Origin of the sequence: Proteus sp. G2626, from assembly GCF_009915985.1 — a bacterium.
Taxonomy (GTDB): Bacteria; Pseudomonadota; Gammaproteobacteria; order Enterobacterales; family Enterobacteriaceae; genus Proteus; species Proteus vulgaris.
On record NZ_JAABNH010000007.1, the window covers coordinates 115,343 to 173,013 of the forward strand.

The 57,671-nt window shown below is 38.3% G+C and carries 51 protein-coding genes, 1 tRNA gene and 1 riboswitch (2 of these 53 running past the window's edge); of the genes, 32 read left to right on the top strand and 20 right to left on the bottom strand.

All coding sequences use genetic code 11. The features are described from left to right. Together ygiD and ribB are read right to left on the bottom strand one after the other, a co-directional pair. On the bottom strand, positions 1 to 206 hold the 5' portion of the coding sequence (gene ygiD / locus GWJ05_RS03000) for a 4,5-DOPA dioxygenase extradiol (protein WP_161681047.1). Its footprint begins 580 nt before the window's first position; the window shows 206 of its 786 coding nt (coding positions 1-206); the start codon lies at positions 204 to 206; its stop codon lies beyond the left edge, outside the window. 175 nt (positions 207 to 381) lie between these two features. Next, complete coding sequence (ribB, locus tag GWJ05_RS03005) at positions 382 to 1,035, bottom strand: 3,4-dihydroxy-2-butanone-4-phosphate synthase (protein ID WP_036934155.1); 654 nt, start codon at positions 1,033 to 1,035, stop codon at positions 382 to 384. 125 nt (positions 1,036 to 1,160) lie between these two features. Continuing rightward, positions 1,161 to 1,320: riboswitch (FMN riboswitch) on the bottom strand. A gap of 202 nt (positions 1,321 to 1,522) precedes the next feature. Between ribB and ubiK the strand changes: the two genes are divergently transcribed. Beyond that, on the top strand, positions 1,523 to 1,843 hold the full coding sequence (gene ubiK, locus GWJ05_RS03010) for a ubiquinone biosynthesis accessory factor UbiK (protein ID WP_036934157.1): 321 nt from the start codon (positions 1,523 to 1,525) through the stop codon (positions 1,841 to 1,843). 98 nt (positions 1,844 to 1,941) lie between these two features. On the opposite strand, the gene GWJ05_RS03015 is transcribed toward ubiK, so the two are convergent. Together GWJ05_RS03015 and GWJ05_RS03020 are read right to left on the bottom strand one after the other, a co-directional pair. Continuing rightward, positions 1,942 to 3,264, bottom strand: a complete 1,323-nt coding sequence (locus GWJ05_RS03015) for a 6-phospho-alpha-glucosidase (RefSeq protein ID WP_036934159.1) — start codon at positions 3,262 to 3,264, stop codon at positions 1,942 to 1,944. Beyond that, a complete protein-coding gene (locus GWJ05_RS03020; RefSeq protein WP_036934161.1) occupies positions 3,264 to 4,892 on the bottom strand; it encodes an alpha-glucoside-specific PTS transporter subunit IIBC in 1,629 nt (542 codons plus the stop codon). Before GWJ05_RS03020 ends, GWJ05_RS03015 begins: the two co-directional genes overlap by 1 nt. 301 nt (positions 4,893 to 5,193) lie before the next feature. On the opposite strand from GWJ05_RS03020, the gene GWJ05_RS03025 reads away from it, so the two are divergent. Next, positions 5,194 to 5,898 (top strand): GntR family transcriptional regulator, encoded by a 705-nt coding sequence (locus GWJ05_RS03025; RefSeq protein WP_087803486.1) that lies wholly within the window; start codon positions 5,194 to 5,196, stop codon positions 5,896 to 5,898. A 96-nt stretch (positions 5,899 to 5,994) separates the two neighbouring features. Here the strand turns inward: GWJ05_RS03025 and hldE are convergent, their stop codons facing one another. From hldE to GWJ05_RS03040, 3 genes are all read right to left on the bottom strand, one after another. Further along, a complete protein-coding gene (gene hldE / locus GWJ05_RS03030; RefSeq protein ID WP_036934165.1) occupies positions 5,995 to 7,419 on the bottom strand; it encodes a bifunctional D-glycero-beta-D-manno-heptose-7-phosphate kinase/D-glycero-beta-D-manno-heptose 1-phosphate adenylyltransferase HldE in 1,425 nt (474 codons plus the stop codon). A 95-nt stretch (positions 7,420 to 7,514) separates the two neighbouring features. Next, complete coding sequence (gene glnE / locus GWJ05_RS03035; protein WP_087803482.1) at positions 7,515 to 10,355, bottom strand: bifunctional [glutamate--ammonia ligase]-adenylyl-L-tyrosine phosphorylase/[glutamate--ammonia-ligase] adenylyltransferase; 2,841 nt, start codon at positions 10,353 to 10,355, stop codon at positions 7,515 to 7,517. Positions 10,356 to 10,381: 26 nt separating this feature from the next. Beyond that, complete coding sequence (locus GWJ05_RS03040) at positions 10,382 to 11,305, bottom strand: CYTH domain-containing protein (protein WP_103005093.1); 924 nt, start codon at positions 11,303 to 11,305, stop codon at positions 10,382 to 10,384. A 219-nt stretch (positions 11,306 to 11,524) separates the two neighbouring features. On the opposite strand from GWJ05_RS03040, the gene GWJ05_RS03045 reads away from it, so the two are divergent. Together GWJ05_RS03045 and GWJ05_RS03050 are read left to right on the top strand one after the other, a co-directional pair. After that, positions 11,525 to 12,145 (top strand): TIGR04211 family SH3 domain-containing protein, encoded by a 621-nt coding sequence (locus GWJ05_RS03045; RefSeq protein WP_036934173.1) that lies wholly within the window; start codon positions 11,525 to 11,527, stop codon positions 12,143 to 12,145. 27 nt (positions 12,146 to 12,172) lie between these two features. Further along, a complete protein-coding gene (locus GWJ05_RS03050) occupies positions 12,173 to 13,411 on the top strand; it encodes a multifunctional CCA addition/repair protein (protein WP_161681049.1) in 1,239 nt (412 codons plus the stop codon). On the opposite strand, the gene folB is transcribed toward GWJ05_RS03050, so the two are convergent. Continuing rightward, positions 13,412 to 13,762: a bifunctional dihydroneopterin aldolase/7,8-dihydroneopterin epimerase gene (folB, locus tag GWJ05_RS03055; protein ID WP_103005095.1), complete on the bottom strand. Its 351-nt coding sequence runs from the start codon at positions 13,760 to 13,762 to the stop codon at positions 13,412 to 13,414. A gap of 104 nt (positions 13,763 to 13,866) precedes the next feature. Here folB and plsY point away from each other — a divergent pair, with 104 nt between their 5' ends. Beyond that, the gene (plsY, locus tag GWJ05_RS03060; protein ID WP_023582777.1) at positions 13,867 to 14,523 is read left to right on the top strand and encodes a glycerol-3-phosphate 1-O-acyltransferase PlsY; all 657 of its coding nucleotides are present in this window, start codon (positions 13,867 to 13,869) and stop codon (positions 14,521 to 14,523) included. Positions 14,524 to 14,593: 70 nt separating this feature from the next. On the opposite strand, the gene tsaD is transcribed toward plsY, so the two are convergent. Continuing rightward, positions 14,594 to 15,616 (bottom strand): tRNA (adenosine(37)-N6)-threonylcarbamoyltransferase complex transferase subunit TsaD, encoded by a 1,023-nt coding sequence (gene tsaD, locus GWJ05_RS03065; protein ID WP_036934179.1) that lies wholly within the window; start codon positions 15,614 to 15,616, stop codon positions 14,594 to 14,596. A 342-nt stretch (positions 15,617 to 15,958) separates the two neighbouring features. Between tsaD and rpsU the strand changes: the two genes are divergently transcribed. The 6 genes from rpsU to GWJ05_RS03095 all read left to right on the top strand — a co-directional run bounded on the left by rpsU (position 15,959) and on the right by GWJ05_RS03095 (position 22,253). Next, positions 15,959 to 16,174: a 30S ribosomal protein S21 gene (gene rpsU, locus GWJ05_RS03070; RefSeq protein ID WP_001144069.1), complete on the top strand. Its 216-nt coding sequence runs from the start codon at positions 15,959 to 15,961 to the stop codon at positions 16,172 to 16,174. Positions 16,175 to 16,286: 112 nt separating this feature from the next. Then, positions 16,287 to 18,035, top strand: coding sequence for a DNA primase (dnaG, locus tag GWJ05_RS03075; RefSeq protein ID WP_036934182.1), 1,749 nt, complete (start codon positions 16,287 to 16,289; stop codon positions 18,033 to 18,035). Positions 18,036 to 18,228: 193 nt separating this feature from the next. Then, positions 18,229 to 20,082 (top strand): RNA polymerase sigma factor RpoD, encoded by a 1,854-nt coding sequence (gene rpoD / locus GWJ05_RS03080; RefSeq protein ID WP_036934184.1) that lies wholly within the window; start codon positions 18,229 to 18,231, stop codon positions 20,080 to 20,082. A 333-nt stretch (positions 20,083 to 20,415) separates the two neighbouring features. After that, positions 20,416 to 20,492: transfer RNA gene (locus tag GWJ05_RS03085), tRNA-Ile, on the top strand. Positions 20,493 to 21,088: 596 nt separating this feature from the next. Continuing rightward, the gene (locus GWJ05_RS03090) at positions 21,089 to 21,448 is read left to right on the top strand and encodes a hypothetical protein (RefSeq protein WP_161681051.1); all 360 of its coding nucleotides are present in this window, start codon (positions 21,089 to 21,091) and stop codon (positions 21,446 to 21,448) included. Positions 21,449 to 21,536: 88 nt separating this feature from the next. Then, entirely contained in the window at positions 21,537 to 22,253 is a 717-nt protein-coding gene (locus GWJ05_RS03095) for a scabin-related ADP-ribosyltransferase (protein WP_036934188.1), read from the top strand. Positions 22,254 to 22,631: 378 nt separating this feature from the next. Here GWJ05_RS03095 and GWJ05_RS03100 read toward each other — a convergent pair whose 3' ends face one another. Both GWJ05_RS03100 and GWJ05_RS03105 read right to left on the bottom strand, forming a co-directional pair. Beyond that, positions 22,632 to 24,161 carry a methyl-accepting chemotaxis protein gene (locus GWJ05_RS03100; protein ID WP_036934190.1) on the bottom strand — a complete coding sequence of 510 codons (1,530 nt, stop codon included), beginning with the start codon at positions 24,159 to 24,161 and terminating at the stop codon, positions 22,632 to 22,634. A gap of 607 nt (positions 24,162 to 24,768) precedes the next feature. Next, positions 24,769 to 26,298: a methyl-accepting chemotaxis protein gene (locus GWJ05_RS03105; RefSeq protein ID WP_087803401.1), complete on the bottom strand. Its 1,530-nt coding sequence runs from the start codon at positions 26,296 to 26,298 to the stop codon at positions 24,769 to 24,771. A 423-nt stretch (positions 26,299 to 26,721) separates the two neighbouring features. On the opposite strand from GWJ05_RS03105, the gene GWJ05_RS03110 reads away from it, so the two are divergent. Then, on the top strand, positions 26,722 to 27,402 hold the full coding sequence (locus GWJ05_RS03110) for an HAD family hydrolase (RefSeq protein ID WP_036934195.1): 681 nt from the start codon (positions 26,722 to 26,724) through the stop codon (positions 27,400 to 27,402). A gap of 65 nt (positions 27,403 to 27,467) precedes the next feature. Here the strand turns inward: GWJ05_RS03110 and GWJ05_RS03115 are convergent, their stop codons facing one another. The 6 genes from GWJ05_RS03115 to GWJ05_RS03140 all read right to left on the bottom strand — a co-directional run bounded on the left by GWJ05_RS03115 (position 27,468) and on the right by GWJ05_RS03140 (position 32,055). Beyond that, positions 27,468 to 28,043: a TerD family protein gene (locus GWJ05_RS03115; RefSeq protein WP_036934197.1), complete on the bottom strand. Its 576-nt coding sequence runs from the start codon at positions 28,041 to 28,043 to the stop codon at positions 27,468 to 27,470. Positions 28,044 to 28,122: 79 nt separating this feature from the next. After that, positions 28,123 to 28,701, bottom strand: coding sequence for a TerD family protein (locus GWJ05_RS03120; RefSeq protein ID WP_006536043.1), 579 nt, complete (start codon positions 28,699 to 28,701; stop codon positions 28,123 to 28,125). A gap of 53 nt (positions 28,702 to 28,754) precedes the next feature. After that, positions 28,755 to 29,795, bottom strand: coding sequence for a TerC/Alx family metal homeostasis membrane protein (locus GWJ05_RS03125; RefSeq protein WP_036934200.1), 1,041 nt, complete (start codon positions 29,793 to 29,795; stop codon positions 28,755 to 28,757). Between the two features lie 34 nt (positions 29,796 to 29,829). After that, positions 29,830 to 30,285, bottom strand: a complete 456-nt coding sequence (locus tag GWJ05_RS03130) for a tellurite resistance TerB family protein (protein WP_036934202.1) — start codon at positions 30,283 to 30,285, stop codon at positions 29,830 to 29,832. A gap of 25 nt (positions 30,286 to 30,310) precedes the next feature. Further along, on the bottom strand, positions 30,311 to 31,471 hold the full coding sequence (locus GWJ05_RS03135; protein ID WP_036934204.1) for a TerD family protein: 1,161 nt from the start codon (positions 31,469 to 31,471) through the stop codon (positions 30,311 to 30,313). Further along, positions 31,471 to 32,055 (bottom strand): TerD family protein, encoded by a 585-nt coding sequence (locus tag GWJ05_RS03140; protein WP_036934205.1) that lies wholly within the window; start codon positions 32,053 to 32,055, stop codon positions 31,471 to 31,473. The genes GWJ05_RS03135 and GWJ05_RS03140 overlap by 1 nt, the downstream gene beginning before the upstream one ends. Positions 32,056 to 32,379: 324 nt before the next feature. Here GWJ05_RS03140 and GWJ05_RS03145 point away from each other — a divergent pair, with 324 nt between their 5' ends. The 12 genes from GWJ05_RS03145 (at position 32,380) to GWJ05_RS03200 (ending at position 44,808) form a co-directional block, all read left to right on the top strand. Continuing rightward, a complete protein-coding gene (locus tag GWJ05_RS03145) occupies positions 32,380 to 33,447 on the top strand; it encodes an ATP-grasp domain-containing protein (protein ID WP_036934208.1) in 1,068 nt (355 codons plus the stop codon). A gap of 14 nt (positions 33,448 to 33,461) precedes the next feature. Further along, positions 33,462 to 34,598, top strand: coding sequence for a phosphoribosyltransferase domain-containing protein (locus tag GWJ05_RS03150; RefSeq protein WP_036934209.1), 1,137 nt, complete (start codon positions 33,462 to 33,464; stop codon positions 34,596 to 34,598). After that, positions 34,591 to 35,361, top strand: coding sequence for a hypothetical protein (locus GWJ05_RS03155; RefSeq protein ID WP_036934210.1), 771 nt, complete (start codon positions 34,591 to 34,593; stop codon positions 35,359 to 35,361). The genes GWJ05_RS03150 and GWJ05_RS03155 overlap by 8 nt, the downstream gene beginning before the upstream one ends. Before the next feature lie 2 nt (positions 35,362 to 35,363). Further along, entirely contained in the window at positions 35,364 to 36,440 is a 1,077-nt protein-coding gene (locus tag GWJ05_RS03160; protein WP_036934211.1) for a cysteine protease StiP family protein, read from the top strand. Continuing rightward, on the top strand, positions 36,440 to 37,384 hold the full coding sequence (locus tag GWJ05_RS03165) for an HpcH/HpaI aldolase/citrate lyase family protein (RefSeq protein ID WP_036934212.1): 945 nt from the start codon (positions 36,440 to 36,442) through the stop codon (positions 37,382 to 37,384). Before GWJ05_RS03160 ends, GWJ05_RS03165 begins: the two co-directional genes overlap by 1 nt. A gap of 305 nt (positions 37,385 to 37,689) precedes the next feature. After that, positions 37,690 to 38,175: a hypothetical protein gene (locus tag GWJ05_RS03170; protein WP_036934213.1), complete on the top strand. Its 486-nt coding sequence runs from the start codon at positions 37,690 to 37,692 to the stop codon at positions 38,173 to 38,175. A gap of 525 nt (positions 38,176 to 38,700) precedes the next feature. After that, complete coding sequence (locus GWJ05_RS03175) at positions 38,701 to 39,339, top strand: vWA domain-containing protein (protein ID WP_087803399.1); 639 nt, start codon at positions 38,701 to 38,703, stop codon at positions 39,337 to 39,339. Between the two features lie 17 nt (positions 39,340 to 39,356). Continuing rightward, positions 39,357 to 39,998, top strand: a complete 642-nt coding sequence (locus tag GWJ05_RS03180; RefSeq protein ID WP_087803397.1) for a TerD family protein — start codon at positions 39,357 to 39,359, stop codon at positions 39,996 to 39,998. After that, positions 39,998 to 40,636 carry a vWA domain-containing protein gene (locus GWJ05_RS03185; RefSeq protein WP_036934216.1) on the top strand — a complete coding sequence of 213 codons (639 nt, stop codon included), beginning with the start codon at positions 39,998 to 40,000 and terminating at the stop codon, positions 40,634 to 40,636. Before GWJ05_RS03180 ends, GWJ05_RS03185 begins: the two co-directional genes overlap by 1 nt. Positions 40,637 to 40,741: 105 nt before the next feature. Next, positions 40,742 to 41,782, top strand: a complete 1,041-nt coding sequence (locus tag GWJ05_RS03190) for a TerY-C metal binding domain-containing protein (RefSeq protein WP_036934218.1) — start codon at positions 40,742 to 40,744, stop codon at positions 41,780 to 41,782. After that, the gene (locus GWJ05_RS03195; protein WP_161681053.1) at positions 41,782 to 43,281 is read left to right on the top strand and encodes a PP2C family serine/threonine-protein phosphatase; all 1,500 of its coding nucleotides are present in this window, start codon (positions 41,782 to 41,784) and stop codon (positions 43,279 to 43,281) included. Before GWJ05_RS03190 ends, GWJ05_RS03195 begins: the two co-directional genes overlap by 1 nt. Positions 43,282 to 43,308: 27 nt before the next feature. Continuing rightward, entirely contained in the window at positions 43,309 to 44,808 is a 1,500-nt protein-coding gene (locus GWJ05_RS03200; RefSeq protein WP_036934221.1) for a helix-hairpin-helix domain-containing protein, read from the top strand. Positions 44,809 to 44,882: 74 nt separating this feature from the next. On the opposite strand, the gene GWJ05_RS03205 is transcribed toward GWJ05_RS03200, so the two are convergent. Next, complete coding sequence (locus tag GWJ05_RS03205; RefSeq protein ID WP_052038427.1) at positions 44,883 to 45,308, bottom strand: TonB family protein; 426 nt, start codon at positions 45,306 to 45,308, stop codon at positions 44,883 to 44,885. Positions 45,309 to 45,566: 258 nt separating this feature from the next. Here GWJ05_RS03205 and aes point away from each other — a divergent pair, with 258 nt between their 5' ends. After that, positions 45,567 to 46,535: an acetyl esterase gene (aes, locus tag GWJ05_RS03210; RefSeq protein ID WP_036934223.1), complete on the top strand. Its 969-nt coding sequence runs from the start codon at positions 45,567 to 45,569 to the stop codon at positions 46,533 to 46,535. A gap of 14 nt (positions 46,536 to 46,549) precedes the next feature. On the opposite strand, the gene GWJ05_RS03215 is transcribed toward aes, so the two are convergent. Beyond that, complete coding sequence (locus GWJ05_RS03215) at positions 46,550 to 47,263, bottom strand: NUDIX hydrolase (RefSeq protein ID WP_036934225.1); 714 nt, start codon at positions 47,261 to 47,263, stop codon at positions 46,550 to 46,552. 154 nt (positions 47,264 to 47,417) lie between these two features. Here GWJ05_RS03215 and GWJ05_RS03220 point away from each other — a divergent pair, with 154 nt between their 5' ends. Together GWJ05_RS03220 and GWJ05_RS03225 are read left to right on the top strand one after the other, a co-directional pair. Further along, positions 47,418 to 48,437: an SPFH domain-containing protein gene (locus tag GWJ05_RS03220; RefSeq protein WP_036934226.1), complete on the top strand. Its 1,020-nt coding sequence runs from the start codon at positions 47,418 to 47,420 to the stop codon at positions 48,435 to 48,437. Next, positions 48,437 to 49,381, top strand: coding sequence for a sugar kinase (locus GWJ05_RS03225; RefSeq protein ID WP_036934228.1), 945 nt, complete (start codon positions 48,437 to 48,439; stop codon positions 49,379 to 49,381). Before GWJ05_RS03220 ends, GWJ05_RS03225 begins: the two co-directional genes overlap by 1 nt. A 2-nt stretch (positions 49,382 to 49,383) precedes the next feature. Here GWJ05_RS03225 and tetR(H) read toward each other — a convergent pair whose 3' ends face one another. Continuing rightward, positions 49,384 to 50,007: a tetracycline resistance transcriptional repressor TetR(H) gene (gene tetR(H) / locus GWJ05_RS03230; RefSeq protein WP_103005101.1), complete on the bottom strand. Its 624-nt coding sequence runs from the start codon at positions 50,005 to 50,007 to the stop codon at positions 49,384 to 49,386. Positions 50,008 to 50,098: 91 nt separating this feature from the next. Between tetR(H) and tet(H-J) the strand changes: the two genes are divergently transcribed. The 5 genes from tet(H-J) to GWJ05_RS03255 all read left to right on the top strand — a co-directional run. Continuing rightward, positions 50,099 to 51,289 carry a Tet(H)/Tet(J) family tetracycline efflux MFS transporter gene (tet(H-J), locus tag GWJ05_RS03235; protein ID WP_087803391.1) on the top strand — a complete coding sequence of 397 codons (1,191 nt, stop codon included), beginning with the start codon at positions 50,099 to 50,101 and terminating at the stop codon, positions 51,287 to 51,289. Between the two features lie 924 nt (positions 51,290 to 52,213). After that, on the top strand, positions 52,214 to 52,813 hold the full coding sequence (gene ecpA, locus GWJ05_RS03240; RefSeq protein WP_036934236.1) for a common pilus major fimbrillin subunit EcpA: 600 nt from the start codon (positions 52,214 to 52,216) through the stop codon (positions 52,811 to 52,813). A gap of 72 nt (positions 52,814 to 52,885) precedes the next feature. Further along, entirely contained in the window at positions 52,886 to 53,572 is a 687-nt protein-coding gene (locus tag GWJ05_RS03245; protein ID WP_036934238.1) for a hypothetical protein, read from the top strand. Between the two features lie 24 nt (positions 53,573 to 53,596). Beyond that, complete coding sequence (locus tag GWJ05_RS03250) at positions 53,597 to 56,107, top strand: CS1-pili formation C-terminal domain-containing protein (protein WP_036934241.1); 2,511 nt, start codon at positions 53,597 to 53,599, stop codon at positions 56,105 to 56,107. A 13-nt stretch (positions 56,108 to 56,120) separates the two neighbouring features. Then, positions 56,121 to 57,671: the 5' portion of a hypothetical protein gene (locus GWJ05_RS03255; protein ID WP_036934243.1), read on the top strand. Its footprint extends 21 nt past the window's final position; 1,551 of the gene's 1,572 nt are visible here — the first part of the coding sequence; its start codon is at positions 56,121 to 56,123; its stop codon lies off the right edge, out of view.

Here is a 57,671-nt window from a genome sequence, read left to right on the forward strand (position 1 = left end):
TAAAAATCATGAATTGTCTTTGGTTGCGACATTGCTGTTACGTAAGTTCCATCGGTATACCAATGGGCTGAAATGACTAAAATCGCTTTAGGTTGAGGAAGCGTTTCCCCTAATTTTGACCAGAGGCGAGTATATGTATTGTCTTCTAATACATTCATTGGGCTACCGTGCCCAATAAACAGCGCTGGCATCATTTTTGTGTCCATAATCACCTCTTATGGCTTGTGATCTTATGGCGTTAGCATAGCGCCTTCCTACTTGAAATATAGTCAAAGAAGTATGAAATAGTTATTCAAAAAATATGAAAAAGCCACTTAAGTTTTTTTAAGTGGCTTGAATAAGTGTGTGTGTGTTTTCAGTGTCAGTTATAACATGTTAATTTCAGCCAGCTTTTTTCTCCTCACGAAGACGATAAGCCACTAAATCTTCAATAGTTAGCACAGGCATATTGTGCTTTTTAGCAAAAGTAATCACTTCAGGTGCTCTTGCCATTGTGCCATCATCGTTCGTCAGCTCGCACAACACAGCAACAGGTTTAAAACCAGCTAATGTTGCTAAATCAATCGATGCTTCAGTGTGTCCACCCCGTGTTAACACACCACCCGGTTGCGCACGTAATGGAAATACATGACCAGGACGATTTAAATCACTTGGTTTTGCATTATCAGCAGCGGCTGCTCGTACCGTAGTTAAACGGTCTGATGCCGAAACCCCTGTTGTTACACCTTGCGCCGCTTCAATCGTTACTGTAAATGCCGTATGGAAATGGCTGGTGTTATTTTCCACCATCATAGGCAAATCAAGTTGTTGACGACGTTCTTCTGTAATACATAAGCATACAATGCCACTACCATGACGAATAGACATCGCCATTTGTTCTGTAGTCATTGTTTCTGCGACAAAAACCATATCGCCTTCATTTTCGCGGTTCTCGTCATCGAGCACCATCACGCCTTTACCAGCACGAAGGGCTTTAAGAGCAAGTTCAACACGCTCAAATGGATTACCGAATTCGGAAAGTAGCGTCTGATTCATGGTAAAAAAACCTCAATAATTAATGAAAGTTACCAGAACCAGGGCAGTCTTAGGAGTGGATCTCTGCTTAATAAAAATAATAAGCAGAAACAACAGGAATGGATACAATGATCCTACTGATGCTATTTTATTCTCTCCCATCCAGACTTTAACTGTCGGCTCCAGGATCACACTGGATCTGCTGACCTTTGTATTACAATGGCAATACAAAGCGCTCGCGGGCTTTACTTGAATATTCAAGTATCTACCGCCGGTGGGGACTTTCACCCCGCCCTGAGATTAACGAGGAAACTATACGCTTTAAAATTATAAGAGGCAATCATCAATCCACGACAATACTTGTTTAATCACATAATCACTTTATGACATACGATTATTTAACTATTTATACTAAAAAAGTAACAATAATCCTGATATCTGGTTTTATTCCCTCAGCCCTCATATTACACTTAGCCCTAGCTTTCTATTTTATTTGTGAGGATTTCCTATGTTGGACCCGAAAAAACTTGAACAAGTAGCGCGCCAAATCCAAAACGTTCTGCCACAAGGCATCAAAGATTTTGGTGATGATATTGATAAAAAAATCCGCACTGTTCTGCAATCTCAATTAAACAAGTTGGATTTAGTTAATCGCGAAGAGTTTGATGTACAGACTCAAGTTTTATTACGTACTCGTGAAAAACTTAATCGTTTAGAACAACGTTTAAATGAGCTAGAAGCGAGTCTGCTTACAAAACCTCAAACTGAAGTTCTCCAAGTTGAAGAAGTTGAAATTAAAGTAGAAAATCAAACAGAAAATAAAGCCTAACCTGTTCACTTTATTAGTTTTTTCTTTATTAATAAAGCCAAACCCTGTATCTTACTAAGACACAGGGTTATTTTTATGTACTCGTAATTAATTACTCGTTATTTTAACTCTGGCCAATAATCTTTATTCGCTTCAATTAAATCATCTAAAATCGCTTTTGCGACAGTCGCACTCGGTACTGTTTTAGACATCGTAATGGCCTGCCAAAGTTTCAAATAGGATTTTTCGATCCACGCTTCTACCACTAATTTTTCAACCGCAACTTGCTGGCTCATCATCCCTTTTTGGAATAATGGTATTTTTCCCATGACTAAAGGTTCTGGTCCATGACTTCCTACAATACAAGGGATCTCAACCATTGCTTCAGGATCAAAGTTAATAATCGATCCGTTATTAGGAACGATCAATAACATTCTTTCTTGAGTATTAAATGCGATCGCAGTTGCAAGATCGACAATGTAAGAAGCGTGTTCATCTATCTCAAGATGGCCTGCTGATGATTTACCTGCTGCTGTAATGGCTCGACAAGCATTGAAAACATTCTTTTCTCTGTGTTCCATCACTTCATTCGCACGCGTATGATGAGGATCAGAATGCGCAACGACATAATCAGGGAACAAATAATACTTCAAGTAAGTATTTGGCATCGTTGATGGATCTAGTGCCCACACATCTTTTGCTTTCCCGAATGTATCATTCCAACTCGCTTCAACTGGCTCACCTGCCACTTTGGGAATATACCCATGTTCCGCAACATGTTTACGAATAACTGGCAGTAAATCATTACCTTGTAAATCTTCAACCTGTGTCCACCAACCAAAGTGATTTAAACCGTAATAACGGACACGCATCTCTTTGCGTGATTTTAATCCTGCAATTTGTGCCATACGAGATTCAATACCAATTGGCATATCACAAATATTCAAGATTTTTGCATTCGGTTTTAAGCGGCGAGTCGCTTCCGCGACAATGGCTGCTGGATTAGAATAGTTTAACATCCATGCGTTTGGTGAATATTTTTCCATATACTCAACCAATTCTAATACGCCACCAATAGAACGCATACCATAAGCAATACCACCAGGCCCACAGGTTTCTTGCCCTAACACGCCATGACGTAAAGGTATTTTTTCATCTTTTTCGCGCATTGGGTATTTACCAACACGAATATGAGCCATAACAAAATCAACATCCGTAAAAGCTATTTTAGGATCTGTGGTATAGCAAAACTCAATTTCAGGTGCTTTTTCAGTAAGAATAATTTCACAAGCTTTAGCAATGGTTTCTTGCCGCTCGGCATCATTGTCATAAAATTTGATGGCTCTTAAAGGAAAACGTTTTAAATTTTCTAGTAGCATCAAAATAATACCGGGTGTAAATGTACTACCGCCACCTGCAATTACGACTGAGAACTTCTTCATTATATAGCCTCCGACAAGGTGATTTTTTGTGTATCTTCTTTCATCAGTTGTTCAATTTTGTCTCTCACTTGAGAAACATGTAGCCCGATAATGATTTGCAATGCATGACCTTTACGCACCACACCATGTACACCGAGCCCTTTAAAATAGGCATCTGTTTCAATTAATTCGTTATCAATCACTTCAATACGTAAACGTGTTGCACAGTTATTTAACGATTTGATATTTGCACCGCCCCCTAAGCCTTCAAGAATGCCTTTTGGTAGTGCCAGTTTGCGGTCTTCTTTTGCTGTTTTTGAACTATCTGAAACCTGTGACTTTTTATTTTTATAATCTTGTTTGCTATAGAGCTTGATCTCTTCATCATCCTCTTCACGACCTGGTGTTTTTAAATTAAGTTTGATAATTAATGTTCTAAACACCACAAACCAAATCATGGTAAAAATAAGACCTATGACTATCTGCGTTATAATCATTCCGTAATGGTTATGAAACATGGGGATCCAATTCATAGGAAGGAAATTATCGATGATCCCTCCGCCCATATTTCCGACAACCCCAAAATGATAAAGTGTTGTCGCAAGAGTGGCTGCAAGTACGGCATGAATGGCAAATAATAACGGTGAGATAAATAAGAACGTAAACTCTAAAGGTTCTGTTATTCCCACAAATACCGCCGTTAATGCTGAAGGAATAAGTAAACCGGCAATTTTCGCTCTATTTTTAGGAGCCGCAGTAAAGTAAAGAGCAAGCGCTATACCAATAGAACCAAATACTTTGCTATTACCATGCAGTGCAAAGCCACCTTCTGGGAAAAGTTCTTTTAAAGATTGAGTGCTTTGACTGAAATATTGCATGTTCTGAGCCCAATCAACTTGAATTCCATGTTCAGTGACTGCGGGACCAAAAATAAATGGACCATAAATAAAGTGATGTAAGCCAGTAGGAATTAAAATACGTTCAAGAAAGGTATATATCCAAACACCTAAAGAGCCGGATTCAACCATAAATACTTGCAAAGATTGAATACCAATTTGCACTTTTGGCCAGAAAAATAATGTTATCCACGCTAACGGTAACATAACAAAGAAACTAATTAATACAACATACGAAGTTCCTTGAAATATACCTAAAAAGACAGGAAGCTGTTTATCAAAATAACGATTATGAATACCTGTAACTATACCCGCAATAATAATCGCCCCAATAATACTGGTATCTAATGTTTTAATTCCAGCTATCATTGTTAAGCCACTATTTCCGCCGATTTCATTTGTAAAATCTACGCCGAAATAACTTCCCCAAACGATTCCCATTGCATTAATAAAATAATTCCAAGTGAGAAAACTCACCATTACAGCAAGGCAAGCTCTTGCTTGTGCAGTTTTAGCTAAACCGATTGGTAAGCCAATTGCAAAAATAAGAGGCATATTACGAAAAACCGTCCATCCCCCCTCTTCAATAATATGAACAATTTGGGCAAATAAACTATCGGGTCTTAATAAATCTTCACTAATAAATAATGGATTCTGTAATAAAATGGCAATGCCTACAACAATACCTGCAAATGGAAATAGCAGGACAGGGGTAAACATGGCTCCACCAAATCGTTGTATTTGACTGAGCATAAAAATATCCTCTTATTTACTGCTACTGAAACGACATGCTATTTAATTCATTTTTCTTCTGTAAACTCAGATTAGGTTCTTTTCTCTTTATTCTCTCACCTGAAATGAGTTATTCGTGATCTGATTCATACTAATCTTTCAAGCAAAGTGATCTCATTTTTAGTCAAAAAGCAGATCACTTTTTATTTTTTGATAGCGTTCACATTTTAGAGCTATAAATGATTATGCTATATATCAAAAGATTAGATTCAGGTAGATTAAATAGAGAGAGCCTATTTTAAGAATAAAAAGAAGTATAAAAGTGATCTATAAAGACATTGCAAAAAGCCTAAGAATTCAAATAAATTCGGCTGGATACCAAATTGGTGACCCTTTACCAGCAGAAAAATCATTAGCACAACAATATAACGTATCGAGAATGACAATACGTAAAGCGGTGGATTTATTAGTGACCGCAGGGTTATTAGAACGAAAACATGGTTCTGGCACTTATATTAAAGAAAAAGATGTTCATCATGAAAATGCTAGCCTAAAAGGCTTTGTCGAACTAATGGCAAATACTGGTCACAATGTAAAAAGTGAAGTCATAGAATTTCGTGTTATTCCCTGCCCTTTATCTATAGCCAGTAAATTACGCATCAACTCAAATGAACGTATTTTTTATTCAAGGCGAATACGTTACGTCGATAATAAGCCGCTTATTGTTGAAGACAGTTACATGCCTGTTAAATATTTTCGCAATTTAACCTTAACCCATTTAGAAGGTTCTAAATTTGATTTTATTGAAAATATTTGCCAAATAAAAATATCAGGAAGTTATGAAACTTTTCACCCTATTATGCCTGATAACAATATTTGTCAATTATTAAAAATAGAAACTAACATTCCAATATTAAGACTCAGCACATTATCATATAGCACTCAGGGCGATTATATTAATTATTCAATTATGTATAGAAACACTCAAGATTATATTGTTGAGTATCATTTAAAAAGAGAACAATAATCATTAATAAAAGTATCATTAAAAATTTATAATAATTGGAGCCTTTATTATAAAAAAAGCACTCTAAAGAGTGCTTTTCGTCGTTAATTTATGCCATTACTTCTTTTTAATCGCATTAATAATGTTCGTTGTAGAAATGCCGTCCTCAAAATTTAGCACTTTTACTTCACCGCCTGCAGCCCAAACTTCTTTACTACCCGCGATATCTTCTGGTTTATAATCCCCACCCTTGACTAAAATATCTGGTAAAACAGAGGCAATTAAGCGCTGTGGTGTATCTTCCTCAAACGCAACAACCCAGTCTACTGCACCTAAGGCCCCGAGCACTGTCATACGCTGTTCTAATGGGTTAACAGGACGTGTTTCACCTTTTAATCGTTTAGTCGATGCATCACTATTTACAGCGACAATAAGGCGATCACCTAATTTACGTGCATTTGCTAAATAACTAACATGGCCTGCGTGAAGAATATCAAAACATCCATTAGTCATCACAATGCGCTCACCGCGCTGGCGTGCTAATTCAACCGCTTGTTTTAATTGCTCTTCTTCCATAATACCAAAACCGTTATCGGCACGACCACGAATGGCATTTTCCAGTTCAATAGGTGAGACCGTCGATGTTCCTAATTTGCCAACAACAACACCAGCGGCAGCATTCGCTAGGAAACAAGCTTCACTTAAAGGTTTGCCTGCGGCCAAAGAGGTTGCTAATACACCAATAACTGTGTCACCCGCTCCAGTAACGTCATAAACTTCTTGAGCTTGTGTTGGTAAATGTAACGGCGCTTCATTAGCACGAATAAGACTCATTCCACGTTCAGAACGAGTGATCAGTAAAGCATCAAGTTCTAAATCTCGAACTAATTGCGTACCTTTTTCCACCAGCTCATCATCGTTTTTGCAAACGCCGACAACTTGTTCAAATTCTGACATATTCGGTGTTAATAACGTTGCACCACGATAACGCTCAAAATCACACCCTTTAGGGTCGATTAATACCGGAACACCGGCTTTCTTTGCAAGTTGGATCATTTCTTGAACATGGGAAAGCGCACCTTTTGCGTAATCTGATAAAATCAGTGCGCCAATAGAAGGTAACGCTTGTTGAATACGTTCAAAGATAGGTTGAGGATCAACATTGCTAAACCCTTCTTCAAAATCAAGACGGATTAATTGTTGATTACGTGAAAGTACACGTAATTTTGTAATAGTTGGGTGGGTTGCAACAGAGACAAAATCACAGCGTACATTGACCTGATTTAATGTATTACTCAATGCTTTTGCGGCTTCATCAATTCCCGTTAACCCCACTAAACGTGAATTAGCACCGAGTGAAGCAATATTCATTGCCACGTTTGCTGCACCACCCGGGCGCTCTTCAGTGGTATCCACTTTGACCACTGGTACTGGGGCTTCTGGTGAAATACGGCTCGTAGGGCCATACCAATAGCGGTCTAACATGACGTCACCGACAACCAGTACATTGGCCTTATTAAAATCCGGCAGCGTTACTTTCATCCCATACTCCACATTTATTTTTAAAATAAGCCGAAATAATACCATAACTTGTTAAGCAAAAAGAGATACTCATAAGCGTTCCAGCTATCCCTCCCTTATTCTTGCTCACCAAGCCACTTTTGTTTACTTTTTAATACCTGTTCTCGCTCTACAATAAAACAATGATTATCCACAATCGCAGGTAACGCTTGTAGCGCAAGATGGTGTAATTCATTACGCAATGTGACATAAGCATGTGTTAAAGCTTGCGCTTCGTCCTCATCCATGACTTGGTATTTTGCCATTAACTCAAAAATACGCACATTATCAGACCACCGTGTTAATGCGGGATATTGATGAGAAAAACGCAATACCAAATATTGTGCGATAAATTCAATATCTGTAATACCGCCTGATGAGTTTTTTAAATCAAACTTGTCAGCTTGTGTTGGTGCAAGATGTTTCACCATTTTTTGGCGCATTTCGCGGACTTCATGTTGTAATACATTGGCATCACGTGAAAGACACAATGTTTCGTGACGAATACGAGAAAACATCTGTTGTAATTGGTCATCCCCATAAATCATTCTTGCACGAATTAAGGCTTGATGTTCCCATGTCCATGCTTCATTTTTCTGATATTCATCGAAAGCTTGGATCGTACTTACTAGCATTCCTGATTCACCAGATGGACGTAAACGCGCATCGACTTCATACAATACGCCAGAGGAAGTTCGCGTACTAAATAAATGGATAATGCGTTGAGCTAGGCGCAGGTAAAACTGACGAGCATCAATCTTTTTTGCCCCCGTTGTCACGATATTCATTGGACAATCTAATAAAAACACCAAGTCCAAATCAGAGCTATACCCTAATTCCCATCCCCCTAATTTACCATACCCAATAACGGCAAATCCCAGCCCATCACGATTGGCTAAATGTTCAGGCTCACCATAGCGTTTCACCATATACGACCAAGCTTGATGAACAACAGCATGAATGATGGCTTCCGCTAGATACGTCAGGTGATCGCTGACTTTCATCACAGGTAATACCCCTGTAATATCTTCCGCTGCAATACGCAACAATTGCGCTTGTTTAAATTGGCGTAGTGCTTCTAGTCGTTGCTCTTCATCTTCTTCTGGCACACGTAATAAATATTGACGTAACTCATCACGATACGCATCTAAAGGTAGTGGCTGGTAGAGGGAGTTAGGATCAAGCAATTCATCTAACAGTAAAGGATGAAGTGCCAACTGTTCCGCAATCATTGGAGATGCTGCACATAATCGTATGACATGAGTGAGAACTTCATCAGACTCTTGCATCAACTCTAAATAGGTTGTGCGACTGACAATGCTCAATAGTAACGGGGTGACTCGTTGTAACATGACTAACGCTGGAGATTGCTGGCAAATCTTAGCCAATAATTTTGGCATTAATGTATCAAGAACATCTCGCCCTCTTGGTCCTATCGTTCGCTTACCAATATCTTGGCGAAATATCTGTAATGTCTGATTAATCGCATTCAGTGACTCAACGGTGAGTGATTGATGAAATAATGTCGAAGTTTCAGGCAAACGTCCAAGTAACCAAAGACGTTTAAACTCAGAAGTATCTTCTTCTTCTTCATTTTCATCTTCTTCACCAATTAATTGCGTGAAAATAACAGAAACGGCTTGCATTTTGTGGTTAATTTCTTGATAAAGCATTTCCCAGTTATCATATCCCATGGCAAAAGTGAGTCGTGCTTTATCCTCTTCACTATCTGGTAAGGTTTGCGTTTGCTGATCGTCAATGGATTGTAATAAGTTTTCTAATCGACGAAGAAAGAGATAGCTTTCAGCTAATTGCGCGGTTTCTTTTTCTGTTAATAATTCAAGCGTTGTGATCGCCTTTAATACTGTTAATAGTGAGTTACTCTGTAAATCAGGCTCTCTGCCACCGCGAATTAACTGAAAAACTTGTGTAATAAATTCGATTTCACGAATTCCACCTGCACCGAGTTTGATGTTATCAATCATGCCACGGCGACGTACTTCACGACTTATCATGGATTTCATATTTCGTAGCGATTGAATAACACTGAAATCAATATAGCGACGATAAACAAAAGGACGTAGCATTTGACGTAAAACTTGGCAATACGCTTTCTTTTCTGCCCCTAATACGCGCGCTTTGATCATTGCATAGCGCTCCCAGTCTCGCCCTTGCTCTTGGTAATAATCTTCAAGCGCTGCAAAACTCATTACCAAAGGCCCACTTTCTCCAAATGGACGCAATCGCATATCAACACGATAGACGAAGCCATCAATAGTGTGTTGATCCAGTACTTTAATCAACTTTTGGCCTAATCGTGTAAAAAACTGGGCATTATCAAGTTCTCGACGTCCACCTTGTGTAAATCCATTTTCAGGATAAGCAAAAATTAAGTCGATATCGGAAGAAAAGTTAAGTTCAAATCCGCCTAATTTCCCCATGCCTAAAATCAGCAATGGTTGAGGTTTACCTTCACTATCACAAGGCGTTCCCCATTGTTGGCAACATTGCTGATAAAGCGTATCTCTTGCAACACAAATGAGTGTTTCAGCCAGTACGCTTAAGTGTTTTAGCGCACAAGGTATATCGACTAATTGGAAAAATTGTAACCATGCTATTCGTATTAATTGTTGATGACGAAATTGACGCAATATCCGCATAACAGCATCTTCATTATCAATATTGGCTAACATAGCTGTTAATTGAGTTTCATAATTCTGCCATTCAACACCCGAGGGGGGATTTTTCCTGATATCAGTCAACCATTGAGGATTAACGCGTAAATGCTCTGTTGCAAACGGGCTAAAAGCAAAAAACTGTTGCTCTGATTCACTAAAAGGCGCTAACGCATTTAATTGAGCAGAAAACCCACACTGTGCTTTATCCCACAATGATTGAAATACACTGATAACAGACATAAATAGACTCTCACGTTGTCAGGAAATTAAGCAATAGACAATAACCATGCCGTAGAAGATAACTTAAAGTTCAACCATAAAACATGATAATAGTCGGTTGCAGTTGTAAATGTTAACGGCGAAATGGCATTGAGTGAATGTTGCATAGAAGCAGGCAAATCAGCCTGTTTTTTACACCAGTCAGAAAATAACGCTAACATTGCTGGCATAGTAATTGTTGGTGGAATTGGATTAGCAAAAATGGCCTCTTCCAATGCCTGTATTGCACTTAGCCATTTAGTGAGTTGTTGAGCTGTTGTATCACTGGGAGAAAGGTTTACTACACTCAACGATAACGATGGTTTATCTTTTGCTAGATAATAGCCTCTCGCAGCTTTACTGCGGGAGGCAAGGCGTAATCCGCCTTTTTCACCTAAATACGTCGCTAATGCAATAACATCTGACACATTGCCTTTTTTAAGTTCTAGCTCAAACTCTTCAATAGGTAATTCATATTGTTCGGTACGGATCGTGCCTTTATCTAAAACCACCTCAATTTGGCTATTTTGGTACTCGACAAGCCAGATTTCACGATAAAAATCCGTATGAAATAGCACATTAAGTCGAGATTCCAATAAAGCAATATCAGTCTTTTCTGGCCAAATTTCAGTAGGGAAACGCGCTAATTCTAATTTAGGTTGTGCTAATTCAACGTTATATTCTGGACGTTGATGTAACCCAGCAACGACGTTGCCTGCTGTTTTAATCGTCATCTCATAACTTTCATCAACACCACGAATACGTAATCCCATATCCCAACGACGAATTTGATTATCAGCAGTCTCAAAGTAAAGATTAGTCAGCTTTTTAGGAGCAGAATGCTGATGTGGTAAAGTCAGAATGCGCTGAATAATATGAGGAATAGCGGCAGGTATGGCACTCATTTTGAGTTCAGTTTCTAATTGGCTCATTCTATTTCCCTTAAGTAAATCAATTGATTAGTAAAATATTTGACGCATTTTCATTTAGCAAGTGATAGCCTAATAACAATAATGAATAAAAGGCAGATTATCCCTATATTCTACCAGTTAAGACTGTTCTCATTCTGGTTTACTATTTGCTTACGCAAACTTTACTCTTTAGTATCAGTAAAAATATTCTCTTGTATAGATAAAAAAGTTGAAAACATAATGCGAAAATTACCCTTACTTTTTATTTCCTTACTTGGCTTAGGTATCTCTCTGAGCTCACACGCAGAAACTCGCTATGTTTCCGATGAATTATCCACTTATGTGCATAGTGGACCAGGAAATCAGTATCGAATTGTTGGCTCTTTAAATTCAGGTTCAACAGTGACTGTACTTTCTCGTAATGCGGCAACGGGTTATGTACAAATTAAAGACGATAAAGATCGTACTGTTTGGTTGCCAGAAAACCAACTGAGTACCCAACCAAGCATGCGTACTCGTATTCCTGCTATGGAAAAAGAGATCCAAACACTGCGCGATAAACTGGCGAATATCGATCAAAGCTGGAATCAACGTACTATAGATATGCAAAATAAAGTTTCAAACAGCGATGACATTATCAACGGATTGAAAAAAGAAAATGAGCAGATGAGAACAAAACTTGCTGTTGCTGAGAAAAAACTTGATTTTGCTAATCAACAGTTAGATGACAGACAACGCGACATCATCTTACAGTGGTTTATGTATGGTGGAGGTGTTGCCGGTGCAGGTCTTATTTTTGGTCTGATCCTTCCGCATATCATTCCTCGTCGCCGTAAACGCAACGATCGTTGGATGAACTAACATTCAGCCAAAAGGAATCATGATCCCGTGAAAATATATCTGGTTGGTGGCGCTGTACGTGACCAATTATTACAGATGCCAGTAAAAGACAGAGATTGGGTCGTTGTCGGCGCAACACCTGAAGAGCTGTTACAACAAGGCTATCAACAAGTTGGGAAAGATTTTCCCGTTTTTCTTCATCCTGATACACACGAAGAATATGCCCTTGCGCGCACGGAGAGAAAATCAGGCTCTGGCTACACGGGATTTACCTGCTACGCGGCACCAGATGTTACCTTAGAAGATGATTTAGCCCGTCGAGATCTCACCATTAACGCTATTGCTTATTCTGCCGATAGCGAATATGTCGACCCTTATCACGGCATAGATGACATCAATGCAAGATTACTTCGCCATGTCTCTGACGCATTTTCAGAAGATCCCTTAAGAGTTCTACGTGTTGCACGATTTGCGGCTCGATTTGCGCCTTTAGATTTTAGCGTAGCACCAGAAACGCTGCAGTTAATGAAAGTAATGGCGCAAAGTGGCGAACTAAATGCATTAACGGCAGAACGCGTTTGGAAAGAGACTGAAAAGGCCCTTGAGAGTCCTGCACCTCAGGTTTACTTCGAAGTTTTACGCCAATGTGGTGCTTTAAAAATTCTTTTCCCTGAAATTGATGCCCTGTTTGGTATTCCTGCCCCTGAAAAATGGCATCCTGAAATTGATACCGGCCTTCACGCTATGATGGTACTTAATATCGCTAGCCAATTAACAAATGATATTGCTGTACGCTTTAGTGCTTTATGTCATGATTTGGGAAAAGGATTAACACCACCTGAAAAATGGCCTCATCATCATGGACATGGTCCAGCAGGTGTACCTTTAGTTGAAGCATTATGCCAACGCTATCGTATTCCAAACCATATTCGTGATCTGGCTCGCTTAACAGCAAAATTTCACGATCATATCCATCGTATTGATAGAATGCGCCCTTCTAAAATAATCCACTTATTTGATGCCATTGATGCATGGCGAAAACCTGAACGGGTTGAGCAATTAGCGATGGTGAGTGAAGCTGATGCAAGAGGACGCAAAGGATTAGAAAATATCGTTTATCCTCAGCGCACGTTTCTTTGCCAAGCTTTTGCAATAGCCAATAGCGTAGATATAAAACCAATAATTGAAAGTGGATTAAAAGGCAGTGCAATACGAGAGGCGTTAACAAAACAACGAGAAGTCGCGATTATAGAATGGAAATCGCGACTTAATCAGGATAACGAATAATTAAGCCTTACGCTCAATAATTACCCCCACACTTGTCGCTTGAGCTACTGCACCTGGTTTAGCTAATTTAATTTTTACTCTAGGCACAGAAAATTGAGTTATCAAGAGCTGCGCCACTTCTTCTGCAACACGTTCAACCAGCTCAAAACATCGTGTCTCAACATAATTAATGATTGCATTACTTACACTGGCATAGTCTAAACAATGAGCAACATCATCGGTTTGGGATGCGCGTTTGTTATCCCATTCCATTTCGATATCGAACACTAATTTTTGTTTTATGTTTTTTTCCCAATCATAAACACCGATTGTAGTTATTACTGATAATTGCTCAATAAATACGATATCCATCACGTCATCTCTTATTTTTTCTGCTCATCGGATACCACTTCCGATGAAATATGCGTATTATCCATACATGCCTAACGAACTTACATAAACATTGGAGAATACAAATGAGTGCTAACGCACTTGGAATGATCATCTTCGCCTACTTGTGCGGCTCAATCTCCAGCGCGATATTGATTTGCCGACTGGCAAGATTACCTGATCCAAGAAAATTTGGCTCTGGCAATCCCGGAGCGACCAACGTCCTACGTATTGGTGGAAAAGCAGCCGCTGCGGCAGTTCTTATCTGTGACGTCCTAAAAGGGATGATCCCTGTTTGGCTCGCCTATTATTTAAATGTGCCTCCTTTTTACCTCGGCATTGTTGCCATCGCTGCTTGTCTTGGTCATATCTACCCCGTTTTCTTCCACTTTAAAGGCGGAAAAGGGGTTGCTACGGCCTTTGGGGCTATTGCCGCCATTGGTTGGGATTTAAGTGGCCTTATTGCTGGAACTTGGTTACTCACCGTATTACTCAGTGGCTATTCATCGCTTGGCGCTATTATCAGCGCATTGCTTGCCCCTTTTTATGTTTGGTGGTTTAAGCCAGAATTCACTTATCCCGTTGCTTTACTATCATGTCTGGTACTTTACCGTCATCACGACAATATTCAACGTTTATGGCGTGGCCAAGAAAGCCGGATCTGGCATAAGTTAAAAAAGAAAACAGAAAAAACAGAAAAAGAGATTATTCAAGAAGCTAAAGAGCAAGAAAAAGAAGATTAATCTCACTCAGACCTAAAGATAAATTGCACAAAAAAGCCACTTAATAGTGGCTTTTCTTTATACTGATACGCTATTTATTTTCCAGTGCAGGCAATTGCGCTAATGGCCAACGAGGCCTAACCGTCACACTTAGAGGGCCTTCAGTACCGCCTTTAAAACGGATCATGCCTGCTAATGCGATCATGGCGCCATTATCAGTACACAATTCAGGACGAGCATAGAAAACTTCCCCACCTAATTGCTTCATCACCGCTTCCATTTTAGCTCGCAATGTACGATTTGCACTCACGCCACCTGCCATCACTAAACGCTTAAAGCCGGTTTGCTCTAAAGCTCTACGACATTTTATCGCCAAAGTATCAACGACAGCATCTTCAAAAGCACGAGCAATATCAGCACGAGTTTGGTCTGAGTCATCATTTTGGCGAATGGTATTAGCAGCAAACGTTTTTAAGCCTGAAAAGCTAAAATCAAGACCAGGTCGGTCTGTCATTGGGCGAGGGAAAACAAATCGCCCTTCGGTGCCTTGTTGTGCCATTTTCGATAATACAGGGCCTCCGGGATAATCGAGTCCCAGTAATTTAGCTGTTTTATCAAAAGCTTCTCCAGCGGCATCATCAATAGACTCACCTAATAAAGCGTATTCACCTATTCCTGTCACACTAATTAATTGTGTGTGACCACCTGACACTAACAACGCGACAAAAGGAAATTCAGGCGTTTTTTCTTCAAGCATTGGCGCTAATAAATGGCCTTCCATATGATGAACCGGAATAGCGGGAACATCCCATGCAAAAGCTAATGAACGCCCGATAGTTGCCCCCACAAGTAATGCGCCAACAAGACCTGGGCCTGCTGTGTAAGCAACCGCATCAATATCTTTTGCCGTTAAATTTGCTTCTTTTAGTGCAGCTTGGATAAGAGGCACTGTTTTACGGATATGATCCCGCGAAGCAAGCTCAGGCACCACACCACCATAATCAGCGTGCAGTTTAATTTGACTATAAAGTTGATTCGCTAATAAACCGGCCTTATCATCATAAATTGCAATACCGGTTTCATCACAAGATGTTTCAATACCTAAAACTCGCATAACGCTTCCAAATTCTTCTTCGCAGACACGCGTAATAAATCAATTGTACCATTATTTCGGTGATTTTATACGCCTTCGCAACATCTTTTACATACCAGCATGTGACAAATTCCTTTTTCTGGTCTATAATTACTCACCTATTTTAAGTGATTTAAATGTGTGGTTAGCGACTTTCGCTTTTTGTGTACTCACTAAAAAGACACAAAAGTGAGAGTTTGCGTTTCAATTTTGTGCATCTCTTTACAAAGTGCCCTGCTTTGAAGTAAAATTCCGCACCATTTTAAATGTCGGCTGGCTTAAATAATGCCAGCGCAAACCGATTTCTATTGAGGTGAGAGGCACATGCCGGTAATCAAAGTACGTGAAAACGAGCCATTTGACGTTGCTCTTCGTCGTTTCAAACGCTCTTGTGAAAAAGCAGGCGTATTAGCAGAAGTTCGTCGTCGTGAGTTTTATGAAAAACCAACGACTGAGCGTAAACGCGCTAAAGCATCAGCAGTAAAACGTCACGCTAAAAAATTAGCTCGCGAAAACGCACGTCGTACTCGTCTGTACTAATATTTTGCGGCTTATACCGCAACATATGCAGACACTGTAGTCGCAGTTAAAGGCCGTGCTTTCTTATGAGAGCGCGGCTTATTCTCGTTCAACAACAGGCGTAAAAGGGCTTATGGCTGGACGAATTCCACGTTCATTTATTAATGATTTGCTGGCTCGAACCGATATCATCGATCTTATCGACGCTCGTGTGCCGTTAAAAAAACAAGGCAAAAATCATTCAGCGTGTTGTCCGTTTCATAACGAAAAAACGCCCTCATTCACAGTAAATAGCGACAAACAATTTTATCACTGTTTTGGTTGCGGTGCGCATGGCAATGCTATTGATTTTTTAATGAACTACGACAGGCTCGATTTTGTCGAAACCATTGAAGAGTTAGCAGCAATGCATGGGTTAGAAGTTCCTTATGAATCAGGGACTGGCAGTAGCCCAATTGAACGACATATAAGACAAAATCTCTATCAAGTGATGGAGAAATTGAATCAGTATTATAGTAGCGCACTCAATAAGCCCGATGCTCAGGAAGCTAGAAATTACCTCACGCACCGTGGTCTTAGTGAAGATATTATTAGTCGTTTTTCTATTGGATATGTACCAAGTGGCTGGGATAATGTCCTAAAGCGATTTGGTCAAAATGCCGATAATAAAGCCCTACTTCTTGAAGCAGGCATGGTAATAACTAACGATAATGGTCGTACTTATGACCGTTTTCGCCAGCGAGTCATGTTTCCCATTAGAGATAGACGTGGTCGTGTTATTGCCTTTGGTGGCCGTGTTTTAGGCGATGATTTACCTAAATATTTGAACTCACCAGAAACAGAGATATTCCATAAAGGCCGTCAACTTTACGGCCTTTACGAAGCACAACAATCTAATAATAACGTTACAAAGCTATTAGTTGTTGAAGGCTATATGGATGTTGTGGCATTAGCGCAGTTTGGTATTGATTATGCCGTTGCCTCATTAGGAACCTCTACAACAGCAGAACATATTCAGTTGCTCTTTAGGACAACGGATAACATTATTTGTTGCTATGATGGAGATAGAGCAGGACGTGATGCCGCATGGCGTGCATTAGAAACTGCACTTCCTTTTTTAAATGATGGCCGTTCTTTACGTTTTATGTTTTTACCTGAAGGAGATGATCCAGATTCATTGGTACGTCGTGAAGGTAAAGACGCCTTTGAAAAACGTATGGAGCAAGCGCATTCATTATCAGAATTCCTGTTTGATTCACTCGTTCCGCAAGTGGATCTAAGTACTCAAGAAGGCAATGGTAAGTTATACAGTTTAGCTCGACCATTAATAGATAAGATCCCAAGTGAAACTTTACGTCTATATTTATTAAGAGAGCTTGGAAGCTTAACGGGAAATCCCGACATTGAGCAAATGGATCGTTTATTTGGTAGAACATCGGTAAATCACGAACTATCGTATCAACCGACAATATTACGCCCAACACCCATGCGTATATTAATTGCCCTATTGATACAAAACCCAGAATTCTCTAAATTAGTACCCCCTCTTGAGGGATTGAATACAGAAAAAATTGCAGGTTTGTCACTCTTTATTGAACTTGTTTCAGTTTGCCAAGCACAACCAGGCCTTAATACAGGGCAGATTATTGAACTCTACAGAGAGAATAAATTCGGTAAACAGCTTGAAAAGTTGGCAATGTGGAACGATATAGATATAGATGAGATTGCAGAAAAAACCTTTACAGACACGTTAGATCATCTTTTTCTAACCGCAATGGACGAACGTTTAAACGCTCTTATTGCAAAAGAGAGAACAGAAGGCCTAACGCAAGATGAACGCGAAGAAGTCCAATTGATAATACAGGCACGCGTTAAAAAGTAAATACAGAATACAGAATTAAGATTAAAAACACGGCTTAGTTGCCGCTATCGGTAGGTACTAAAAACCTACATTTGCTACGCTGAGGGGACCGTAGCAATCGACAATGAAAATGCCCCTCCGTAGTTATTGTTGGCTGAACAGTTATCGCCGACCGACACCAACCCAAATTACTTTGAAGTGTGGATACCGTCTTATGGAGCAAAACCCGCAGTCACAGCTGAAGCTACTTGTTACTAAAGGTAAGGAGCAAGGCTACCTGACCTATGCTGAGGTCAATGACCATCTGCCGGAAGATATCGTCGATTCAGATCAAATCGAAGACATCATCCAGATGATTAACGACATGGGCATTCAGGTTATGGAAGAAGCACCTGACGCCGATGATCTGATGCTGGCAGAAAATTCAAATGACACTGATGATGATGCGGCAGAAGCCGCGGCTCAGGTACTTTCTAGTGTAGAATCTGAGATTGGCCGTACAACTGATCCTGTGCGTATGTATATGCGCGAAATGGGTACGGTTGAATTGCTTACCCGGGAAGGTGAAATTGATATCGCAAAACGTATTGAAGATGGTATTAACCAAGTTCAATGCTCTGTTGCTGAATATCCAGAAGCAATTACTTATCTTCTTGAACAATACGATCGTGTTGAAGCTGGTGAAGCACGTCTTTCTGACTTAATTACTGCGTTTATCGACCCAAATGCCGAAGAAGTGGCAGAAAATGAAGTGGTCAATTTAGGCAAAAGTGACGATGACGTTGACGATGCTAAAGACGAAGATGAAGACGAAGATGAAGATGGTGATAATGACAGCGATAGCGATGATGATAACAGCATCGATCCTGAGTTAGCTCGCCAGAAATTTACTGAGCTTCGTGAACAATATGAAAAAACTCGCCAGACTATCAAGGCTAAAGGTCGTAACCACAAAGACACCGAACTTGAAATCTTATTGTTATCTGAAATTTTCAAACAGTTCCGTTTAGTACCGAAACAGTTTGACTATCTGGTTAACAACATGCGTGACATGATGGACCGAGTACGAACTCAAGAACGTCACATCATGCGTCTTTGTGTTGATCAAGTTAAGATGCCTAAGAAAAACTTCATTACGCTGTTTACCGGTAACGAAACCAATGACACGTGGTTCACTGCCGCTCGTGCAATGAATAAACCTTGGTCTGAAAAACTGGCAGGTATTGAAGAAGAAGTACAACGTAGCTTACAAAAGCTACAACAAATTGAAGTTGAAACTGGTCTGACAATCGAACAAGTTAAAGATATTAACCGTCGTATGTCTATCGGTGAAGCAAAAGCACGTCGTGCGAAAAAAGAGATGGTTGAAGCGAACTTACGTTTAGTTATCTCTATCGCGAAAAAATATACCAACCGTGGCTTACAGTTCCTTGACCTGATCCAAGAAGGGAATATCGGTCTGATGAAAGCGGTTGATAAATTTGAATATCGTCGTGGTTATAAATTCTCAACTTACGCAACATGGTGGATCCGCCAAGCAATTACTCGTTCAATCGCTGATCAGGCACGCACAATCCGTATTCCTGTTCACATGATCGAAACGATTAATAAACTGAACCGTATCTCTCGTCAAATGTTGCAAGAGATGGGACGTGAACCTTCACCAGAAGAGCTTGCTGAACGCATGCTGATGCCTGAAGATAAAATCCGTAAGGTACTGAAAATCGCTAAAGAACCAATCTCCATGGAAACCCCAATCGGTGACGATGAAGATTCACATTTAGGTGATTTTATTGAGGATACGACTCTCGAATTACCACTGGATTCTGCAACATCAGAAAGCTTACGTTCGGCAACGCACGAAGTATTAGCTGGTTTAACATTACGTGAAGCGAAAGTCCTGCGTATGCGTTTTGGTATCGATATGAATACTGACCATACTTTGGAAGAAGTAGGTAAACAGTTTGATGTTACCCGTGAACGTATTCGTCAGATTGAAGCAAAGGCACTGCGTAAATTACGCCACCCAAGCCGTTCTGAAGTATTACGTAGCTTCCTTGACGAGTAATTAACTTACTCTCAATCAACGTTATAACAAACGCCAGTGATATCACTGGCGTTTTTTTATCACTAATCACTAAAGTTATCTCTATTTTAGCGACTATTATTGAGTGCTTTGCAACAACCTCTTTCTGCAACGCACATTTATAAAAAATAGCCTTTTTATTTATAATATTACACATCGGCCTAAGCTTATCTCTCCATTCCAACACTAGGTTATTGATATCACAGTTATTCTCTATTTTATTTTTTTATTGTTTAGATTGAACATAAATTGCGCATACAGTCATTCAAAGGCTAGACCTCGTGTCAAATGGCACGTATAATCACACTCCATTAAGGCCCCTTAGCTCAGTTGGTTAGAGCAGTCGACTCATAATCGATTGGTCACTGGTTCAAGTCCAGTAGGGGCCACCAAATTTTAGCTGTTAAATCAGCACATTAAGCCACTTTGGGAAAAGTGGCTTTTTTGTTTTTATAGATCAGTGGCGACAAAATAGCAACAGAGCTTAATTGATGAATCTATTCTCCATAAATTAAAATAAGAAATATTTAATTTATAAAAGACAAGAAGTTTTAGTTTCAAAATTCTATAACGCTTTGAAAAATAAATACTCTCGCGTAAAATGTGGATCATCAATTCCACGTAATGTAACTACTTCTATTATTAATATATAATTCTTTTTTCTACTCTTTAAACTTTGTTCTTTTATTAATAGAAAACTAAAATCTGTTAAACGCCAAATATTCCCCCAGAAAAAACACAACATATTATTTTTTATTTATTTAAGCCAGATAAATCTTCAAGTAATACTTTCATTCTATAAGTATTATTTTTCCATTAATAATATGTTAAAAAAAAACATTTTTTTAAAAAAACCACCTATGTATATTTAGATCGTTTCCATTATTTTGATATAAAGATTAAACCTAACAGTAAATATCAACTATTTAATTAATGGAATAAACAACAATCAAATAAAAATATGGTAAATAATATATAGAGGTTATAAATGAAAAAATTACTTATTATTAGTCTTCTTTCCTTTTCATCATTTTCACATGCCGGTATTGATTTTGACGGCTATTGCAAAAAATTAAATGGAAGTGTAAAAAATGGCAAAATTTCCAGTCTCATGGTTGTAACTAATAGTTATAACGATGGGGAAAAACCAGTATTAACAGCCAATATAAAATTTGCACCTAAGACTGGTGACGCCTATCATTATGGTATTATGTACAATGCCTCTACACTTTACGATATCGCTAAAGTTTCATTTCTGACACAAGCAGATATAGTCATATGCGTTGGGAGTGAAAAAAAAATTCCTGGTAATGATAGCTTATATATGATTGGGTTATCAAAACATTAATTATCCTAAAATAAAAGAAATTATAACTAAATAAAAAAGGAAAATAATATAGCACGATAAAATTTTTATAAAACTACAAGAGGTTATAATGAAAAAAATAATTTTAATTATATTATTTATTTTATTTAATATACAACTATCATATGCTAGACCAGTCAGTAAAGTATATCGAGCGGATTCAAGACCACCAGAAGAGGTTTTTGAAAAAGGATTTGTCGCTTGGGGAAATAATATCAATTTTCATGCTCATGTAAATGGTGTTTCAGGGAGAAGAGGAAGTAAAGATTCTGCATTTATTCCGACAACATCAAGTTTTAAATCAAGTGAAAAATTTGCAAAAGATTTGCTCAATGTCTCAAGCGAAAATAAATCTTATATTTATAAGATAAGACCAACAAATAATTTTTATTCTGCACTTGAAACCGTCTATTATTATCATGATCAAATTAAAGAACGTGTCAGTGACATACTCAGAACCGTATTAACTGAAGAACAAGAATATTCTGCATATATAAATATTCCAAATCAATTAATAGAGCTTGTTACTATCTACACAAAAATAGGTAGTGATATTATTGAAGAAACAATTCCAAACCCTCATTATTCACCAGAAGAAACCCATTCATCTGATGAACCATATAAAGGTTATAACCCATTAAAGATAGATAATTTACCTCACCTTGTAATGGGGTTATCCATGACTAATATAAACAATGAATTAGCAGAGGCATCCGCAGTACTACCGTCATCTTCATTTACTTGGGGGTCAGTACTAAGTACCGTTATGGAAGTAGCAGAATTGTAATTAATAACATCGAGTAACTTGAACCATAAATGCCTCATATTTGCACATTCTATATTGACTAACATAGCTTCATCTTTCGGGTTCTCACCTATAGGTAAGAACCCGTTTTCATCCTAATTCAAATTTAAAATGAGTTAATTAAATTATTATTTATTTTATTGTAATTAAAAATTAATCAGATAAAAAACTTTCTTTTATATAAGTAAGATTAGTAATACGTGCAGTTTTATTTCTCTACTATGTTTTTTATTAATGAGATAACAATAGAAAAAGAATAAAAAAGTATGCTAAATAATCACTCAATAATAAAGCTCACTCTTGTTTTTCACTTAGAGTGAGCCTGATTTAGATATGATATTTAATGACTAGTTAAATTTATTAGTATTGTTCTTTAATTTGAAAGACGGACACTTTATCAGTTAAATTTTGTGCTTTCTCATCTAAAATCATTGTCGAAGTCGCCCCCTGTTCAACCAAAGCTGCATTTTGCTGCACAACAGAATCCATTTGGTTAATGGCTACGGCTATCTGCTCAATGCCCACTTTTTGTTCTTCTGATGCAATACTAATACCCTGCATAATATCGCTGACTTTAGTAATAGAAGAAACGATGTCTTGCATATGTTCACCTGTTCTATTGACTAATTCACGACCATGCGCCACATCAGCTACGGACTCTCTGATGATTTGGTTAATTTCACGCGCAGCATCAGCACTTCTTGCCGCTAAATTTCTCACTTCTGTTGCAACAACAGTAAATCCACGGCCTTGCTCACCCGCACGAGCTGCTTCAACCGCAGCATTTAATGCAAGAATATTAGTTTGGCTTGCAATGTTATTAACCACATCATTGATTTCAGCAACTTTTAATGTTCCTACTTCGATCTTTTTCATCGAGCTAATTGCATCATTCATGATATTAGAACCATCAATCGCTAAATCACGCGTTTCCGCTGTAATAGAGTTTGCTAAAATCGCATTATCGGTATTATTAACAACAGCAATTTTTATCTCTTCCATACTGGCTGCTGTTTGTTGTAGGGCACTTGCTTGCTCCTCAGTGCGAGAAGAGAGATCTTGGTTGCCAGAAGCAATCTCTGCTGAGCTCTTTTTGATCTCTAATGCTTCTTCTTTAACAAGTTGAATAGTAGATGTTAGCGAAGTTTGCATATTGCCTACATTAGAAAACAAAGTTCCAAATTCATCATTTCGTTTCTTCGGTAAGGTAAAACTTAAATCCCCCTCTCCCACTTTCTGCAAAATGGCAGATAATGTATTCAGATTAAAGATAAACGTTTTATTTACCCATCGAATGACAATATAAAGAAGAACAAGGATCACGCCAAGCGCAATGATAGTTGTGTAAATCGATAGCTGCACCATCCAAGCTTGTTGTGCTTTAATATCATCATTTACACCTTTAGTGATCACTAGATATTCATCAAAAAGATCTGAAAGTCTAGAAAAGTCATTTGATAGATTGGTTTCTGTATAAGCTAATGTATCAATAGGTGCAATAAGCTCATCAAGAAGGTAATAGAATAAGACTGAAAGTTGTTCTGAGTTACGTTGCGCATCAGGGCTTATTTTCTTTTCTTCTACCCAATGCGTGATAGTTGCTTTTGATTTTGTTGCCAACTCTTTTGCTTCAACAACAAGTGATTTAATCGTTTCTTGCTTATCTTCATTCGTCATTGTTTTCAATAACATCAGGTAATTGACGTGAGAACGAATAGTGGCTAATTCATATCTCGCTTCTTGAACATTATTCAATCTAGTATTCAAGGAATCCAATGATGCAAAGTTTCCTTGCATTCGATAAATAAAAAATGACGACAATACTGATGATAATAAGAAAATGACTAACAGTATAATGGAACCTACTTTAGCTGATCTTTCAATACTCATGAAATAATCCACCCCGGCAATTAAATAATACAAATGTACTCATTTATCGGCACGAAATAGATTTTATTTACTTATTAATCAGAATTATCGACACAATGCTTTATCTACATTCTCAATCAATGATGTTAATTAGTTTTTTCTGCTTATTTTTACATCTTAATCTAGATGATATACCAATATGAAATAATATTTTGGTGTTATTAATTAATTACTCTGGCTGGAAAACGCTTCTGATTGAAATGACATGCAGATAACTCTTTTGTATTTCGCACAAAATGACAAACATCACGAATAGATTAATATTTTTTAAGTATTTTACGAATTAACTCATAAAGGTGTAGGGAGCCAACTTGCATTTGGTGATGTAGGCGAGGGTTTTGTTAAATTTAATATGTCAACTACCTTTGTACAACCGGTTACTGAAAAAGCAGGAACGGTCAGTATCCCAATGTGAGCACGTTATATTCGTGTTGATAACCGCTTATCCGCAGAGGTTCTGCCAATGGTGCGACGACCTTTATGATTGAATATTATTAATCCCTTATTCCGTTTACCAGAATAGAATAAAAAACCACTCTGATAGTTAATTCAGAGTGGTTTTTTATCATTATAATGCTTGCTCTTCTATTTGAAACACTGCCACATTATCCATCAATACCTGCGCTTTTTCGTCTAACATCATCGTTGAAGATGCACCTTGATCCACTAAAGAAGCGTTTTGCTGTACAACGGTATCCATCTGATTAATTGCCACTGCAATTTGTTCAATACCAACACGTTGCTCTTCTGAAGCAAGACTTATCCCTTTCATAATATTGTTTACTTTTGCAATTGAAGCGACAATTTCTTGCATGTGTTCCCCTGTTTTATTAACAAGCGAAGTTCCTTCAGCCACATCTTCTATAGATGCTTTTAATATCTGACTTATTTCTTTTGCCGCATCTGCACTTTTAGAGGCTAAATTTCGCACCTCTGCAGCAACTACAGTAAAACCGCGTCCTTGTTCTCCTGCTCTTGCAGCCTCTACTGCAGCATTTAACGCTAAAATATTTGTTTGACTCGCGAGATTATTGATGACGTCATTAATCTCACCCACTTTTAACGCACCTTGCTCAATCTTTTTCATCGACGAGATAGCTTCTTTCATCACACTAGCACCATCTCTAACGATGTCATTGGATTGATTAATAATCACATTCGCTTCTTGGGTGTTTTCGGTGTTATTAGCTACTGCCGTTTTAATTTCTTCCATACTAGCAGCTGTTTGCTGCAGTGCGCTCGCTTGTTCTTCAGTACGAGAAGAAAGTTCTTGATTACCTGATGCAATTTCCGAAGCACCTCGTTTTATCTCTAAAGTTTCTCTTTTTACCGTAAGAATGGTAGAGATTAATGCTTTTTGCATATTACCAACATGAAAAAATAGCTCACCAAACTCATCTTTTCTCATTTTAGGTAAAGTAAAAACTAATTCACCTTTACCCACTTTATTTAAAATATCAGACAGCGAATGAAGATTAGAAATAAATATTTTATTTACCCAAATAATAACAAAACATAAAATAAACACTAAAATTAGTAATGAAATAATGGTTGAGTAAAGAGAAAATTCAACCATATTTTTTTGGTTATTAATAAGAGAAGCACTATTCTTAGCTTTAATAGCAACGTAATTATCAAATAAAGTATTTAATTTTTCAAAATCCTGGTCAAATTCTTTATCCTTTACTTTTATTGCCCCAGGATCGTTTGATATAACAATTAATCTATCAACTAAATTATAAAATAATTTTGCGATAGCATCGACGCTTTGCTGTGCTTCTATACTGACTTTTTTCTCTTTTACCCACTCGCCCATTGTTTTTTTGGCTCTTATGGCTATATTTTTATTTTTCTCAATAATTTCAATATATTTTTCATTTGCCAATGCGGTATCTTGCGCCAAGAAATTTACATTAGAACGCATAATTGCTAATTCATAGCGCGCCATCATTACGTCCGTATAACGTGTTAGCAGTGTTTCCACTTGAGTAAAATTATTTTTCATTTTATAAATAAAGAATGAAGATAATGCAGAAGATATAATAAAAACCAAGAACAATACAGACGCACCTATCTTAGCAGTTCGTTTAATACTCATAATAAAAACACCTATATGTATATATCGATAATATTTATTTTCTTATCGACTAAGATGTTTTTTTATTTAATTAAGACAAGCATTTATAAGTTAATGTTTTTTATTTTCAAAAAATGAATCTATCAATAATCAATCACTCTACTTTAAATAAATAATCATTTATTTTTACTTTATAAAATATTCCAACCAATATTATTAATAATAAAAAGCCTGCTTTTTATCAAAAGCATGGGTATTCCTATTGGACGGTAAAATTTATTTTTTATTCACCATATAAATAATGCCTTACTCATTCACAATCAAAAAAAAGAAAAAATACTTTATTTTCAACAAGTCACAGACACACTATCTCATTTTGAGAACAATGATATAATAAGTGAAATATTTTTTTGAACTCTGATGATTTACGGAGCCTTACCCTCTATGCAACCCCAATTTGAAAACGCGAAAAATACCGTAAAAACGTTATCAGTGTTTGACTTTGATGGCACGTTAACCTATCGCGACAGTTTTATTCCTTTTCTAAAATTCGCCTTTGGAAGACGTAAATTCTCACGTCGTTTAATTAAAATGGTGTTGCCTACATTACGTTGCTTTAGACGCAAACTGACTCGTGATGAATTAAAAGAAGTGCTTATTAAAACCTTCTTAACCAATATCGATGAGCAATGGCTAAAAGAGAAAGCAGAAGAGTTTTGTCAACTTTACTGGACCAAGTTAATGCGCCCTACTGGCTTATTAGCAGTCGCAGAAGAAATCAAAAGTAATGCTCAAGTCACTATCTGCTCTGCATCACCTGCAATGGTGCTACAGCCTTTTGCTGATAGACTAGGGATTAAATTGATAGGCACCACACTTGAAGTTGTTGATGGAAAATTGACGGGCAAAATTATCGGGAATAACTGTCGCTGTGGTGAAAAAGTTAAACGATTAGAAGGTGTCTACGGGGATTTAACGCAATATCATATGAAAGCTTGGGGGGACTCTCGTGGTGATTATGAATTGCTACTCGCGTCTCAAACACCTCATTGGCGCCAGTTTCATACCGGTCGTCGCAAATCTAAAAACTCACCAATTAAAGTGTCCGTAAAAAAAGAATCTTAGTCGCTGACTGTTCTCTTATCAATACAAACAACAAGCCCCCGCTAATGCGAGGGCTAAATAAAGTCTTAGATATTTACGCCGTGCTGTGCCGCTAATGCACCTAATCCACCGGCAAAACCTTGGCCAACAGCTTTGAATTTCCACTCTGAACCATGACGATATAACTCACCAAAGATCATTGCCGTTTCTGTAGAAGCATCTTCAGAAAGATCAAAGCGTGCAATCTCAGTATTATTGTCGTTGTTATAAACGCGCATAAAACTGTTGCTTACCATACCAAAGTTTTGTTTACGATTTTCAGCATCATAAATAGTGACTGCAAAGACCAGTTTTTTCACTTCAGCAGGGACTTTTGATAAAGTGATTTTGACTTGTTCATCATCACCATCGCCTTCCCCAGTACGGTTATCTCCTTGGTGTTCAACGCTTCCACATTGACTCACTTTGTTATTAAAGAAGATAAAACTGGCGTCTGAAAGTACTTTTCCATCTTCACCAACCATGAATACTGACGCATCTAAATCAAATTCTGCGCCATCTGTCACGCGGGCATCCCATCCTAGACCAACCATAGCAACCGACATTGTTGGTGCTTCTTTAGTCAGAGAAACATTACCACCTTTAACGAGGGAAACTGCCATATCAAAGCTCCTACTTTATTGAATAAACTAGCAATCACTTCTTATGATTGCCAGTGGTTAGTATCTTACAAATCAGCTATCAAGAGGCATTAATACCGTATTGAGCACAAACTGAGCCTAAACCACCCGCGTAACCTTGGCCTACTGCACGGAATTTCCACTCTGTACCATGACGATATAACTCGCCAAATAGCATTGCAGTTTCCGTTGATGCATCTTCCGTTAAGTCATAACGAGCAACTTCAATTTGGTTGTCATCATTAACTAAACGAATAAATGCACCTGAGACTTGGCCAAAGCTCTGACGACGAGCTTGAGCATCATGGATAGTGACAACGAAGATAACCTTATCGACATCGTTCGGGATCATGTCTAATTTGATTTTCAACGCTTCATCATCACCATCGCCTTCACCTGTGCGGTTATCACCAGTATGCACAACTGAGCCATCAGCAGATCTTAAATTGTTATAAAAAATGAAATCGGCATCGCTACGCACTTTTCCATTTGCAGCTAACAGAAATACAGACGCATCTAAGTCAAAATCTTGACCATCTGTAGAACGGGCATCCCAACCTAGTCCGACAAGGACGTTTTTCATCGTTGGGGCTGCTTTGCTCAGAGAGACATTACCACCTTTAGAAAGAGAAACGCTCATTTTATAACCTCTTTAGTTTTGTTTTTAATATTCTGATTTCTCAAGAATATTTATTAATTTGTCTTACCTTCATCATCTTTTTTCTCTGGAAATACAAAGCTTGCAATAATACCCAGAGCAAGAACCCCCAGCACAACAAATAGGCTAGTTGTCGCGGAAATGCTATATCCATGTTGCCAGATATGATCTGTTGCATTTAAACCCAATTTTGCAGCAATAAAGAACAACAGCACAATAACCGCTTTTTCAAGGTAAACGAGATACTGTTTTAACGCTTCTAACACAAAGTAAAGCGTACGTAAGCCTAAAATTGCGAACATCATTGCACTATAGACAATTAAGGGTTCACGGCTTACTGCGATAATAGCGGGAACCGAGTCGAAAGCAAACATCACATCAGAAAGCTCCACGACTGCTACACACAGCATAAGCGGTGTTGCATATAACGCAGCTTTTGTACCACGGCCGATAGTGATATCTTTGTTTTCAGGTTTCGCTAATTCAACATCCACTTCTTTTTGTGTTAATAAGAACGCGTGTCCAGTGATTTTTGGCCATATAGGAAAAAATCGTTTTACTAAGCGATAAGCAAGATGTTGTGAATAGTCTTCAATTTCTTCACTATCATCACCACTTTTCAGCATCATAACTGCCGTCCAAGCAACGATTAAGGCAAATACTATCTCAACATATGGTCCTAAACTTAACAGTCCTGTACCAATGGCAACAAAGATCCCACGGAATACAATCGCACCGATAATACCCCAATAAAGAACGCGGTGACGAAAGCGGTCTGGTACGGCAAACCAAGAAAAAATCGCCATCATGACAAACAAGTTATCAACAGAAAGCACTTTTTCTAACGCATAACCTGTTACGAATAAGCTCGCAACTTCTGCACCATGGTGAATATAAAGGAATCCTGCGAATGCCATAGCAATAGCAACCCAGAATATAGACCAAAATATGGCATTCTTTAACGTTATCGGCTTATCAGCACGATGCATGAATAAGTCGACAAAAATAGCGCCAATCGCAAGTACTACAAAGACAATGACAGTTTCTGTCGGAAAACCAATATGTGTGGATACCATAATAATTCCTGAACGGTTCCCTATATTAAATTAATTACAAACCAAATTCTGCGGGCTCAAAGCCTAATGCAATGGCAATAGCACGCACCGCTTCTTTTTCATCATTGTCAAAATCACCATCACTTTTCGCAACAGCAATACCGACACGAATAGCTAATTGTGCAGCTTCTGGTTGATCTTTCATTGCCAGAATATACTTCATCGTTTCGCCTTTACCGACTTCGGTATCGAATTCGAAACTAGTAATTAGCTTATTAAAGAATTCGATCACCTCAGAGGTATCAAACACTTTAAGTTCATCCGATGCTTTTAAAAAACCGAGCATCTTCTGTTTTTCTTCAGAACTCACACCGTCGCTGGCGATGGCGATACGCGCACAAACAGCCACCGTACCTTGCATAAATTTTTTGTTTTTAAAGCGACCAACTTGCTTTGCTAACTCAGAACGGCCCGTATTAAAACCTTCTTTTAATTTGTTAAAAAAACTCATGTTATTTTTCCTTATATCAACTTGATCACTTAGAACCCGCTGTCCAGCGAAATCCCCACCCATAGGCATTATCCATATCACGGTGGCCTTTAAAAAACTCATTGAGACGTTCAACTTTTATCGAACCGTTCTCATTAACTAGCCGTGCTATCGCACACATACCACGGCCATTATTACCATCAGTTAAACGGGTTTCGATAGGGGGTTGATCTGGCATATGAATGGTGACCACGCCATCAGTCTTACTCCAATTTGGCACTCCTTCATAAATAAACGCGAAAATCAGCACTTGCTTAATATTTTTCCATTCACGCCCATTGACAAAAATCCATTCACCACCAGCGACATCTCCCGTACGATCATCACCTTGCAACTCAACATAAGGAATATGATTGAAATCACCAAATCCGTTTCCTAATGCCTGAATAACGGATTTATGGCCTTGCTGAAGTTCAACAAAGGCACCGATATCTAAGTCGATACCTTTATTTCCTCCAAACAGCCCACCTAATAAACCAGAACCACTGCTCTTATTTTCACGATGCCAATCAAGGTTGATCCGAATTTTACCGAAGTCATCTTTCTTCGTTAGGCTGATTGCCGGTTTCTCTTTGGTTAAAGAGACCTTATTTAAGTTCACCGAACTTGACGCTGGCGTTGGTGCCGGTTTCGGTGCGGGTGCGGGTTCAGAGTCAGCAATATCAACACCAAAATGTTCAGCTAATGGTTTTAAACCACCGTTAAATCCTTGAGCGATAAAACGGAACTTCCAACTACCATTACGACGATACAATTCACCTAAAATTAATGCTGCTTCCGAACGACCATTAATATCAACATTACCGTTCGCGACAACCTCATTATTAGCATCAACTTGAATTGATAATCGTTGCAAGTTTGCAATAGTTTGTTGACCTTCACAGGTCGCTGTAAACGCAATTTTTTCAACATCTGGGCGTAAACGCGTTAAATCTACGGTAAAAGAAGTGCTATTTCCTGCTGTTGCATAAATAACCGTGCGATCATCGCTTGCTGTTTGCCCATAAAACACCATATCGGCATCACCATTGACTTTGCCTGAGGCATACAGTCTAAAGGCGGAAACATCTACAGGCGCCCCAGATTGAATTCGAACGATTAGAGTTTGATTAGGAACGGGTAAATTCCCACCTGGTGTCATATTCATTATCGCACCACCGTTGCTACAATATCAGGCATCATGTCGTTAATAACACGACCTTTACAAGGCGCACCAAATGCAGTGAAATCCCATTGGCCATGGTTGCGTTGCATAGAAGCAATCACGATACCAGTATGAGAACCTTGTTCTGTTAAGGTATAACGCACTAACTCTTTGTTTGTTTTTTTATCAACAACACGACAAAATGCATTTTCAACTTCATTAAATGTTTGTCCACGGAAGCTGTTTACAGTAAAGACTAAGTATTCAACATTGGTTGGTAAACGGTCTAAATCAACAAAAATGGTTTCATCATCACCGTCACCGTCTCCGGTTAAGTTATCACCAGAATGAACCACTGACTGACAACTTGATTTTAATTTTCTAAACCAAATGGTATCGATTTGATTACCACTTGCGTCAAGTAACACGCAACTTGCATCTAAATCAATAGAACCACCACCACCAAAAAGACCACCTAATAATCCTTTTTTCTTAATCGGATCCCAGCCCAAACCAAACATTAAATGGCTCAGTGTAGGTGCTTGTTTACTGAGAGAAACTGTTTGATTCTTGCTTAATGAAACCATAATTAAATTCCTTCAGAGGTAGAGTGAAACAATAATGCCATTTGTGATTAAATCCATATCGTGAAAATCATCATATCATGATGAAGTACATGAGCAAGACTATTTTTATCAATCAAATTTAAAGATTTGTCAACCAATTGATATAATTGATATTTATATAAAAATAAAATGCAAAAAATACAAATCAGCCATCATAATAACATGATTAACTAGTCTCATTTAAACATAAATCAAATAAATCATATTATGATTGACACCGTTCTTCGAAATCTTCATGATTATAGGTCTTGAACCCTACACTTTTATTTCACGGTATATAGCGTAATGAACAATACAATTTGGTTTATGGAAGGCTTATCATCACAACGCGATATAATTCAAAGTGTTAAAGACTTTGCAAAACAGCAGCACCAAGAGATCTGTGTGCTCGCATCTCATCGTCATACTCGAAATGAGATTTTATCGCTTGCTGATGGCGCTTTTTATGAGCCTCTTGAAGAGACATTGCGCTTAAAATTTATCGCTGATGTTGTAAAACAGCATCAAGTCAATGTCATTCATACTGGGCGTAATAGCGCATGGTTTGAATCACACCGCAAAGAAATTGAGTCATTAGGGGTAAAATTAACCACGGGTGCGACACAGCTTGAACAACTTCAATTAGCTGATAATAAAGTCGCTTTTGCACAAACCATGGAACAGTGTGGTCTTCCTGTTGTACCGTCTATTTACATTGATTCAATCGATGAATTAGAAAAACAAATAAAAAATCCACCTTTTGGTGAGATCTCTTTATGCATTAAGCCTGTAAAAGGCATTTACGGAATGGGTTTTTGGCGTTTCGATAGTGACGTTTCTCCTATGGCACTCTTCAATCACCCAGAAAACCGCCAGGTTAACCCACAACAATATATTGATGCATTAAAAGCGGTTGAACACTTTGAACCATTAGTACTCATGCCTTATTTACCCGGCCCTGAATACTCTGTTGATCTGGTTGTCGAGCAAGGTAATGTCATTGCCGCCGTCGCTCGTCGTAAAGACGGTGCAATACAACATCTCGAAATTTCAGGTGAAGCTTATGAATTAGGCAAAGCGTGTGCCACTGCCATGAAAGCAGATGGTCTTGTGAATGTGCAAACACGAAATAATCATCAAGGTCGCCCCTTATTGCTTGAAATTAATATGCGCCCTTCGGGAGGCATTGGTTACACCCAGCATTGTGGTATTAACCTCGCGGGTATTTTTGCTTTACGCCAATTGAGATTGATGAGTATCGAAGAAGCTCAAGCGCAAAATAACCATTTTGTACCAACAAAAATACGTTCAATCACCGATTCTATTGTTTTCAATTCAACGTTAACAAACATCATAAATACGGATAATAATTAATAATGAAGAATAGTATGAGTGACTCATCCGTTTATCGTCGCCCTCTTTCTTGTGGCACATTAAGTGTGACGCCAAATTGCCCTATTGAGTTACTTGACGAATTATTTGATATTGCAGAAAGACGCAATCCTAAGCGTGCATTTTTATTTGTCAGTAAAGTATTAGGGCGACATATCCCTGTTTCACCAAAGAAAATGCGTGAAACCTATCAAAAACTTGCCCGCCAATTTCCTGACTCGCTTGAAGGCCCTATTTTGTTTATTGGTATGGCAGAAACCGCCGTGGGTTTAGGTGCTGGCGTTTTTGATGAAGTAAAAAATCATTATCAACAAGCAATTTATTTAACCTCAACACGTCACCCTATTGATAACGGTGAATTACTGTGTGAATTTAAAGAAAATCACAGCCATGCAACTGATCACTTACTCTATTTACCAAAAACAGCAGAACAGCGCCAATGGGTAAAATACGCTAAAACAGTGGTATTAATTGACGATGAAGCCACAACAGGTAATACCTTTATTAATCTACTTTCGGCTTTACGTGAAGAAGGTGGATTAGCACATATTGAGCAGGTTATTACCGTCACATTGACAGATTGGAGTGGGAACGCTATTGCTGAGCGCGCCCCATTACCAATTAAAACACTCTCTTTAGTGCAAGGAAAATGGCAATGGGATGCTGATCCTAATGCGCCTCTACCTGTTATGCCAAATGTCAATATTACAGCTTCAGGCCAAGTTGCCATTACAGGCAAACAAAGTTGGGGCCGATTAGGTATGACAGCGCCCGCAAACGATCTGGGTTTAGCCATCAAAGCATCCGTAGATGAAAAAATTCTGGTTTTAGGATCGGGGGAATTTGTCTGGGAACCGTTCTTGTTGGCTGAACGTCTTGAAAAACAAGGTGCTATTGTAAAATATAGCGCTACAACCCGTTCACCTATTTCAACCAATTTTGCCATTCAATCAGCCATTACTTTTACTGATAATTATGGTTTAGGTATTCCTAATTTTGTCTATAACGTAGCACATCAACAATTTGATCGTATTTTACTATGTTGTGAAACGCCAACCGAAAGTATTGATAGCCAATTAATTGAAGCTCTCAATAAAGTTGCGCCTATTGTTGAGGTAATTAGTTATGACTAAGCCTGTGATTTTAACCGATCTGGACGACACCTTATTTCAAACACGTCGAAAAATGGTGGATGAGTTAGCACTTGAACCGTATCGAACGGGTGCGCTTGATAGAAGCTTAAAGCCTCGTAGTTTTATGACACAAGAGCAAGCCATGCTTGTTGATTGGATGTTAGAACATGCCGATGTCATTCCCGTCACAGCACGAGGCACTGAAGAAATCAGCCGAGTCACTATTCCATTTCATTCATGGGCAATCACCACACATGGTGCGGTGATATTAACACCTGAAGGTACGGCTGATACACAATGGCAAAACTATATTACTCAAAGCTTAGCGCCATATACACAGCGTTTGTTGACTCTACAACAGTCAATTACGCAATTAATGGCCGAACGACATATTGATGGTTGGGCGCGAATTAACTATGAATATGATGATTTGCCTATTTATTTAGTGATGAAGCATAACGATAGCACCCGACTAGAAGAGCTATACGCCATAGGTGATGAGATAGAAAAAACATTCTCAACCGAAGGTTTTTATATTCATCGCAACAGTAACAATATTGCTTGGTTACCTGAACCTATTGAAAAAGGTAAAGCCGTCACCTATTTGCTTAATAAATTAAAAGTAGAACGTGGCGTTTTTCCTGTCATTGGTTTAGGCGATAGCCTGAGTGATCATCGTTTTATGAAATTATGCAGTTGGTATGGGCTTCCTCGCCAAAGCCAATTCGCTGATGCGATCAACACAAAAATTTTTGGAGAATAAACATGATGGATCATAAACCGTTTTCAGGATCTTATGTATCAGGTGATGTCGATTTTCTACTTCAACCCGTCAATATTGAAATGACACCCGTTGAGTTAAAAGAAGAGCTGATACAGTCAGGTAAACGCCACTATTCTGACATGCTAAGCCAAGAGCCAGAACCCACAACATGGCATCTAGATCTGTTTGAAAAAGCGCTAGAAGCCGGTGCGACACGCTTAGCAACTGAAGTGATTATGTTGGCAAAATCCCTTATTGAACGCTTTGGTGACACCCCAATAATTCTGACAAGCCTTGTCCGTGCAGGTGTTCCTTTAGGTGTAATGTTGCAACAAACCTTGCGTAAAATGGGAAAAACCTCTTATCACTATGGAATAAGCATTATTCGAGATAGAGGCATTGATAGCGAAGCACTTTCATGGATTGAACAACATCATGGTACAGAAGGTGTTGTTTTTGTTGATGGTTGGACGGGAAAAGGCGCGATTACAGGGGAGTTAATTCGCTCATTAGCAGGACGCGAAGGTTATCCTTCACAACCACGTCTTGTTGTCCTTGCTGATCCTTGTGGTTGTGCATGGCTAAGTGCTAGTGATGAAGATTGGCTTATCCCTTTTGGGATCATGGGGGCGCCCGTTTCAGGGTTAATTTCACGTTCAATTTGGACGGAAAAAGGCTTCCATGGTTTTGTCGATTGCCAACATTTAAAGCACTATGAATGCAGTCGTTACCTTGTTGATACAGTAGGAAAAGTCGTTGACTCCTTGCTTGATAACGACATTCCACATGCCACATTTAAAGAACAACAATCAGACTTAAAAAAGCTGAGCGAAAACGTCGTTAGTTCACTTGCAAAAAAATATGATATTTCAAATATCAATCGTATAAAACCCGGTATTGCCGAAGCCACACGTGCTGTTTTACGCCGTGTACCCGAGCATGTTCTTGTGAGAGAAATAACCGATCCTGATGTGGCGTTACTGGTTTATCTTGCACAAGAAAAAAATATTGCTGTTATTGAAGCAGGGCAAGCGCTTGGTCAATATCGTGCAGTGACTATCATTAAAAAGGTGAAATAATGATTGAACGATTATCTCCGTGGAATTTAGGTGCAACACTTTATATGCCTGCAACTCGAACCGATATTGCAACAACGATTATCGATCAAAAAATTGAAGGGCTACGCTCTTTAATTATCTGTTTAGAAGATGCGGTTAGTGATGCTGATATTCCCGTCGCATTAGAAAATTTGGCTACATTATTAAATACATTAGCAAAGCATAAAAAGAACCACGATTGTAGCCATTGGCCACTGCTATTTATTCGTCCTCGCCATCCAGAAATGGGTCAATGGATCACCGAACATCTTGATGTCAGTGCTATTGACGGTCTTGTGTTACCTAAATTTACACAAGCTTCTCTGCCTGTTTGGTGGGATATTATTGAAAATACACATTTATGTATGATGCCAACACTTGAAACAGAAGAAGTGTTTGATGTTATTCAAATGACAGCACTTGCAAACCACCTCCTGTCTCACCCTTGCCATAACAGAATTATCGCGTTACGTATTGGTGGTAATGACTTAATGAATGTGATTTCACTAAGACGTAATCGCCAGTTAACACTTTATGATGGTCCAATGGGTTACGTCATAAAAATGCTGGTTGCCGTATTTGGTGCTCGTCAATTTGCACTCACTGCCCCTGTTTGCGAGCATATCGATGATCACCATATTATGGATAAAGAGCTTGCACTTGATATCGCCAATGGTCTTGTGGGTAAAACAGCAATACATCCAAAACAAATTCACAAGATTGAACAAGCTCTTATGGTATCTCAATCCGATCACTCAGATGCCCTGCGTATTTTAAATTCAACTCAAGCGGTATTTAAATCACAAGGTGCGATGTGCGAGCCAGCAACGCATCGCCGATGGGCATTAAGTATTTTAACGAGAGCTAAAATTTATGGCATTATTCCTAACCAACAAAATAATGCTCAACGTTTTAATGCAACATAAAATACTCTATAGCAGGTGATGAGCTCAATAAGATAAAATAATGCCCTATCTTGATTTTGATTTATAAGTTTCTAGTTAAAATATGTTATCTTTGACTAGAACTTATAAAAAACAAAACCAATTTTTTATTTAAAAAAGTAATTTTTTTATTTCAATTATTATTTGATACTACATTTAATAGGACGCTTATTTTATTTATACTTGTATTACTTTTGATACTTGTAAATAAAAAGTAAGAACAAGAATAATAAAAGTTAAAGCTAAATATTTTAACACACGAATGACAGAATAAGTGGTAACTAAGCATGCAATTAAGCACTCGTCAGGTCAGAGTCTTTACACTGGCAACCCTTTTAAGCTCGGGAAAAAAGGTTCCAACCATTAAGATTATTTCTGCTCTTGAATGCTCAGAGCCAACGTTAACTCGCGTTTTAAAAGAGATAAGAGATTCTTATGGCGCTGAAATAAAGTACAGTAAAGCATCCCGTGCTTATCAAATGACCGAACGTGGTCAGCTTGATAATAAAGCATTGCGCCGTATGCGTGAGGCATTATCAGCCAGTGAAGATCTCCGCCATAATGGAATGGCAAGCCGAGTTTACCTCGATAAAGATAAGAAAAAATCGGTTTCACTTTCATTAAAAATGTCTGCATTACGCAAAATTGATAGATTATCTTATCTGAATAATTCTACACGCAGTGAGGCTGTTGAATTATTGGTTGATCATTATGTCGAAAATTTAATTCAATCAACACTAGCTGAGAAAGAAAAAAATAAAAAACAAGATTAAGAGAGTTAATCATATATAATAAAAAACAACTTGATACTACTGTATCAAGTTGTTTTTATAATAAAGAAAAAGAAAAAATAAATATAAAAATCATTCAACATAATATAATTTATATATTTATTGAATTAAATACTTATTTGACTATATATTTCTCCAACCATTAATTAAAAATGTAATTAATTGAATTTATTTATATTTTTATTTGGTTTTAGATTTATAAAAATAGAGTATTTATACTTAATCCTTATCTACCACTCTTTTTGCACTATTCCGTTCAGAATTAGTCGATAAAAAAACACGCTTAATAAGAAATGTTGGATAATCACTCAAAATAAGAGTAACTACGACTTAATTCCTCTTTTATTTTACTTTTTATGCGATCTTCGTTCAGATTAATAATATCGGACAATCATCACTGCGTTTTTTTCCTAATTTAATTAAACTAAGCATAATCTCAATTGAACACGTTCATCAGTCAGTTAGTATATTAATCGCTTATTCCTATCTCACTAACAGGATAAATGCATGAGAAGATTGCCAGTTTACCTTTTACTTGATACATCGGGTTCTATGTATGGAGAACCTATTGAAGCAGTAAAAAATGGTGTTGAAATGCTCTTATCAACATTACGTCAAGATCCTTACGCATTAGAAACCGCCTATATTTCTATCATTACCTTTAACTCAACAGCACAACAAATTGTTCCACTCACGGATTTAATCAATTTTAGCGTACCCGATTTCGTGGCAAGTGGAACAACTGCATTAGGTGAAGCGCTGACATTAGTTTCTGATCGTATTGAAAACGAAGTACGAAAAACAACAGCCGAAACCAAAGGTGATTGGCGTCCGCTAGTTTTTGTAATGACTGATGGCACACCAACTGATGATTGGAAGAAAGGCGTTGAGAAATTTAGAGCAGCACGCACAGGTGTTGTTATTGCGTGTGCAGCAGGACAATCCGCACAAACGGATATACTAAAAAATATCACTGAAATTGTATTACGACTGGATACAACAGATTCTAATACGATAAAGTCATTTTTTAAATGGGTTTCAGCCAGTGTTTCTGTTGGTAGTCAAAAAGTCGATTTAACCAAGAAAGATATTAGTGATCTCGATGAATTACCTCCACCACCTCCTGAGGTTAACGTTGTACTTTAAATAAAAAAGGAATGAATATGTCAGTAAGTTTAAAAAAAGGACAAGGTGTTAGTTTAAAGAAAAATGAATATGATCTTTCCTCTGTCACTATCGGTTTAGGTTGGGATATCAACGAAGAGAAACGAGGTTTTTTGGGCGGGCTTTTTGGTAAAAAAAGTGAAGAATATGATTTAGACGTTATCGCTTTCTTATGTGGTGAAAACGGTAAAGTCAACGATCTGGGTAACATTGAAGGGGGGCAACCTTCTCTTGTTAATGGTGACATCATTTTCTTTAATAGCCTAAAACATAAATCTGGGCAAATTTGGTTAACAGGAGATAATCGTACAGGTGCAGGAGATGGAGATGATGAGCAGATCATCGTAAAATTAAATACCCTCGACCCTAAATTTACCAAAATTGTCTTTATTGTTCAGATTTACAATGGTCGAGAGCTACAACAACACTTCGGTAAAGTACAAAACGCCTTTATTCGCGCTGTTGATGCAAAAAATATAGAAATGGCTCGTTTTGATTTATCTGGAGGCGAAGCCTTCAACAACCAACGTTCAATGCTGTTTGCTGAATTAGTCAGAGAAGAGAATGGCTGGAAACTTAACGCCATTGGTGAGCCTTCAAGTTCAGATAGCTTTATTTCTTACTTAAAGGACTTTACCTAATGAGAAGACTTCCTGTTTACCTACTAATTGATACTTCAGGATCAATGAGAGGTGAATCTATTCACGCCGTTAATGTGGGAATACAAACAATGCTAAATGCATTGAGACAAGATCCCTACGCATTAGAAAGCGTACATATCTCAATTATCACTTATGATAATGAAGCGCGTGAATTTATTCCATTAACGGCATTAGAAGATTTTCAGCTCACGGATATCACTGTCCCTAGCTCTGGTGGCACCTTTACAGGTGCGGCTCTCGAATGCTTAATCAAGTGCGTTGATCGTGATATTAAACGCTCTGATGGTGACCAAAAAGGTGACTGGCGCCCTCTCGTTTTTTTAATGACCGATGGCACACCTTCTGATGCTTACGCCTATGGTGAAGCAATTAAAGAAGTGAAAAAACGTTCATTTGGTTCGATCATCGCTTGTGCTGTTGGCCCGAAAGCCAAACACGATCACCTTAAAGAACTCACCTCGCAAGTGGTTGCCTTAGAAACTCTCGATTCCAATGCCTTCTCTGGCTTCTTTAAATGGGTCTCTGCCAGTGTTGCCTCTGGCAGTTCAAGCGCTGGGGTTAATACCGATAAAGACACATTACCGCCACCACCTCCTGAAATTCAGTTGGTACTGTGATCCACAAAAGCAAAGCGCTTCAAAAGGCTTTGCTTTTATTTTATTCAGGCTTTGGTTTATTCATCACAATACATAACAGCCACAATAAAGTGATAAGGTACAACAATGAGAAGGCTACCCATTTTCTTTGTTTTAGATTGTTCAGAATCGATGATTGGTGAAAACCTAAAAAAGATGAATGACGGTCTGACAACTATTATTAGCGATCTAAGGCGTGATCCACACGCCCTTGAAACTGCTTATATTTCTATTATCGCCTTTGCTGGCGTTGCAAAAACGATTGTTCCACTCACTGAAGTCGTCTCTTTTTACCCACCTCAACTTCCATTAGGAGGAGGCACTTCATTAGGCAGTGCATTACGAGAACTTTCTCACCAAATCGACACTCAAGTAAGAAAAACCACGCTTGAGCAAAAAGGCGATTGGAAGCCTGTCGTTTACCTTTTAACAGATGGCAGGCCTACCGATGATTACGCACAAGAGATCAAGCGCTGGAAAGATCACTACGCCAACAAAGTTAACTTAATTGCGATTGGATTAGGCTTAAGTGCAGACTTACATGTGCTGTCGCAATTAACTGAAAATGTACTGTTATTTACCGAAACACAAGAAGGCGATTTTACTCGTTTTATTAAATGGATAACGATGTCAGTGGTTTCTCATAGCCGAAGTGTTGGCGAAGAGCCACCACCACTTTTAAGTCAAACAGAGCATATTGTTCGTCTTGCCAAAGACGATGTGGCTCGTGCCTATGATGAATCTTGTGTCACTTTTGTCGGCCGTTGTAGCCACACACGCTCACCTTATTTAATGAAATATGAACGTCCTCCCATGAAAGCTTCAGGGTTGGATTTTAATCTTAACCTTAATGGCTTTAACTTAACGGGTTGCTACACCTTAAATGAAGATTACTTTGCATGGAGTGATCTCAGCGCCACCGCATATCAAGTTAATACCAGTGAACTTCATGGCACTCCAGGTTGCCCTTATTGTGGCAATGCGACTGCTTTTGCCGTTTGCCAATGTGGCAAATTGCTCTGTGTAAATGGCCCTGAAACCGTTATTTGCCCTTGGTGTGATAACAACATCACCTTTGGAGATAACAGCAATCAATCTGACTTTGATGTCACACGAGGTAAAGGCTAATGGATAAAAAAGCCCTACTCACAAAACTGATTATTGATGACACACTGACACAACAGCGTATTCCGGTACATGAAGAGTTGGTTATTGCGCTGTATGAAGATGCGGAAATCGCTCAACATATTGATTTTATTATTGATAGAATCAAAGCAAAAACAGCAGAAAAAATAACAACGCAAGACAAAGCACAACCTATTCTTCTGTTATTGCCACCAGCCCACAATTTAGCCTCTGACGAAGCATCATTACCAAAAGAAAGCTCATTAAAACCAGGGCAAATTCCAACACACTCATCACCAATGCCAATAGAAAAACCGATTATTCACCGCCCTACGGCCAAAATTACTCTTTCTAATGCTAAAGTAGGTAGCGAATTTAATTCTTCGATTAATATTGAATTAGATACGCTTGATACTGCACAAATTAAGTCAGTGAATTTTCCTGAAGATCTCGGCATAACCTTTGATGCCAAAAGTTGTTGCTTAGTTGGCACACCAATAAAAAGTGGTAATTTCACGCTAACAATAAACTGGTCTGTAAATTCAGCGCATTACCACAATGATGTATTATTAATCATTAATCCAGATCCTCGTAGCTTATGGCAAATTAACGAACCTCCCGCAGATAGCCCTTATCCTAAAGCACATATTGATAGCAAACTTATTCTTGAAGAAGATATTCGTATTGCAGGTGCCAGCCGTCGCGGTCGCTCTCATGAACATGCAGGTACATTCCGTGATGACGATTTTTACATTCACCACGATAACCAAAGCCAATGGAATATTTTAATTGTTGCTGACGGTGCCGGCAGTGCTCGCTACTCTCGTGAAGGTTCACGCATTGTCACAAAAGTTGTCAGTGAATACCTTGAAGAACAATTGAACATTGAGAAAAATCCCATATTAGCACCTTATCTCAACACCATTCACCAATGGGATGATGAGAGTGAGAAAAGGCAAGTAGGCAACTTTTTTTCTAAGCTATTTCATAATGCGTCACAGCTTGCGATTAATCACCTAAAGAATGAAGCCATTCGCATTAATGAGCCCATAAAATCGTTTTCCACTACACTGTTGGCAACGGTGGCTTTACGTATCGATGATGAGCTATTTGCAGCGGCATTTTGGATGGGTGATGGTGCAATTGCAGCTTATGGACCCGCCGGAAAGGTCCGTGTTTTAGGTATTCCTGATAGCGGTGAATATGCAGGACAAACCCGTTTTCTTGATGAGAGTGCGGTGAATGATATTGAATTTAATCGACGCATTATTATTGGTAAATGGAGCGAAATTTCACATCTGATATTAATGACAGATGGTGTGTCTGATCCGAAGTTTGAAACAGATAACGGCTTACAAGATCCCAATAAATGGGCAGCGCTTATTGATGAAATATCGCCTTGTTTAGCTTCACCGGAAACCGCTGATAAAACACTGGCCGAATGGCTAAATTTCTTTTCAGCAGGCAATCACGATGACCGCACGCTGGTTGTGGCTTGGTGATCATCAAAGAGAAAATAGGTGAGTTTCATGGCAGATATCATTACCTGTACAACACAAAGTGGGAAAACCGTCCAGTACGTCAATGAAATTATTGGCTCTGGCTCAATGAAAGATGTCTATTTTTCCCCTGACAGAACCTATGTTGTTGCCTTTTATAAGACAAAACAAAACGCACAAGCCAAAGATAGAATCGATATGATAACAGGCTCTTATCGTCATAATATCTTTGAGCAAAGTGGCGGTGAATACTGGAAAAACCTTTTTTGCTGGCCAACTGATGTTGTTGAACATCAAGGCAAAATTGGTATTGTAGTGCCGACATATCAACCCCACTTTTTCTTTAAATATGGCTCTAAAAACAATGACTTTCTTGCCATAAAAGGTCGTGAAAAAGAAGGTAAATGGTTTGCAAGCGCCAACAACCAAAATAAATTTCTCGATCCTAGAGAAAGAGGTAATTTATTAAATTACTTGAAAGTTTGTTTATTGCTTTCTCGTGCAGTCCGCCGAATGCATGCCGCGGGCTTATGCCATAGCGATTTAAGCTATAAAAACGTCCTTATCGATCCTGAGCAAGGTCATGCTTGTGTGATTGATATTGACGGTTTAGTGGTTCCTGGAAAATACCCACCTGATGTTGTTGGAACACCTGATTTTATTGCACCTGAAGTGGTAAAAACCAGCCATTTACCGAAAGAAGATCCTAACCGAATTTTGCCAAGTATCACCACTGATAGACATGCCCTTGCAGTATTGATCTATATGTATCTGTTTTATCGCCACCCTTTACGGGGCGGTAAAATTCATGATCTTGACGATGAAATGCGTGATGAAACACTCTCTATGGGTGAAAAAGCGCTGTTTATTGAACACCCAACAGATCGTAGCAATGCGGTAAAATTGAATCAGGTAAAACCGTCATCTCTACCTTGGGCTGATCCTGAAAAAATCCCATACACTATTATGGGGCCTTACCTAACACCTCTTTTTGAAAGAGCTTTTATTACAGGGTTACACGATCCTTCGCAACGCCCTACCGCAGATGAATGGGAAACCGCTTTAGTCAAAACGGTAGATTTAGTTCAGCCTTGTCAAAATAAAGACTGTGAACAGCAATGGTATGTTTTTTCAGGAAAAACACAGCCAGTTTGTCCTTATTGTCATACCCCATATAAAGGGCAATTGCCGATTTTAAATCTCTACTCTTCCCGTAAAGCCGGTAGCTTTAGACCCGACGATCACCGCTTAATGGTTTGGAGTAATCAATCACTGTTTCCTTGGCATGTTAATCGCCTTATTGCGCCTAATGAACGCACCACAGATGAACAGAAAAAGCGCGTAGGCTATTTTGTTTATCACAACTCAACATGGTGGCTTGTTAATGAGCGTATTGATGGATTAATGGTATTGCCAGAGAAAAAGCAAATAGCGATTGGCGATAAAATTGCATTAACCGATGGATTGCAATTTGTGTTATCGACAGAAGAAGGTGGGCGACTTGTTGTGGTGCAATTAGTGTCTAATTAATAAAGTAAGAGAATAATCCGTTTAATTTATCGCGGTTATTCTCTTTTTTCATTATGTTAAATTTAATATTGAGATCAAAGCTTAAATTCCATAACCAAATTTAAATCTTTTGCTGGTTTTCCTGTTTCATAGCGCCATTGTTCCATTGCGTGAATAAGTGACAAACCAAAAACATCCACTAAAGGTGAGTCTAAAATCCTAATATTTTGTACATGCCCATTTTCATCAACATCAAATTTCGCCTTTAATTCACCTTCAATGCCTTGAGAACAAGCTTTTACAGGATAACTAGGTAATGGACGTAATAAATTCTTAGGGTAATTTTTAACCGTAAGATTTGACTCTTTTATTTCACTTTGAGTCATTTTCTCTGGTTCATCGGCTAATTTTGGTTTCAATAACAAATTAGATTGAGCATCCGGCTGTATTGATTGAGTCGCACATCCATTTAGTAAAATAGTGCTACAAAGTAAACTTAAAATAGCTAATTTTATTTTCATTTTTCTTTTCTAAAATAAGATTAAATATAAAAATAAAATAACACATCTCATAATTATTTTTATTCTCAATTTAGTTATTTAGTTAAGAAAAACTGTGCAATTAATCCTATTTTAGTCATTTTATTTAAATCCAAGTCAGATCACAGTTTCACATCTCACCCTTTCCATTCAGCGCTAACATTCAATATTGGATATCAAGATCTCAGTTTATTAAGCCTCATTATTTACAATACCCCACTGTGATAATTGGAGGCATGAATGAAAACTAAAAATAAAATCAATGTGCTAGAGCTTATTTCGCCAGAGATGAAACAAGTTATGCAATTTTATGCAGATAATCCGCAACCTGCGCCAGAAAATGATGGCTATCCATCGATGCGTCTTGCTTATAATCAAGATAGGCGTTATTGGAATGCTGATGCACCAGAGATGTTTAACATACAAGATATTTCGGTGAGTACTTCTTATGGGAATGTATTAACACGTCTTTATCAACCCAAAGAAAAAACACCTGCAACACTTTATTATCTTCATGGTGGCGGTTTTATTTTAGGGAATTTAGATACTCACGATCGCATTATGCGACTGCTTGCCAGTTATACTGGTTGTACTGTTATTGGTATTGACTATTCACTGTCACCAGAAGCGCATTATCCTCAAGCCATTGATGAATCCGCACAGGTTTGTCAGTATTATCATCAACATGCAAAACACTACGATATTAATACACAACAGATTGGTTTTGCGGGTGACTCCGCAGGTGCGATGTTATCGCTTGCCACAGTATTATGGTTACGTGACAAACACATTAACTGCGGTAAAGTGAGTGCCACTTTGCTTTGGTATGGATTATATGGCTTACGCGATTCTACCAGCCGTCGACTTTATGGTGGTGAATGGGATGGGTTGCGCCAACAAGATTTAGAAGAGTATGACAATGCGTATTTAACCGCACTTGGCAGTCGTGACGCACCTTATTATTGCTTATTTAATAACGATTTAACGCAAGATATTCCACCTTGCTTTATCGCTAGCGCACAATACGACCCACTTATTGATGATAGTGTGACGCTATTTAAAACCTTAGAAGCGCATCAATTACCTTGTGAATATAAAATGTATTCCGGCACATTACATGCTTTTTTACACTATTCACGTATGATGAAAGTGGCAGATGACGCCATTCGAGATGGCGCTCACTATTTTGTAAAACAACTGGCTTTGTAAAACAATTGGCTTTTCTAGAACTCAAGATTTCGAATAAACCGATAATCCGCGGACGCCTCTTTAAGTCGATACAGACTTGCAGGGCGTCCTCTTTCTGCCCGTTTTTCTCCTGTATCAATCAATAAATCTGCTTGTTCGATGCGTCGTCTAAAGGATTTTTTCTGGATTTCTTTCCCAATCAGAATTTCATGAACATGCTGTAACTCAGGCAAGGTAAACACTTCGGGTAATGCAAATCCGGGAACAATTGAATAGAGTGATTTTTGCTTTAAACGCTCTCTCGCTTGTGTAATTAACTCTCGATGATCAAACGCTAAGCTTTGTTGTGTAACCTCATCAATAGGGCACCACATTACCGAATCCACAGTATCAATATGAGCTTCGCACGCTTGATGTGCCATTAACGCGGTATAACAGACTGTTACCGACCAGCCTCTTGCATCACGCTGATCGTTCCCCACTGAACAGAGTTGCTCAATATAAGGAGGGATGACCCCCGTTTTCTCTTTTAATTTTCTTAGCACCGTATCTTCAAGACATTTATCTTGCACTTCATCGACAAATCCACCGGGTAAACCCCATTTTCCTTTTTCAGGATGCTCCCCTCTTTTCACTAACAACACTTTTAACTGCTCTTCATGATAAGTAAACAGCACGGCATCAACGGTGATGAGTGGGGATAGGAAATCACGACGATTATAACTGGCTAAAAAATCTTGTTCATTCATGGCGGAAACTTAATTAGAAAACGATAAGGCTATTTTAAGGTTAAACAGCAAAAAATCAAATTTTGTCATAAAGACACTAAATCAGTTGACAAGAATAGTGTCTATAAGACACAATACACTTATTGTCATAAGGACACTTAAAAAAGGAAATACTATGTTTAACTTAAATTATTTTAAAGCTGACTCATCAACATTCATCATTAAATCCGTTAATGGTAAAATCCGCCAACAAGGTAAAGGCTTAAGTTTTTGGTATAACTCAGCCACAACCTCCATTGCGGCATTACCTTTAAACGCACAAGAAGCGCCATTTATTTTTAACTTCCAAACCGCAGACTTTCAGAGTTTACGCATCCAAGGACAAATTTCATTTCAGGTCAAAACCCCTGAAAAAGCGGCAGAAGTGCTCAACTTTAACTTAAGTAAAAACGGTAAGTCATATGCCTCTGAAGATCCACTCAAACTCAGTGATCGTGTTGTGCGTATTGCACAAACCTTAATTCAAGCAAAGATCCAAAGTACTCCCCTCAGAGAAGCATTATTACTCAGCCAATCATTAGTGACTTTGGTGATGGAACAATTAATTGAACACTCATCATTAGAAGCATTAGGCATTGCAATTTTAGATGTTTCTATTGCAGCAATTACCCCATCACCAGAAACCTTAAAAGCGCTAGAAGCCGAGGCAAGAGAATCCTTACTGAAAGAAGCCGATGATGCAATTTATGCGCGTCGTAAATTCTCAGTTGAACAAGAGCGCACCATTAAAGAAGCAGAATTAGAAACTGACTTATCCGTTCAACGCAAACGACAAGAAATTGAAGAAGCACGTTTAGAAAATGAACGTACATTATTACGAGAACAAGCAGAAATTGAAAAAGAACGCCTTGAAGCCAAAGTGAATGCTGAAGCAAAACGCAAAGAACTTGTCGCATTAAGTGCCGAAAATCAGCGAACACAATCAGAAGCTGATGCCTACGCCATTGAAGCGACCATGCGAGCTTACCGTGAATTGCCCGTTGAAAACTTAAAAGCCATGGCGCTAGCAAAAATGGACTCACAACAATTAATGGCAATGGCATTTGAAACCTTAGCGCTTAATTCAGGGAAAATCGGCGAACTGAATATTACCCCTGATTTATTTAGCCAATTTATGAAAAAAGGCGGTAAATAATGCAACGTAACAACGATTTTCGCTTTGTGTTAGTGATGAGAAAAAGCCGTTTACAAGAATTAATCGAGCGCTTTAATACCTGGTCACAAGCCAAGTTTTATTTAGAACACAACAATGTTGAGGTAAAGGATTACCTCAACGAACACAATCTATATCAAAAACAATTAACAGAAGCCGAGTTGATTTTAAAATCCCTAGGACGCTTTCAGCTATTAGAACGAAATTTATTACCTAGCTATCAATTTTCACCCCACGATATTGTGGTGGTGATTGGTCAAGATGGGCTTGTAGCTAATACACTGAAATATCTCAATGGGCAGCCTATCATTGCAATAAACCCTGATCCATCAAGATGGGATGGTAAATTATTACCCTTTGAAATAGGGCAATTAAAAGAGACGGTGATTAATACCATTAATCAAAAAATGCCATTTAAAACGGTCACTTTCGCGCAAGCGACAACCAATGATGGTCAATCATTATTAGCAGTTAATGACCTATTTATTGGCCCTAAAAGTCACACTTCCGCGCAGTATATTTTACAATGGGATGGTGCTCAAGAAGCACAATCCTCATCAGGCATCATTGTGTCAACGGGATTAGGATCAACTGGGTGGTTTCAATCTATTCTTGCGGGCGCAATGGCAATAACAGGAAAAGCTTCGCACCCTCTGTTACAAGGGTTTAACTGGGGTGATCGAAAGCTACAATTTAGTGTCAGAGAGCCATTTCCTAGCAGAACAACAGGTGTCACACTGACTTTTGGCACTATTGAGCCTGACTCACCGTTACAATTAGAGTCTTTGATGCCAGAAAATGGAGTTATTTTTTCGGATGGCATCGAAGATGACTATTTACCGTTTAATGCAGGCTGTATAGCGCATATTGGTATCGCTGATATACAAGGGCAATTAATTAGCCAAAAAGGACGTCAGCGGATTTAGATTTATTGAGTGTTACGTAACACCGTTTCAAGTCCTGAAATCATTACATCAAGGACAAACAAAAATGCAGCATCACCATTATCACTATCCATAATGGCAACGGCTTGAGTTAATAATGGCGGATAGTGAACAGTATTGGGCTCTGTTTTCTCACGCTCTTTTTGGCTTTCTTGATGCTCTTGAGTTTCAAGAACTGATCCTAATGTAAAATGCGCAATAGCACTCAACGCATATACGGCTTGAGACAAACTAAATCCGGCATCACATAAAAATTGTAGTTGCTGTTCTGATGTCTCAAATTGGCTTTCAGACGGGCGAGTTCCTGCATGAATTTTGCCACCATCACGATACATTAATAATGCTTGGCGAAAGCTTTTCGCGTTATTTCTCAAAAAATCCTGCCATGTTTCATTAGGCAATGGCAAAACATGATGATGATGTTTTTGCAAAATCGTTTCTGCTAATGCATCTAACAACGCACGTTTATTCTTCACATGCCAATACAAGGTGGGTTGCTCTACCCCTATTTTTTGCGCTAATTTGCGCGTCGTTAGGCCGTCAATCCCCACTTCATGAAGTAAAACTAACGCATTATCAATCACTTGTTCTTTATCTAACTTTGCCATTATCTACCTCAAAATAAAACATCCTTGACAATCTATCACTGATAGAGATATTTTACGCCCACTCTATCACCGATAGATTTTTAGGATCTAGATGAATAAATCAATTATTATTATACTGCTGATCACCGTATTAGATGCCATTGGCATTGGGCTTATCATGCCAGTACTCCCTACGCTATTAAATGAATTTATCAGTGAGAATTCACTTGCAACTCATTACGGTGTGCTATTAGCGCTCTATGCTACTATGCAGGTTATTTTTGCACCTATTTTAGGCAGACTGTCTGACAAATATGGCAGAAAACCTATTTTGCTGTTTTCTCTTTTAGGTGCAGCCCTCGATTACCTTTTAATGGCATTCTCAACCACTCTTTGGATGCTCTACATTGGGCGTATTATTGCAGGCATCACAGGTGCAACAGGTGCTGTATGTGCATCAGCCATGAGTGATATTACTCCTGCTAAAAATCGAACTCGCTATTTTGGCTTTTTAGGTGGTGCTTTTGGTGTTGGTCTTATTATTGGTCCAATACTCGGAGGGTTATTAGGTGAAATAAGTGCCCACACTCCATTTATATGCGTCGCCATTTTACACTCGGTATTATTGCTCCTCTCATTGCTATTTTTTTATGAAACACAAAAAAGAGAAACACGCGTTACAAATACATGCACTCAAATAGCATCAAATTCAACCGCAGGCTGTATTAAGAAAAGCCTCTATTTTTGGCTGATAGCCTATTTTATCATTCAATTAATCGGTCAAATTCCTGCCACAATTTGGGTGTTATTTACACAATACCGTTTTGATTGGAATACGACATCGGTCGGTATGTCTTTGGCAGCCCTGGGTGTATTACATATTTTCTTTCAAGCGGTTGTTGCTGGAACATTAGCCCAAAAATGGGGCGAAAAAACCACCATTATACTCAGCATATCTATTGATATGATGGGCTGTTTATTATTAGCGTGGGTAAGTCAAGTTTGGGTGATATTACCTGCATTAATCTGCTTGGCGGCTGGCGGTATGGGACAACCTGCTTTACAAGGTTATTTATCAAAATCTATTGATGGCAATGCGCAAGGGAAATTACAAGGTACATTGGTAAGCTTAACCAACATCTCCGGAATTATTGGCCCACTCTGCTTTGCCTTTATTTATCATTACAGCATCGTTTATTGGGATGGCTTGCTATGGATGATAGGCGCAACATTTTATGCCATCCTGCTTATTACTGCTTATTTTCACCAAAAATCAGAAATAACTAAAAAAGTTGTATTCTAAAAATACGCGCTTTTCTTAGTAAGAGCTCTATCTTAATTATAAACACTCTCATGTGTAGAGCGTTTATAATAGGTCACTTTGATTAGATAGTTATTTTATAATCCTTCTTTACACTCATACTCACTTAAATAAAAACACAAATTATTAATCATTATTTAACTTTTATTTTACATTATTTGATTGTGACATTTGATAAAAAATAGTATTTTCATTAAATCTAGTTTTATTAAAATAGGAATTATTCATAGGCGTTATTATATATATTATTCTAGATCAATATTGGCTAGTCTTTTTTAGATACTTAACAGGAATAAATTTAATTTTCCTATTTCCATCATGCAATACCTCATACAAACTACCAAAACAAATCACAAAAAGACCTATTTTATTGAATTATATTTTTAAATTGAAATTTCTCGGAATAAAAAAATAAAAAAAAGATAAAAACATTTTTTCTTATAATGTTAATTAGTTATCAACACATAAAGCTTTTTATTTAATAACTCAATAATAACTCGCATTCAGAGTAAAAATACACAGATTTAGTTAAAAAACTCTTATGAGTTGTTTTTTAAGCATAAAACCCTATGAGATTAATCCTATCCTCATTAATATTTTTATTAGTAAAATTGACCTCAAATCAATTTTGCAAATAAAACAATTAATCAAAAAAGGAATAAATATTCTGATTTTAGATTTATAGTTTTTTTTGCATATTAATTAAAAGACGCAAAGAAAATAGAAATTTAAAAAATTAAATAACACCTCCCATTAGGAAAATATATTTAATTTAAAATGAGTATATTTAAAATTTATTTTAAATAAATATTTTACTAACAAATAAATAACTGAATATAGTTGAAAAACGCACTGTTATTTAAAAACACTATGCTGTGAAAAATAATCAACAAAGGATATTTCAATATGAAAAAACTGACATTGGCAGTTCTTGCTGTAGCTATTATGGGTGCAACTACTCTTGCTCAAGCTGATACTCGTAAAGCACAAGCTGTTGCTTCATGGGATGCTAAAGCATACAAAGACACTAAAAGTATGTTAGTAGTTACACCATTAAAATCATTAACCTTCAACTACGCTGAAGGTGTTAAAGCCTTTAATACTCAAGATGGCGCTTTCGATATCACTATCCAAGGTCAACAAGGGGCAACTGACTTTAAACTGACGTCTAAAATCATCTCTGACAAATTAACTCGTGCAGCTGACGATAGTGAATTGACTGTAGGTGTTAAATGGAATGGTACTGCATTAACTGATACTACTGAAACCCCTATGGTTGACGTTGCTACAGGCACAACAGCAGGTCTTGATTTCTTAGCTCAAGAGGGTGCTTTCAACGGTAAAGATCGTGTCAGCGGTCAAGGTCAATTCGCATTCAATATCGCTTCTGCAAAACTTGCGGGTGCTGATGCTAAATTCTCTGATTTAGCAGATGGTTACTGGGATGGCGACGTTAAAGTCCAGTTCACTGCAACTTGGGAAGGCGACTTCACTGCAACACCATAAGCTGTGATCCATAAAATAGTCTTTTAATAATAAGGGACGAGCGAATTCTCGCTCATCCCTCAAGGATCCATGATGAAAAAAATAATATTAGCCTGTTTGAGTCCTTTGATTTTTTATAGCCAATTCGCAGCAGCCATTCATGTCGGTGCCATTACCGAAACCCTGCTATCCGACCAAACTATTCTTGCCAAAGAAATTGAAAATAATGTCGATCAGGCTCGTTTAGTCGGATTATCTATTGAGCGCATTTCATCCCCATTGGATGATGGAAAAGTGCTCCCTTTAGTCAATAACGAGATTTTGATTTCACCTGCAAACTTAATTTTACCCGGCAAAACCAAAGAAAGTTTCAAAATTTTCTATAAAGGCCCTAGTGATAATCAAGAACGTTACTACCGCTTAGTCTGGCGTGACGATCCTGTGACAGAAACAGGATCAACCCAGAGTGCAAAAGCCGCCACGGCAACCACTTCTGCCATGATAAGCACTATTTTAGTAGTTGCACCTCGTCAAGAAAGATTCGATTACCAATTTGATAAAGAAGCGCGTGTGGTGTTTAACACGGGAAATACATCCTTTCGCACTGTCGCCACTGGCGATTGTATGCCTGATGCCGTCACAAAAAACGAAAATAACCGCTGTAGTGAACGCTACTACGTTATGCCAGGTCTTGGTGTCAAGCTAAAACAAGTCGATGTTCAAAGTAAAAAAGCTACCGTCGGCATTTGGCATAACGATGATTTTATTATTGTAAATTAATTTTTAATTTCATAAGGATCTATTGTGCGTAAATCAGGGGTCGCTCTGGGTATTGCCTTATGCCTTTTATCTGAAAGTGCATTTAGTCAACCCGCCAATTTAAAGATAGGTAACTATATTATTCCTAGTGTCTTCGCTACCGCATTAGAAGAAGGCATGACGATCCCTGTCTATTTACGTTACGATCTATCTGAACAATCGGTTTTAGAAGAGCAAAGTCGTAATAAAATTGCGGATGCGCTGGTGGTGTTAAAAGACAATAAAATTACCATTAACTCCGTTACGCCTACATTGGATGAAAGTGAAACACAAACAGCATCCATCAATGAACAGCTTGTTCAGTCATTAAATGATCTGAAAGATAGACCTTTTGATCAAAATAACACCATCATTCTCTCTCCTGATGCCAAGCTTAATTTTGATTTAAGCACTTTTATTATGTCGTTAGATGTCAATGAAGCGGGTCTGGCCACACAAATCAAAGCACGCTCAGAGATGTTAGGTAAATCAACGGTCAATAATATTTCCTCTGTCACAACCTATAATTTAGGGGTCTATAACAATAAGGTGAAACAGCAGAAAGATAACACTAACAGTTATTTTTCTGTTGATAGCATTTGGAGTTTTGCAGAAAACCACTTAAACCTGAGTGCAACGGCGTATGGATTAGGTACCGCCGAGCAATCGTTTGATTTCTATCGCGCCATGTTTGAACGGGATTTTAATGGGCGCCGGTTTGCTTTTGGTCTATTAAATACCTGGAATTTACAATCTATTGCAACCATGTCAGCACTCAATAGCAGTAAAGTTTACGGTATCACCTATGGCAATAACTCCTCATCCAAAGTCAGTAATACACAGCTTTCATTAACACCAATCACTGTTTTCTTACCCAGTGCAGGGGAAGTCCGTCTGTATCGTGACGGTAAATTATTAAGTATTCAAAATTTCCCAATGGGAAGTTTTGAAGTTGATACGGCACCACTTCCTTTTGGTATTTATGAAGTGGATGTCGAAGTGGTCATTGATGGTAAAGTTCGCTCTAAACAACGTCAAACCGTCAATAAATCTTTCAATATGAAAGGGGCAACCTTAAACCAACTGCGCTGGGAATTGTATTCGGGTTATGTGGATTACAAAAAACGCATTAAAAACAACAACAATGAATACCGCACTACTCGCGGAGATAATACGGTCTTAGTCGGAGGCGCGGGCGCCATTACCTTAGGTGTTTTTTCAGGTCTTAACCTACAAGGCTCTGCGTATATTTTTGATAACGTTGCCGTCTTAGAAACCAACAGCCATTTGCAATTAACCGACACACTCTCCACCAGTTGGCAAGCATTAATTGCTAAAGAGGGTAGCAACCGTAATATTTTCACCGCTAATTACGCGTTGCCTAAAGGCCTTGGATCACTATGGGTCAATCGTGAAAAAGGCAACATCAAAGACGATTTCCCGATGTATGACTCTGATAACTACTCGTTTGGCACCACACTCAATTTTACCCAATTTTGGGAATATGCGGGATCATTTACCTATTCCTACACCAAAGATTTACGCGATAAAAATAACGCCAATAACTTTGAATACGCGACAACTCTCTACACGGGTCGCTATGGCAGTATGAGTTTACGTACGGGTATTCAACGTTATCATTACGACAATCAAGACAGCACAAATGAAAAATACATTACCTTAGACTTCTCATTACCACTGGCAACCTGGCTCAGTGCTGGGATGTCTTCCAGTAACGGGAACTTACGTGGTGAGCTGTCAGCCTCGAAAAACTTTGAAAATGCCCCAATTACCAGTGCTGGGTTATCCGTTTCGACCCTTCTTCATGATAAAGACGGAACTGACAGTGATTTCTCTGTGAGTGGTTACAGTATGTTCGACACGAAATACAGTACGGGGACATTAACCATGAATCGTCCTAACGATGACCGATTAAATACTACATTAACCGCTCGAGGCTCCTTTGCTTATAGTGATATGAACTTCTCTGCCAGTGGTAAACAAGAAACCTCGGGGGTGATTGTCAAAACTGGAATCGATGGTGAAGGTCAAATAGCGGCTAACGTCAATGGTCAACGTTTTGTCTTATCGGGTAGCAATAACTTTATTCCACTTTCACCTTATGCGGAATATAAAGTCGAATTACTGAACGATAAAAACAGTGAAGATAGCTTTGATATCGCCTCGGGTCGTGTGAAAAATGTGGTGCTTTATCCAGGTAACGTTGCCGTACATCAACCTGAGTTAAAACAGATGGTCACTGTATTTGGTCGAATGAAATCGCCTGATGGCACACTGTTAGCCAGTGCGCAAGTACGTAACCATATCGGTCGCACGCAAACCGATCACCAAGGCCAATTTGCAATGGATGTTGATAAACGCTATCCCGTCATTTCGTTACAACAAGATGATAAACAGATTTGTGAGGCTGAATTAGATCTTTCATCTGCACGAGGTGTGTTATGGGTGGGTGATGTGATTTGTGATCCGCAAACGACGTTGGTAAATCGGAATTAAAGGAAAGCATATAATGTTTAAACATTATCTATTATTAATACTCACCCTTTTTGCTACATTCATTTGTAATGCAGCAACCTATACCAATAATATTGTTTTTATTGAAAATAATATTGATAACGAATATTTTATTACACCACAAAAAACCGATCCTCGCTTTAGTGGTGCTAACGTTTTTACTAAATACAGTAATAATCAACTTAGCTTAGGCTACATGGGATATACAGGTGCTGTTCCTCTCTACAATTATTTTGATATTTGGCTAGAAAACTCACCTATAAAAATGCCATTTATTGGTAACCGTTGCTGGCGAACATATAGAGATTGCCCATCCGATGGAATACAAAGACCTGAACAAGTCTTAAGCGATGGGATGTATCGTGCATATATGAACACGCATGGTGGTGAAGCAGGTATTCCTAGAGCTATATTTTCTGATTCTTTTTATCAATATATGCAACACTTACCTATTGGCAGTACAGAAAATTTTAGTTATTTTTTCTGCTATACCAAGAATGATTACAACCCTGCATTAGGCCAAACATGTCGCTCTGTAAACGGCAGAGTGACTGAACAAAGTTTTGCGATCACCAAAAATGGACATGTAAAACTGAAATCAACCAATGCGTTACAAGAGATTTTTGTCGATAGTGAAGGTAATGCTGTATTAGGCTTAGGCTCTAAATTTTGTGAAATTGTAGGCAATAATGTTGTCTGTAAGATGGTTGATTATGAGCTAAATGGCGAAAGCTTAAATGTCATGAGACTAGCGATGAAAGTAGATACAGCGACATTATCATTTACACCAACAGCGAGTGATATTCTTCTTTCAGCCACACCGACATCAAGAACCTTTTATTACTCTTCACCAACAATTGCCTCTTATTTAATCACCCCTGGTAATGGGGGCGTTTATGTCCATTTCACAAAAAGTTTTTTCAAAAAATTAATTAAAAACAACGTAGATCTTTCTAAGAGCCAAGATTTATTTACCTTTAGTTTTACCAATACGGCAGTGCCTCAATCGGGGTTTTATGAATTTACCCCTTCTAACACAATAATTATCAAGCCTCGTGATTATGGAATTAGTATTATTTCTAAAGAATTAGTCAATAATCCCCATAGAGAGGGAAAAGTCGGTGATAAAGAGCCACCATTAACTTTTGACTATATCGTTACCACCAGTGCATTTCGCCAAGCTGATAGAATTACCGCAGCGGTTGAAGGACCTAGAACCACAATCCGAGGCCAATCTTATTGTTTATTTAGCTCTAAAGATAAAAAAATGAATGTGCCCTTTTCAGCTTACTTAACTTATACTGATGCCAGTGGCAAAAAGGTCAAAAATCGAGCGGCTTGTGATAATGTGCCTATCTCCATTAAAGAAGCCTTATGGACAGAGACGACATGGCCTTACCCTTATCAGTTAGAAGGTAATTTCTATCGTACTGATTTACAACTTACCTTCCCAATGAATGAAAGTACCTCTCTTTTTTCAATGGAAGGTGAAGACTGGCTTGGGGTAGTAGAAGCCCGTGGTTATGTTAATGTCTTTGCCGAATGG

Excerpts from the sequence above, each read along its gene's own strand:
- GWJ05_RS03215 (WP_036934225.1), bottom strand. The coding sequence starts at position 47,263 with ATGAATGAACAAGATTTTTTAGCCAGTTATAATCGTCGTGATTTCCTA.
- GWJ05_RS03190 (WP_036934218.1), top strand. The coding sequence starts at position 40,742 with ATGAGAAGGCTACCCATTTTCTTTGTTTTAGATTGTTCAGAATCGATG.
- GWJ05_RS03135 (WP_036934204.1), bottom strand. The coding sequence starts at position 31,471 with ATGAATATGACACCAGGTGGGAATTTACCCGTTCCTAATCAAACTCTA.
- GWJ05_RS03170 (WP_036934213.1), top strand. The coding sequence starts at position 37,690 with ATGCAATTAAGCACTCGTCAGGTCAGAGTCTTTACACTGGCAACCCTT.
- GWJ05_RS03105 (WP_087803401.1), bottom strand. The coding sequence starts at position 26,298 with ATGAGTATTAAACGAACTGCTAAGATAGGTGCGTCTGTATTGTTCTTG.
- GWJ05_RS03125 (WP_036934200.1), bottom strand. The coding sequence starts at position 29,795 with ATGGTATCCACACATATTGGTTTTCCGACAGAAACTGTCATTGTCTTT.
- GWJ05_RS03165 (WP_036934212.1), top strand. The coding sequence starts at position 36,440 with ATGATTGAACGATTATCTCCGTGGAATTTAGGTGCAACACTTTATATG.
- ecpA (WP_036934236.1), top strand. The coding sequence starts at position 52,214 with ATGAAAAAACTGACATTGGCAGTTCTTGCTGTAGCTATTATGGGTGCA.
- glnE (WP_087803482.1), bottom strand. The coding sequence starts at position 10,355 with ATGTCTGTTATCAGTGTATTTCAATCATTGTGGGATAAAGCACAGTGT.
- GWJ05_RS03175 (WP_087803399.1), top strand. The coding sequence starts at position 38,701 with ATGAGAAGATTGCCAGTTTACCTTTTACTTGATACATCGGGTTCTATG.
- GWJ05_RS03015 (WP_036934159.1), bottom strand. The coding sequence starts at position 3,264 with ATGAAGAAGTTCTCAGTCGTAATTGCAGGTGGCGGTAGTACATTTACA.
- GWJ05_RS03040 (WP_103005093.1), bottom strand. The coding sequence starts at position 11,305 with ATGAGCCAATTAGAAACTGAACTCAAAATGAGTGCCATACCTGCCGCT.
- ubiK (WP_036934157.1), top strand. The coding sequence starts at position 1,523 with ATGTTGGACCCGAAAAAACTTGAACAAGTAGCGCGCCAAATCCAAAAC.
- GWJ05_RS03155 (WP_036934210.1), top strand. The coding sequence starts at position 34,591 with ATGACTAAGCCTGTGATTTTAACCGATCTGGACGACACCTTATTTCAA.
- GWJ05_RS03150 (WP_036934209.1), top strand. The coding sequence starts at position 33,462 with ATGAGTGACTCATCCGTTTATCGTCGCCCTCTTTCTTGTGGCACATTA.
- GWJ05_RS03140 (WP_036934205.1), bottom strand. The coding sequence starts at position 32,055 with ATGGTTTCATTAAGCAAGAATCAAACAGTTTCTCTCAGTAAACAAGCA.
- GWJ05_RS03220 (WP_036934226.1), top strand. The coding sequence starts at position 47,418 with ATGTTTAACTTAAATTATTTTAAAGCTGACTCATCAACATTCATCATT.
- GWJ05_RS03090 (WP_161681051.1), top strand. The coding sequence starts at position 21,089 with ATGAAAAAATTACTTATTATTAGTCTTCTTTCCTTTTCATCATTTTCA.
- GWJ05_RS03185 (WP_036934216.1), top strand. The coding sequence starts at position 39,998 with ATGAGAAGACTTCCTGTTTACCTACTAATTGATACTTCAGGATCAATG.
- rpoD (WP_036934184.1), top strand. The coding sequence starts at position 18,229 with ATGGAGCAAAACCCGCAGTCACAGCTGAAGCTACTTGTTACTAAAGGT.
- GWJ05_RS03225 (WP_036934228.1), top strand. The coding sequence starts at position 48,437 with ATGCAACGTAACAACGATTTTCGCTTTGTGTTAGTGATGAGAAAAAGC.
- GWJ05_RS03120 (WP_006536043.1), bottom strand. The coding sequence starts at position 28,701 with ATGAGCGTTTCTCTTTCTAAAGGTGGTAATGTCTCTCTGAGCAAAGCA.
- GWJ05_RS03205 (WP_052038427.1), bottom strand. The coding sequence starts at position 45,308 with ATGAAAATAAAATTAGCTATTTTAAGTTTACTTTGTAGCACTATTTTA.
- GWJ05_RS03110 (WP_036934195.1), top strand. The coding sequence starts at position 26,722 with ATGCAACCCCAATTTGAAAACGCGAAAAATACCGTAAAAACGTTATCA.
- GWJ05_RS03045 (WP_036934173.1), top strand. The coding sequence starts at position 11,525 with ATGCGAAAATTACCCTTACTTTTTATTTCCTTACTTGGCTTAGGTATC.
- GWJ05_RS03100 (WP_036934190.1), bottom strand. The coding sequence starts at position 24,161 with ATGAGTATTGAAAGATCAGCTAAAGTAGGTTCCATTATACTGTTAGTC.
- GWJ05_RS03160 (WP_036934211.1), top strand. The coding sequence starts at position 35,364 with ATGATGGATCATAAACCGTTTTCAGGATCTTATGTATCAGGTGATGTC.
- GWJ05_RS03095 (WP_036934188.1), top strand. The coding sequence starts at position 21,537 with ATGAAAAAAATAATTTTAATTATATTATTTATTTTATTTAATATACAA.
- ribB (WP_036934155.1), bottom strand. The coding sequence starts at position 1,035 with ATGAATCAGACGCTACTTTCCGAATTCGGTAATCCATTTGAGCGTGTT.
- GWJ05_RS03180 (WP_087803397.1), top strand. The coding sequence starts at position 39,357 with ATGTCAGTAAGTTTAAAAAAAGGACAAGGTGTTAGTTTAAAGAAAAAT.
- GWJ05_RS03200 (WP_036934221.1), top strand. The coding sequence starts at position 43,309 with ATGGCAGATATCATTACCTGTACAACACAAAGTGGGAAAACCGTCCAG.
- dnaG (WP_036934182.1), top strand. The coding sequence starts at position 16,287 with ATGGCTGGACGAATTCCACGTTCATTTATTAATGATTTGCTGGCTCGA.
- tsaD (WP_036934179.1), bottom strand. The coding sequence starts at position 15,616 with ATGCGAGTTTTAGGTATTGAAACATCTTGTGATGAAACCGGTATTGCA.
- rpsU (WP_001144069.1), top strand. The coding sequence starts at position 15,959 with ATGCCGGTAATCAAAGTACGTGAAAACGAGCCATTTGACGTTGCTCTT.
- GWJ05_RS03020 (WP_036934161.1), bottom strand. The coding sequence starts at position 4,892 with ATGCTCAGTCAAATACAACGATTTGGTGGAGCCATGTTTACCCCTGTC.
- GWJ05_RS03130 (WP_036934202.1), bottom strand. The coding sequence starts at position 30,285 with ATGAGTTTTTTTAACAAATTAAAAGAAGGTTTTAATACGGGCCGTTCT.
- hldE (WP_036934165.1), bottom strand. The coding sequence starts at position 7,419 with ATGAAAGTAACGCTGCCGGATTTTAATAAGGCCAATGTACTGGTTGTC.
- GWJ05_RS03115 (WP_036934197.1), bottom strand. The coding sequence starts at position 28,043 with ATGGCAGTTTCCCTCGTTAAAGGTGGTAATGTTTCTCTGACTAAAGAA.
- GWJ05_RS03145 (WP_036934208.1), top strand. The coding sequence starts at position 32,380 with ATGAACAATACAATTTGGTTTATGGAAGGCTTATCATCACAACGCGAT.
- GWJ05_RS03195 (WP_161681053.1), top strand. The coding sequence starts at position 41,782 with ATGGATAAAAAAGCCCTACTCACAAAACTGATTATTGATGACACACTG.
- aes (WP_036934223.1), top strand. The coding sequence starts at position 45,567 with ATGAAAACTAAAAATAAAATCAATGTGCTAGAGCTTATTTCGCCAGAG.
- folB (WP_103005095.1), bottom strand. The coding sequence starts at position 13,762 with ATGGATATCGTATTTATTGAGCAATTATCAGTAATAACTACAATCGGT.
- GWJ05_RS03245 (WP_036934238.1), top strand. The coding sequence starts at position 52,886 with ATGAAAAAAATAATATTAGCCTGTTTGAGTCCTTTGATTTTTTATAGC.
- plsY (WP_023582777.1), top strand. The coding sequence starts at position 13,867 with ATGAGTGCTAACGCACTTGGAATGATCATCTTCGCCTACTTGTGCGGC.